This is a genomic window from Kitasatospora sp. NPDC088346 (assembly GCF_044740765.1).
Taxonomy (GTDB): Bacteria; Actinomycetota; Actinomycetes; order Streptomycetales; family Streptomycetaceae; genus Kitasatospora.
Genome location: NZ_JBIURH010000005.1, coordinates 112,652 through 170,322 on the forward strand (window position 1 = coordinate 112,652; position 57,671 = coordinate 170,322).

General features: G+C 74.9%; 45 protein-coding genes (1 of these 45 cut by a window edge). 25 read left to right on the forward strand and 20 right to left on the reverse strand.

From position 1 onward, the window contains the following. Window positions 1-263 precede the first annotated feature (263 nt). Window positions 264-1,196 carry a LysR family transcriptional regulator gene (locus ACIOFR_RS09900; protein WP_400994285.1) on the forward strand — a complete coding sequence of 311 codons (933 nt, stop codon included), beginning with the start codon at window positions 264-266 and terminating at the stop codon, window positions 1,194-1,196. 72 nt (window positions 1,197-1,268) lie between these two features. Here ACIOFR_RS09900 and ACIOFR_RS09905 read toward each other — a convergent pair whose 3' ends face one another. Then, window positions 1,269-1,895 (reverse strand): lysine transporter LysE, encoded by a 627-nt coding sequence (locus ACIOFR_RS09905; RefSeq protein WP_400994287.1) that lies wholly within the window; start codon window positions 1,893-1,895, stop codon window positions 1,269-1,271. Between the two features lie 211 nt (window positions 1,896-2,106). Here ACIOFR_RS09905 and ACIOFR_RS09910 point away from each other — a divergent pair, with 211 nt between their 5' ends. After that, the gene (locus ACIOFR_RS09910) at window positions 2,107-3,735 is read left to right on the forward strand and encodes a sigma-70 family RNA polymerase sigma factor (RefSeq protein ID WP_400994290.1); all 1,629 of its coding nucleotides are present in this window, start codon (window positions 2,107-2,109) and stop codon (window positions 3,733-3,735) included. 87 nt (window positions 3,736-3,822) lie between these two features. On the opposite strand, the gene ACIOFR_RS09915 is transcribed toward ACIOFR_RS09910, so the two are convergent. The 5 genes from ACIOFR_RS09915 to ACIOFR_RS09935 are packed head-to-tail and all read right to left on the reverse strand — an operon-like array spanning window position 3,823 to window position 8,164. Continuing rightward, complete coding sequence (locus ACIOFR_RS09915) at window positions 3,823-5,280, reverse strand: cytochrome P450 (protein ID WP_400994292.1); 1,458 nt, start codon at window positions 5,278-5,280, stop codon at window positions 3,823-3,825. Next, entirely contained in the window at window positions 5,277-5,894 is a 618-nt protein-coding gene (locus tag ACIOFR_RS09920; protein WP_400994295.1) for a GTP-binding protein, read from the reverse strand. Before ACIOFR_RS09920 ends, ACIOFR_RS09915 begins: the two co-directional genes overlap by 4 nt. Continuing rightward, on the reverse strand, window positions 5,875-6,252 hold the full coding sequence (locus ACIOFR_RS09925; RefSeq protein WP_400994297.1) for a DUF742 domain-containing protein: 378 nt from the start codon (window positions 6,250-6,252) through the stop codon (window positions 5,875-5,877). The genes ACIOFR_RS09920 and ACIOFR_RS09925 overlap by 20 nt, the downstream gene beginning before the upstream one ends. After that, window positions 6,249-6,635, reverse strand: coding sequence for a roadblock/LC7 domain-containing protein (locus ACIOFR_RS09930; protein ID WP_400994721.1), 387 nt, complete (start codon window positions 6,633-6,635; stop codon window positions 6,249-6,251). The genes ACIOFR_RS09925 and ACIOFR_RS09930 overlap by 4 nt, the downstream gene beginning before the upstream one ends. A 17-nt stretch (window positions 6,636-6,652) precedes the next feature. Beyond that, window positions 6,653-8,164, reverse strand: coding sequence for a sensor histidine kinase (locus ACIOFR_RS09935; protein ID WP_400994299.1), 1,512 nt, complete (start codon window positions 8,162-8,164; stop codon window positions 6,653-6,655). A gap of 1,016 nt (window positions 8,165-9,180) precedes the next feature. On the opposite strand from ACIOFR_RS09935, the gene ACIOFR_RS09940 reads away from it, so the two are divergent. Continuing rightward, window positions 9,181-10,107, forward strand: a complete 927-nt coding sequence (locus tag ACIOFR_RS09940; RefSeq protein ID WP_400994301.1) for an alpha/beta fold hydrolase — start codon at window positions 9,181-9,183, stop codon at window positions 10,105-10,107. Window positions 10,108-10,113: 6 nt separating this feature from the next. Here ACIOFR_RS09940 and ACIOFR_RS09945 read toward each other — a convergent pair whose 3' ends face one another. After that, entirely contained in the window at window positions 10,114-10,761 is a 648-nt protein-coding gene (locus ACIOFR_RS09945; protein WP_400994304.1) for a DUF6629 family protein, read from the reverse strand. Window positions 10,762-11,015: 254 nt separating this feature from the next. Between ACIOFR_RS09945 and ACIOFR_RS09950 the strand changes: the two genes are divergently transcribed. The 4 genes from ACIOFR_RS09950 (at window position 11,016) to ACIOFR_RS09965 (ending at window position 16,499) form a co-directional block, all read left to right on the forward strand. Continuing rightward, window positions 11,016-12,536 carry a hypothetical protein gene (locus ACIOFR_RS09950; RefSeq protein ID WP_400994307.1) on the forward strand — a complete coding sequence of 507 codons (1,521 nt, stop codon included), beginning with the start codon at window positions 11,016-11,018 and terminating at the stop codon, window positions 12,534-12,536. Then, window positions 12,533-13,846 carry an ABC transporter substrate-binding protein gene (locus tag ACIOFR_RS09955; RefSeq protein WP_400994310.1) on the forward strand — a complete coding sequence of 438 codons (1,314 nt, stop codon included), beginning with the start codon at window positions 12,533-12,535 and terminating at the stop codon, window positions 13,844-13,846. The genes ACIOFR_RS09950 and ACIOFR_RS09955 overlap by 4 nt, the downstream gene beginning before the upstream one ends. A gap of 118 nt (window positions 13,847-13,964) precedes the next feature. Beyond that, window positions 13,965-14,171, forward strand: a complete 207-nt coding sequence (locus ACIOFR_RS09960; protein ID WP_400994313.1) for a hypothetical protein — start codon at window positions 13,965-13,967, stop codon at window positions 14,169-14,171. Window positions 14,172-14,345: 174 nt separating this feature from the next. Next, entirely contained in the window at window positions 14,346-16,499 is a 2,154-nt protein-coding gene (locus ACIOFR_RS09965; protein ID WP_400994316.1) for a SpoIIE family protein phosphatase, read from the forward strand. An 80-nt stretch (window positions 16,500-16,579) separates the two neighbouring features. On the opposite strand, the gene ACIOFR_RS09970 is transcribed toward ACIOFR_RS09965, so the two are convergent. After that, entirely contained in the window at window positions 16,580-16,900 is a 321-nt protein-coding gene (locus ACIOFR_RS09970) for a hypothetical protein (RefSeq protein WP_400994318.1), read from the reverse strand. Window positions 16,901-17,063: 163 nt separating this feature from the next. On the opposite strand from ACIOFR_RS09970, the gene ACIOFR_RS09975 reads away from it, so the two are divergent. From ACIOFR_RS09975 to ACIOFR_RS09985, 3 genes are all read left to right on the forward strand, one after another. Next, on the forward strand, window positions 17,064-19,823 hold the full coding sequence (locus ACIOFR_RS09975; RefSeq protein WP_400994320.1) for a SpoIIE family protein phosphatase: 2,760 nt from the start codon (window positions 17,064-17,066) through the stop codon (window positions 19,821-19,823). 79 nt (window positions 19,824-19,902) lie between these two features. Next, window positions 19,903-20,415, forward strand: coding sequence for a DUF664 domain-containing protein (locus ACIOFR_RS09980; protein ID WP_400994323.1), 513 nt, complete (start codon window positions 19,903-19,905; stop codon window positions 20,413-20,415). 215 nt (window positions 20,416-20,630) lie between these two features. Further along, window positions 20,631-22,478 carry a M1 family aminopeptidase gene (locus ACIOFR_RS09985; RefSeq protein WP_400994326.1) on the forward strand — a complete coding sequence of 616 codons (1,848 nt, stop codon included), beginning with the start codon at window positions 20,631-20,633 and terminating at the stop codon, window positions 22,476-22,478. A gap of 56 nt (window positions 22,479-22,534) precedes the next feature. Here the strand turns inward: ACIOFR_RS09985 and ACIOFR_RS09990 are convergent, their stop codons facing one another. Both ACIOFR_RS09990 and ACIOFR_RS09995 read right to left on the reverse strand, forming a co-directional pair. Next, window positions 22,535-23,149 carry an ester cyclase gene (locus tag ACIOFR_RS09990; protein ID WP_400994328.1) on the reverse strand — a complete coding sequence of 205 codons (615 nt, stop codon included), beginning with the start codon at window positions 23,147-23,149 and terminating at the stop codon, window positions 22,535-22,537. A gap of 138 nt (window positions 23,150-23,287) precedes the next feature. After that, window positions 23,288-24,703, reverse strand: a complete 1,416-nt coding sequence (locus ACIOFR_RS09995; RefSeq protein ID WP_400994330.1) for an MFS transporter — start codon at window positions 24,701-24,703, stop codon at window positions 23,288-23,290. Window positions 24,704-24,905: 202 nt separating this feature from the next. Between ACIOFR_RS09995 and ACIOFR_RS10000 the strand changes: the two genes are divergently transcribed. After that, on the forward strand, window positions 24,906-25,481 hold the full coding sequence (locus tag ACIOFR_RS10000; protein ID WP_400994333.1) for a TetR/AcrR family transcriptional regulator: 576 nt from the start codon (window positions 24,906-24,908) through the stop codon (window positions 25,479-25,481). An 81-nt stretch (window positions 25,482-25,562) separates the two neighbouring features. On the opposite strand, the gene ACIOFR_RS10005 is transcribed toward ACIOFR_RS10000, so the two are convergent. Continuing rightward, window positions 25,563-26,906 carry an NAD(P)/FAD-dependent oxidoreductase gene (locus ACIOFR_RS10005; protein ID WP_400994335.1) on the reverse strand — a complete coding sequence of 448 codons (1,344 nt, stop codon included), beginning with the start codon at window positions 26,904-26,906 and terminating at the stop codon, window positions 25,563-25,565. Between the two features lie 84 nt (window positions 26,907-26,990). Further along, the gene (gene sigJ / locus ACIOFR_RS10010) at window positions 26,991-27,872 is read right to left on the reverse strand and encodes an RNA polymerase sigma factor SigJ (RefSeq protein ID WP_400994338.1); all 882 of its coding nucleotides are present in this window, start codon (window positions 27,870-27,872) and stop codon (window positions 26,991-26,993) included. A 242-nt stretch (window positions 27,873-28,114) separates the two neighbouring features. Here sigJ and ACIOFR_RS10015 point away from each other — a divergent pair, with 242 nt between their 5' ends. Next, on the forward strand, window positions 28,115-33,817 hold the full coding sequence (locus ACIOFR_RS10015) for a type I polyketide synthase (protein WP_400994341.1): 5,703 nt from the start codon (window positions 28,115-28,117) through the stop codon (window positions 33,815-33,817). Between the two features lie 35 nt (window positions 33,818-33,852). Next, on the forward strand, window positions 33,853-34,680 hold the full coding sequence (locus ACIOFR_RS10020) for a class I SAM-dependent methyltransferase (protein ID WP_400994344.1): 828 nt from the start codon (window positions 33,853-33,855) through the stop codon (window positions 34,678-34,680). Between the two features lie 60 nt (window positions 34,681-34,740). Here the strand turns inward: ACIOFR_RS10020 and ACIOFR_RS10025 are convergent, their stop codons facing one another. Both ACIOFR_RS10025 and ACIOFR_RS10030 read right to left on the reverse strand, forming a co-directional pair. Next, window positions 34,741-35,574, reverse strand: a complete 834-nt coding sequence (locus tag ACIOFR_RS10025) for a PaaX family transcriptional regulator C-terminal domain-containing protein (protein ID WP_400994346.1) — start codon at window positions 35,572-35,574, stop codon at window positions 34,741-34,743. A gap of 176 nt (window positions 35,575-35,750) precedes the next feature. Further along, window positions 35,751-37,841: a SpoIIE family protein phosphatase gene (locus tag ACIOFR_RS10030; RefSeq protein WP_400994348.1), complete on the reverse strand. Its 2,091-nt coding sequence runs from the start codon at window positions 37,839-37,841 to the stop codon at window positions 35,751-35,753. A gap of 161 nt (window positions 37,842-38,002) precedes the next feature. Between ACIOFR_RS10030 and ACIOFR_RS10035 the strand changes: the two genes are divergently transcribed. Next, window positions 38,003-39,784 (forward strand): Stealth CR1 domain-containing protein, encoded by a 1,782-nt coding sequence (locus ACIOFR_RS10035; protein WP_400994350.1) that lies wholly within the window; start codon window positions 38,003-38,005, stop codon window positions 39,782-39,784. Here ACIOFR_RS10035 and ACIOFR_RS10040 read toward each other — a convergent pair. From ACIOFR_RS10040 to ACIOFR_RS10050, 3 genes are read right to left on the reverse strand one after another with little or no spacing between them, the layout of a single operon-like run. Next, window positions 39,753-40,487: a succinate dehydrogenase/fumarate reductase iron-sulfur subunit gene (locus ACIOFR_RS10040; RefSeq protein WP_400994352.1), complete on the reverse strand. Its 735-nt coding sequence runs from the start codon at window positions 40,485-40,487 to the stop codon at window positions 39,753-39,755. The two genes, ACIOFR_RS10035 and ACIOFR_RS10040, sit on opposite strands and share 32 nt — an antisense overlap. Beyond that, a complete protein-coding gene (locus tag ACIOFR_RS10045) occupies window positions 40,484-42,430 on the reverse strand; it encodes a fumarate reductase/succinate dehydrogenase flavoprotein subunit (RefSeq protein WP_400994355.1) in 1,947 nt (648 codons plus the stop codon). Before ACIOFR_RS10045 ends, ACIOFR_RS10040 begins: the two co-directional genes overlap by 4 nt. Beyond that, the gene (locus tag ACIOFR_RS10050; protein ID WP_400994357.1) at window positions 42,427-43,131 is read right to left on the reverse strand and encodes a succinate dehydrogenase cytochrome b subunit; all 705 of its coding nucleotides are present in this window, start codon (window positions 43,129-43,131) and stop codon (window positions 42,427-42,429) included. Before ACIOFR_RS10050 ends, ACIOFR_RS10045 begins: the two co-directional genes overlap by 4 nt. Window positions 43,132-43,215: 84 nt before the next feature. Here ACIOFR_RS10050 and ACIOFR_RS10055 point away from each other — a divergent pair, with 84 nt between their 5' ends. From ACIOFR_RS10055 to ACIOFR_RS10075, 5 genes are all read left to right on the forward strand, one after another. Further along, window positions 43,216-44,214 carry a LysR family transcriptional regulator gene (locus tag ACIOFR_RS10055; protein ID WP_400994723.1) on the forward strand — a complete coding sequence of 333 codons (999 nt, stop codon included), beginning with the start codon at window positions 43,216-43,218 and terminating at the stop codon, window positions 44,212-44,214. Window positions 44,215-44,263: 49 nt separating this feature from the next. After that, on the forward strand, window positions 44,264-45,652 hold the full coding sequence (locus tag ACIOFR_RS10060) for a TerD family protein (protein ID WP_400994359.1): 1,389 nt from the start codon (window positions 44,264-44,266) through the stop codon (window positions 45,650-45,652). 36 nt (window positions 45,653-45,688) lie between these two features. Continuing rightward, window positions 45,689-46,381 (forward strand): AIM24 family protein, encoded by a 693-nt coding sequence (locus ACIOFR_RS10065; protein ID WP_400994361.1) that lies wholly within the window; start codon window positions 45,689-45,691, stop codon window positions 46,379-46,381. 10 nt (window positions 46,382-46,391) lie between these two features. Further along, window positions 46,392-47,069 (forward strand): AIM24 family protein, encoded by a 678-nt coding sequence (locus tag ACIOFR_RS10070; protein WP_400994363.1) that lies wholly within the window; start codon window positions 46,392-46,394, stop codon window positions 47,067-47,069. Between the two features lie 246 nt (window positions 47,070-47,315). Then, window positions 47,316-47,519, forward strand: a complete 204-nt coding sequence (locus ACIOFR_RS10075) for a cold-shock protein (protein ID WP_370080745.1) — start codon at window positions 47,316-47,318, stop codon at window positions 47,517-47,519. Window positions 47,520-47,672: 153 nt separating this feature from the next. Here ACIOFR_RS10075 and yidD read toward each other — a convergent pair whose 3' ends face one another. Next, entirely contained in the window at window positions 47,673-48,212 is a 540-nt protein-coding gene (yidD, locus tag ACIOFR_RS10080; RefSeq protein WP_400994366.1) for a membrane protein insertion efficiency factor YidD, read from the reverse strand. Window positions 48,213-48,399: 187 nt separating this feature from the next. Here yidD and ACIOFR_RS10085 point away from each other — a divergent pair, with 187 nt between their 5' ends. Together ACIOFR_RS10085 and ACIOFR_RS10090 are read left to right on the forward strand one after the other, a co-directional pair. Further along, window positions 48,400-48,984: a DUF6434 domain-containing protein gene (locus ACIOFR_RS10085; RefSeq protein ID WP_400994367.1), complete on the forward strand. Its 585-nt coding sequence runs from the start codon at window positions 48,400-48,402 to the stop codon at window positions 48,982-48,984. 125 nt (window positions 48,985-49,109) lie between these two features. Continuing rightward, window positions 49,110-49,814: an AAA family ATPase gene (locus tag ACIOFR_RS10090; protein ID WP_400994369.1), complete on the forward strand. Its 705-nt coding sequence runs from the start codon at window positions 49,110-49,112 to the stop codon at window positions 49,812-49,814. A gap of 3 nt (window positions 49,815-49,817) precedes the next feature. Here ACIOFR_RS10090 and ACIOFR_RS10095 read toward each other — a convergent pair whose 3' ends face one another. Then, complete coding sequence (locus ACIOFR_RS10095; protein ID WP_400994371.1) at window positions 49,818-51,212, reverse strand: MFS transporter; 1,395 nt, start codon at window positions 51,210-51,212, stop codon at window positions 49,818-49,820. 308 nt (window positions 51,213-51,520) lie between these two features. Between ACIOFR_RS10095 and ACIOFR_RS10100 the strand changes: the two genes are divergently transcribed. From ACIOFR_RS10100 to ACIOFR_RS10110, 3 genes are all read left to right on the forward strand, one after another. Next, window positions 51,521-53,155 carry a BBE domain-containing protein gene (locus ACIOFR_RS10100; protein WP_400994374.1) on the forward strand — a complete coding sequence of 545 codons (1,635 nt, stop codon included), beginning with the start codon at window positions 51,521-51,523 and terminating at the stop codon, window positions 53,153-53,155. Between the two features lie 108 nt (window positions 53,156-53,263). Beyond that, on the forward strand, window positions 53,264-54,037 hold the full coding sequence (locus tag ACIOFR_RS10105) for a serine/threonine protein kinase (protein WP_400994377.1): 774 nt from the start codon (window positions 53,264-53,266) through the stop codon (window positions 54,035-54,037). Further along, complete coding sequence (locus ACIOFR_RS10110) at window positions 54,034-55,644, forward strand: serine/threonine-protein kinase (RefSeq protein WP_400994379.1); 1,611 nt, start codon at window positions 54,034-54,036, stop codon at window positions 55,642-55,644. The genes ACIOFR_RS10105 and ACIOFR_RS10110 overlap by 4 nt, the downstream gene beginning before the upstream one ends. Window positions 55,645-55,708: 64 nt before the next feature. On the opposite strand, the gene ACIOFR_RS10115 is transcribed toward ACIOFR_RS10110, so the two are convergent. Continuing rightward, a complete protein-coding gene (locus ACIOFR_RS10115; RefSeq protein WP_400994381.1) occupies window positions 55,709-56,080 on the reverse strand; it encodes a hypothetical protein in 372 nt (123 codons plus the stop codon). Window positions 56,081-56,480: 400 nt separating this feature from the next. Between ACIOFR_RS10115 and ACIOFR_RS10120 the strand changes: the two genes are divergently transcribed. Next, window positions 56,481-57,671: the 5' portion of an MFS transporter gene (locus ACIOFR_RS10120; protein WP_400994384.1), read on the forward strand. It continues 456 nt past the right edge of the window; 1,191 of the gene's 1,647 nt are visible here — the first part of the coding sequence; its start codon is at window positions 56,481-56,483; its stop codon lies off the right edge, out of view.

Here is a 57,671-nt window from a genome sequence, read left to right on the forward strand (position 1 = left end):
CTTTGCACATCCTTTACCTTCGGCCTGCTCCCCCACCCCGCTCCGGGGGCTCCGGAGGGGGCTCCGCCCGACGGTCCGTCAACACAGGTGGGCGGGGCAGGGGGCGGCTGCTCGGCCGCCCGCGGGCCGGCCCGGAAAACCCGTCAGGGAAACCGCCACTGGGCGGGAACCCGGGCGCACGGTACATTGCCGTACCGGCCGAGCCCCCGAGGCGCCGCGCCGGCCCCTGTGTCCCTTCCCGACCGGACGCTAGCGAGGCCACGATGCGACTCAACCTCAATCAACTGGCGATTTTCGCACAGGTCATCGAATGCGAGGGATTCTCCGCGGCGGGCCAGGTCCTGTTCCTGAGCCAGTCGTCAGTGTCCAAACAGGTCCAGAACCTGGAGACCTCCCTACAGACCCTGCTGATCGACCGCTCGGGCCCCAAGATCCGGCCCACCCTGGCCGGCGAGGTGCTGCTGGAGCGCACCAAGGAGGTGCTCGCGCTCGCCGACCGGGCCGTCGACGCCGTCCACGCGGCGGCGCTCTGGCGGCAGGAACCGTTGGTCATCGGCAGCACCAGCACCGTGAGCGGGCACCTGCTGCCCGCCGTCCTCCAGGAACTGCGCCGCCGGGAGCCCGACGCGCTCTTCAGCGTCGCCGTCAGCACCGCGGACGAGCTCGCCGAGGCCCTCAAGGAGGGCACCATCGGGGTCGGGCTGAGCGGCAGCGTGCTGCCGCCCGGCCGCTTCCAGTCGAAGCGGCTCGCCGGCGACGACATGCTGCTGATATGCGCCGCGGACCACCCGCTGGCAGGCAAGGAGATCACCCCCACCGACCTGTCGGACGAGACGTTCCTGCTGCGCGAGTGCGGATCCCAGACCCGTAACCAGCTCAAGAACCTCCTGCACCGGTGGGACCCGCCGGGCGCCCGGACCCTCGACCTGTGGGGCACCGAGGGCATCAAGGAGGCCGTCCGCATCGGCCTGGGGGTCGGGCTGGTACCGCGCCGGTCCGTCCGGCTGGAGCTCCAGCACGGCGCGCTGGCCGTCCTGGGGATCCGGCCCGAGCCCGAGCCCCGCACCGTGATGGCGAACTGGACGCTGGCCCGCCCGCTGACGGCCGGCGAGGACCTGCTGCTCAAGCTGTTGCGGGAGGTCGCCCGGGCGACCGCCGGCGCGTGGCCGGCCGAAGCCGGAACGGCGGCCAGGTGACCCGGTCCGGTGACCTGCCGCCGCGGGGTGCGGCGGCGGCCGCAGCCGGAGCGGCGGCCGGAGTGCGGCGGCTCAGCTCGACCAGGCGAGGCGGACCGCCAGGACGGCCACCACGCCGTAGCCCAACGCGTAGCTGAGCTGCCGGGCCCGGGCACCGAGGCGGGCCACGCCGAAGGTGCCCACCGCGGCCACCACCTGCTGCCACAGCAGGGAGGCCAGGAACACCCCGGCCACGAACACCGCACCGGCCGTGCCGCCGCCCAGGCTGCTGCCGCGGGCCGCGGTGAGCGCGGTGAAGTACAGCGCGGTCGCCGGATTGACCGCGGTGAGCAGCCCGAACCGGAGGAAGGAGCGGGCCGCCGAGCCGCCCGGCGGCGGGCCGTCGCTGCCCGCCGCGGGCCCGGCGGTGCGCAGCGACAGCAGCCCACGGAGGGCGATCACGCCGAGCAGGGCGGCCGAGACCAGCCGTACCCAGCCGCCGGTGCCCGCCAGCAGCCGGGCCACCTGCGGCCCGACCAGCACCGCCACCGCGGCGTACAGCATGTCGACCGCGGCGACCGCCGTGGCGGCGCTCGCCGCGGGGCGCCAACCGCGGCCGCCCTCGCGCAGCAGCAGGACGCCGATCGCGCCGACCGGCATCGCCACACCGAGGCCCGCCACCGCACCCTCGGCGGCCGTCGTCATCAGGGAAGCAACCATCGCGCCAGGGTCGCGTACGGCCGGGGGTCGGTGCACCCGGTTTTCACGCCCGCCGGCCCCCGTCCGGACGGCGTGGGTTAGGGTCCCTCACCAGGCCGGGAGCACCGGCCCGGGGACGTCCGAAAACTTTTCGCTCGGATTTCCGTTATCGGCGGGCGGCCGCCGGATCTCCCAGTACGTGAGGGAAACACCGGGAAGGCTGGCAAGAAGCGTGAACCGAGCAGTGGACACCGACCGCTTCGCGGACACCGGGTCTCCGGCCCTGGTCGTCCGCGCCCGCGGCGGCGACCGGCAGGCCACCGCCGAGCTGATCGCCGCGCACCTCCCGCTGGTCTACAACATCGTCGGCCGGGCCCTGTCCGGCCACGCCGACACCGACGACGTGGTGCAGGAGACCATGCTGCGGGCCGTGGACGGCCTGCCCGGACTGCGCGACCCGGCGGGCTTCCGCTCCTGGCTGGTGGCGATAGCCATGAACCAGGTCCGGCGCCGGTACCGGGACAGCGCGCCGGCCGGGCCGGACGGCGGCCTGCACGACGCGTACGACATGCCCGACCCGTCCGCGGACTTCGTCGGGCTGACGATCGTCCGGCTCGGCCTGTCCGAGCAGCGGCGGGAGGTCGCGGAGGCCACCCGCTGGCTGGACGACGACGAGCGCCAGATCCTCTCGCTGTGGTGGCTGGAGGCCGCCGGCGAGCTCACCCGGGCCGAGCTGGCCGCCGCGGCGGAGCTGTCCCCGCAGCACGCGGCGGTGCGGGTGCAGCGCGTCAAGGAGCAGTTGGAGACCGCCCGGGCGGTGGTGCGGGCGCTGGCGTTCGCGCCGCGCTGCTGGCAACTGGCCGAGCTGACGGCGCGCTGGAACGGCGTGCCGAGTCCGCTGTGGCGCAAGCGGATCTCCCGGCACACCCGTGAGTGCGGGTACTGCTGGCAGGCGCGCGAGGGTCTGGTGCCGGCCGAGGGGCTGCTGGCCGGGATCGCGATGGTCCCGCTGCCGAGCGGCTACGGCGAGCACCTCGGCCTCGCGAAGCTGGCGGCTTTCGGGCCCTCGGGCTCCGGTTCCGGAGGCGGTTCGGGGTACGGCTCGGGGCACGGTTCGGGGGGCGCGCACCGGGCCGGCGGCCGCCGGCGGCCCAAGGCGCGGGGCCGCGGGCCGCTGAAGGTCCTCGGCGCGGCCGTGCTGACGGCGACCGTGGCCGGCGTCACCGCCGGTGTGCTGCCCGACTACGGGCCGCGCGCCGACCTCGCCGAGGACACCCCGGCGGCGACCCGGGTGGACCTGGCCTCGGCACCGGACGTCCAGCGGTCGGCCGAGACGCCGTCCTCCCCCGCGCCCGCGACCACCAGCGCCGCCCCCAGCCCGAGCGCGGCGCCGAGCACGCCCGCGCCCTCGCCCACGCCGACCGCGCGCCCGTCCTCCCCGAAGCCGGCCACCACGCAGGCGGTGCCGCCCTCGGGGGACACCGTCCAGCAGGTCCTGGACCTGGTGAACGCCGAGCGGGCGAAGGCCGGTTGCGGGCCGGTCAAGGCCAACGCCCAGCTCCAGACGGCGGCGCAGCGGCACTCCGACGACATGGCGGCCCGCGGCTTCTTCGACCACAACAACCCGGACGGGGCGGGCCCGCAGGAGCGGATCGACGCCTCCGGCTACAAGTGGAGCACCTGGGGCGAGAACATCGCCCGCGGCCAGCAGGACGCGGCGGCCGTGATGGATGCCTGGATGCACAGCGACGGGCACCGCGCCAACATCCTCAACTGCACGTTCACCGAGCTCGGGATCGGTGTGCACACCGGCAAGGGCGGCCCGTGGTGGACGCAGGACTTCGGCACGCCGCCGCACTGAGCGCACGATGACCAGCGGGCTCCGCCCGGACGGCTGTTGCCGTTCCGGGCGGAGCCCGTTCTGGTGGGCCCGCGCAGCCGGCGCCGGTCAGCGCCGGCGGAGCCGGGCGACCAGGGCGCTCCACCAGCCGCGGCGCGGTGCCGGGCGCTCCGGCGTCGCCGTGGCGGGGGCCGCGGCGGGCTCCCGGACGGGGGCCCGGCCGGCGGGGCGGGCCGGCGCCGCGGGCGGCGGGGTGGACGGCACCTGGGCCGGGATCGCGGCGGTGGCCTGGGCCGGAACGGGCCGGCGCGGGGTGAACTCGACCGGCAGGGACACCAGGTGGCGGGACATCCAGGCGGAGGTCCAGGACAGCTCGTCCTTCTCGACCGCCAGCCGGAGGTCGGGCAGCCGTGCCATCAGGGTGTCGATGCCGGCCTCCGCGATGGCCCGCCCGATGTCCTGGCCCGGGCACTCGTGCGGGCCGCCGCTGAACGCGAGGTGCGAACGGTTGCCGTAGAGCGGCTCGTTGAGGTCGGGGCGCACCTGCGGGTCGACGTTGCCGGCCGCCAGGCCGAGCAGCAGCATGTCGCCCGTTCTGATCTGCCGGCCGGCCAGCTCGGTGTCGCCGGTGGCCCACCGGCCCGGCATGACCGAGAACGGCGGCGAATCCCACAGGACCTGGTCCAGGGCGTCGGGGAGCGTCATGTGCCCGCCCGACAGGTTCGCCCGGAAGCGGCGGTCGGTGAGGACCATCAGCAGGGTGTCGGCGATCAGGTTGACGGTGGTCTCGTTCGCCGCGACCAGGATCACCCGCAGGTGCTCCAGCACCTCGTCCTCGGTCAGCCCCGCGTCGTGCTGGAGCAGCCAGGACGGGAGGTCGGCGCCGGGCGCGTCCCGCTTGCGGTCGATCAGCTGCCGCAGGGTCTCCACCACGTAGTCGTTGCTGGCGATCGCCGTCTCGGTGCCCTTCATGAGGTCCCGGGCCGCGTCGACCAGGCGAGGGCCGTACTCCTCGGGCATGCCCAGCAGTTGGGTCATCACCAGCATCGGCAGGTGCTCGGCGAACCGGCTGACCAGGTCGGCCGTCCCCTCGGCGGAGAACTGGTCGGCCAGCTGGCCGGCGAACCGGGTGACGTGGCGGCGCACGCCCCGGCGGTCGAAGCGGTCCAGGCTCTCGGTGACCGCGGCGCGCAGCCGCTTGTGCTCGGCGCCGTCCGCGAAGACGCACAGCGGCTGCCAGGCGAGCACCGGCATCAGCGGGGAGTCCGGAGCGACCTGGTCGTGCTGGAACGCCGTCCAGCGGCGGGAGTCCCGGGAGAACCGCGAGGGGGTACGGGCCACGTCGAGGTTCTCCCGGTGGCCGAGGACCAGCCAGGCGGGCAGGTCGCCGTGCACCAGGACGGGCGCCACCGGGCCGTGTTCGGCCCGCAGCTTCTCGTACAGGCCGGCCGGGTCGGCCTCGGCCTCGGGGCCGTACAACCGGCGGACGCCCTGGGGGCCGAGGCCGTGCGCCGGGCACCCGGGGGGCGGGGTGAGGGCGCCTTGGGGAGGTACTGGGGTGGTCACGGTCTCTCCGGTGTGGTGAGCGAGTAGAGGTAGCGCATCAGGGACATCAGGACGTCGCGGCCGGATTCGCGTCTGCGGGCGTCACAACCGACTATCGGCACCTCGTCGGGCAGGTCCAGCGCGGCACGGAGCTCCTCGACGGGGTAGGAGGGGGACTCCGGGAAGGTGTTGACGGCCACCACGAAGGGCACGCCGCGTTCCTCCAGCCGGCCGATGACGTCGAAGCTGACCTCCAGCCGTCTGGTGTCGACCAGCACGATCGCGCCGAGCGCGCCTTCGAACAGCCCGTTCCACAGGAACCAGAAGCGCTGCTGCCCCGGTGTGCCGAACAGGTAGAGCACCAGCTCGTCGTTGACGCTGATCCGGCCGAAGTCCATCGCGACCGTGGTCGCGGTCTTGCGTTCGACCCCCGCGTTGTCGTCGACGCCGACGCCGGCCTGCGTCATCGTCTCCTCGGTGGTCAGGGGGCGGATCTCGCTCACGGCGCCGACCAGGGTCGTCTTGCCGACCCCGAACCCGCCGACGATCACCACCTTGACCGCGGTGGCCGCCGAGGCCGGCAGCGTGTCCTCGCTGCGCGGCCCGACCACCGTGTCAGAGCCTTTGGAGTCCATGCATCACAGCCTCAATCAGAGCGCGGTCGGGGAGGAGGGCCTTCGGGACGGGTGCGCGGGCCTCGACCCGCCGGTCGGCCAGCAGGTCCGCGAGCAGCACGGTGGTGGCGCTCATCGGCAGGGTCAGGTAGGCGGAGATCTCCGCGACCGAGAGCGGTGAGTGGCACATCCGCAGGATCGAGGCGTGCTCGGGCTGCATGGACGGGTCCGGCTCGGCGCGGGCCACGATCAGGGTGACCAGGTCGAGCACCGTCCGCTCGGCGGCCTCGGCGCCGAGGGCCGAGGCGCTCCGGCCGCCGGTGATCACGTACAGGCGTTCGGGATTCGCGTCGTCCCAGTCGGGGTCGGATCCACTCATGCGCCCTGCTCGCCGTTGCGGGGCGGGGTACTGAGATGCCCGCCGATCCGGGCCACCAGGTCGCGCATCCGCTGGCCCATCAGGCCCGCGTCCACGCCCTCGTCGGCCAGCACCGCGAGGTAGGCCCGGGCGCCGGCGGCCATCAGGTAGAAGAAGCCACCGCCCATCTCGATCACCACCATCCGCATCCGGCCGTCCCCGTGCGGGAACTCGGTGGCGACCGCGCCGGCCAGGCTCTGCAGACCCGCACAGGCGGCGGCGAGCCGGTCGGCGGTGTCGGTGTCCGTCCCGTACTGGGCCATCCGCAGGCCGTCGGAGGACAGCACCACCACGTGGCGCGTCTGCGGGACGCTTTCCGCCAGATCCTTGAGCATCCAGTCCATGTTGGCCCGCTGCTGAATCACTGCTCACCCTTACCTGACGACTCGTCACTTTCCCGGCTTGTCCGTGCGGCGTCCGGCACCTGGCCGTTGACACCGCTGTGGAAGGCGGCCAACCACATCCCGGGCTGTTCCGGCTTGGCGGCCGGCATGCCGGCCGTCGGCGCCGCGGCGTTGGCCGGTATCCCCCCGGCCGGGCCTGCGCCGTTGCTGCGGCGGCGGCGCTGCGGCAACCCGTTCGGCGTCCGCCCGCTCACCTCGAAGAGGTCCTCGTCGCCCATCGGGTCGGCCACCGGGGCGACCAGCGCCCGGGGCTGCGGCGGCACCGCGGCGACGGCCGGGCGCGGGCCCGAGGAGGCACCGATGCCGTGTGCCCGCCCGGTCGCCGGCGCGGTGGTGATCTGGTCCTGCGGCACGATCAGCACCGCGCGCACCCCGCCGTACGCGGAGGGCCGCAGCGAGACCTGGAAGCCGTACGCCTGCGCCAGGCGGCCGACCACGGCCAGGCCGAGCCGCGGCGTCTCCCCGAGGTCGTTCAGGTCGATCCCGGCCTGCGCCTCCTGGAGCATCCGCTCGGCACGGGCACGGCCCTCCTCGCTCAGGCTCAGACCGCCGTCCTCGATCTCGACGGCGATGCCGGTCTGCACCTCGACCGCGGTCAGGTGGACCCGGGTCTGCGGCGGGGAGTAGCGGGTGGCGTTGTCGAGCAGCTCGGCGAGCGCGTGGATCAGCGGCTCGACGGCCGGGCCGACCACCGCCACCTCGGACACCGGGTGCAGCTCGACCCGCTGGTAGTCCAGGATCCGCGAGACGGCACCGCGCAGCACGCTGTACAGCGGCACCGGCCGGCTCCACTGGCGGCCGGGACGGGCACCGCCGAGCACGGCGATGGAGTCGGCGAGACGGCCGATCAGGGCGTTGCCGTGGTCGAGTTGCAGCAGGTCGTCGAAGACGGCCGGGAAGTTGCCGTGCCGGTCCTCCATCTCCCGCAGGTCCTGGGCCTGGCGGTGGACGATGGCCTGGACCCGGCGGGCGATGTTCACGAACGCGCGCTGGGCGGACTCGCGCAGCCCCTCCTCGGCGTCGACGGCCTCCAGCACGGAGCGGAGCACCGCCTGCCGGGCGGCCTGGAACTCCGGCGTGACGGCGCCCTCGTGGGTCTCGGTGCCTCTGAGCACGTCCTCGACGGGCTCGCCCCGCTGGAGCCTGGCGACGGCCTGGGGCAGCACCACTGCGGCCAACCGGGCGGTCTGCTGCTCCTGTTGGGACAGCAGGTGCCGCAACTCGGCCTCCTGGCGCCGGGCGGACTCACGCAGGGTGGCCAGCGCGCGGCCGCGGCGGGCGGCCTCGGCGGCGACCAGCGCCACCACGACGGTGGCCGCGACGCCGCACAGCGCCACCGCCGTCCGCGTCGCGGGGTCGGTCAGTGACACGGCGGTGGCCGCGGCCGCAGCCACTACCGCCGTGGGAAGCAGCCAGCCGAGGACAGGAGCGGGGCGCCGGCCTCCGGTTGACGATCCAGCACGAAGCATCAGCGTCCTCAACGATCGAAGGAGTCATGGAACGACGAGCGAGCAGGGGGAATCCAGCGGGGCGTCGGCGGGCGGGCCAGGCACTCCGGACCCCGGCCGCGGACGGTTCCGGACTGTCGGATCACTCCGACGGAGCGTCAGAAGGATTTCCACGCCCGGTCCTCGGCTCCGACCGACCCGCCCCGCGCACCCACTCGTGGGGTCGCGGGCCCACGCAGAGCTCTCCTGTCATGAACCCGCCACCAACGGTCCTCATTATGGCCCACCGAAGGTCCGTCATGCCCCGCTTCGCGAGGATCGACGGATTCGGTCATCCCCCGCATGGTCACGGACCGGCCGTCCCCGGACGCCACCCGCCGACCCCGCGCAGGCGGCAGCACACGAGGCGGCGGTCCGGCCCCGGATCCCCCCGGGGGGGCGCACACGGACCGTTGCGCGCCCCACAGTTGGGGCGGACGACAGGCGCCGGTACGGTCGGACCGCACCGGGAGTCACCGCAACGGCGGCCGGCCGGACCGGGGCCGCCGAGCGGGCGAGTCACCCGACGGGCGGCGACCGGTCCGGACAGTCGGCCGGCCCGCCGACGCACAACACCACCATCGGCCACCTCCCGGTCACGGATACGACAGTGGCGACCACCCTAGGTGTTCACGGCTCACGCCCGGACGGAAACGGCGATTGCGGCCCACCTCGACACCGATGTGTGCTCGGCCGGGTGCCGGGCCCGCGCGTACGGTCGAGTTCCGGCGCGCCGGCCGGACACGTGTGCGCCGCGAAGACTCTCGTCATCTGCCGTTCTCCACTCTGCCCGCAAGGCGTCCGCGCACGATCGTCCGTGTACCGAGGCGATCCCTACCTCGGCGACCGCGGGCGCACACGCCGGGCGCGCCCCGGAGGGAAGTGCGACCCCTGCCCGCGCGCCGGGGGCGCACAACGACCGCCCCGGCGGCACGGACGCGCCGGGCGGGCCCGTGCGAGCGGAGGCGCGCGGGCGGGGCGGGTACGTTGACGGTCCGGTGGCCGAGCGAGGAGTGGTGACGGTGGCGGAGGAACGGGCACACGGCGTCGGACCGTCAGGGGTCGAGCTGGCGTACGAGCGGCTCGGCGACCCCGGGGACCCGCCGGTGCTGCTGATCATGGGGATCGCGCTGCAGATGATCGCCTGGCCGGACGGATTCTGCGCCGAACTGGTCTCCCGCGGGCTGCAGGTGATCCGGTTCGACAACCGCGACGTCGGCCTGTCCTCGCACTTCCCCGACGTGCCCGTGCCCGACCTCCCGGCGGCGCTGACCGGTGACTTCTCCTCCGCCTCCTACACCCTGTCCGACATGGCGGGCGACACCGCCGGACTGCTCGACGCGCTCGGGCTGGAGAGCGCCCACCTGGTGGGGCTCTCCCTCGGCGGCGCGATCGCACAGACGGTGGCGGTCGAACACCCCGGCCGGGCCCGGTCGCTGACCTCGATGATGTCGACGACCGGAGACCCCTCGGTGGGCCGCCCGCGCCCCGGCGCCATGGCCGCACTGGCGGGTCCGCCGTCCGAGGGGCGCGCGGAGGTGGTGGACCGGATGGTCCGCGCCGTCCGGCTCCTCGGGTCCCCCGGCTTCGAGAGCGACGAGGAGGCGGTGGCCGACCGGGCCGGGCGCGCCTACGACCGCTCCCACGATCCACTCGGGGTGGCCCGTCAGGCGGTGGCCTCGCTCGCCTCGGGCGACCGCACCCCGCGGCTGCGGTCGCTGGACGTGGCCACCCTGGTGATCCACGGGGCCGACGACCCGATGTGCGACGTCAGCGGAGGCCGCGCCACCGCGGCGGCCGTCCCCGGCGCCGGGCTGGTCGTGGTCGAGGGCATGGGCCACGACCTCCCGCGCGCGCTCTGGCCACGGATCGCCGCACTAATCGCGGACCTGGTCGCGCACGCCGAGGCCGCCAGACCGGCCTAGGGCTGGTCAGACAGGCCTGGGACGCCCCCGCGCCCCCGTCGTCCGCACCCACCGCAGCAGCAGGACCGCACAGACGGCCGCCAGCGCGCACCAGGTCGACACGAAGGTCAGCCGCCACACGGCCGCACAGACCACGGCCCCGGCGCCCACCAGTACACCCAGCAGCCGCAGCACCCGGTCACCGGAGGCCAGCAGGGCGCCGACCGTGGCCAGCAGGTAGCCGGCCACCAGGACGGCCGCGCCCGGCACCCCGATGCGGTACCCCAGTGCGTGGCCGTGCACCTGCGCGGTGACCGGGCCCCGCGCCACCGGCACCGCCAGCGCGACGGCGACCGCGACACCCAGCCCCAGCAGGGCGGCCTGCCACGCCGTACGGGGTCGGGCCGCGCACCACACGCCGAACGGCACCAGGACCGGCAGCAGCGGCAGGGCGATCACCGCCCAGGCGAGCCGTGCGGACCCGGCGGTCGCCGGGTCGATCCGGCCCGCGGCACGCAGCCAGACGGCCGCCTCGACCAGCTGGTGCACCCCGAGGACCAACGGCATTGCGGCCAGAGGCAGTTGCTGCACCCGACGGACCCGCGCCAGGCAGACGACGCCGAGCGCGGCGACCACACCGCCCGTGACGGCGTCCGCCTCCGCGCTCCAGCACATCCCGCCGCCTCTCCGCGCCACTCGCCACGGCGCCACCGCGCCTGCACCCGAGCCTGCCGCCGCCGACCCGGCCCGCCCCGCCCTGACCGACCCGAGCCGACCCGACGGTACCGAGCGGCAGCCCAGCCGGCCGACCGGCCGCGCGGAGAAGGTGAAATGACGGACCGTCATATTTGCCGATATCGCAGCCGGCCGACCGTCCATTAGCTACGGTGAATGTCTCATCCGTACGGCGAGCGGGGGCGGAACCGAGGATGGCGGTCACCACCAGAACGGGCACGACCCGCACGGCCACCACCGGCAGGGGCGCGACCCGCACCACCACCGGCACCACCACCGGCACCACCTCCGGCGCCGGTACCGGCCCGCGCACCGGCCCGCGCAGCGTGCTGCGCGCACTGATCCGCCGACCGGCCCGGCGCCCGTCCGACACCCCGGCCCGGCTGCGCCGCACGGCCGTCGCGCTGGCCCTGTGCACGGCCGCGACCTGGGGTGCCCTGAGCCTCACGCTGTCCGGGGCCGACGGCGTGGTGACGGAGGCCGGCAGCCGGACCGTCCCCTCGATCGTCGACAGCGGGCAGGCCGCGTACTACCTGGCCGACGCGGACCGGGTGGCGGCCGCGAGCTTCGCCTCGGGTTCCGTCCGGCTCACCGGCCCCGGGCAGCGGTACCAGGACGACCTCAAGTCGGCGCACCAGGCTCTCGCCCGGGTCGCCGAGCACGACCCGACCGGCGCGGCGGGCAGTGCGCAGCTGCAGGCCGTCGCGGGGCTGCTGGTGGAGTACACCGGCCTGGTCGAGCAGGCGCACGCGGCCGAGGGCGACGGCGGCCTGGGCGGCGCGTACCTGGGATACGCCTCCGGGTTGATGCACAAGCCCGACGACGGGATCCTGGCCCGGATCGGGCAGCTCCAGGCAGCCGAGCTGGACCGGCTGGCGGCGCATCGGCGGAGCGTGTGGACGGCTCCCGCACTGCTGTTCGGGGTGCTCGCTCCGGCCGTGCTGGGGCTGGTGGTGCTGGTGCGCACCCAGCGTTTCCTGCGACGGCACTTCCACCGCCGGCTGAACCCCTGCCTGCTGGCCGCGTCGGTGCTGCTGACCGCGCTGGCCGGCTGGTCGGCGGTCGGGACCACCGGCGTCGACGCCGCCTCGGCGACCGCCGGGGACCGGGTGGTGCCGCGGCTGGTCGACGCCTGGAAGGTGCGGACGGTCACGGCGGCGGCGGCCGGCAGCGACACCGCCGCGGTGGTCCGCGGGGAGCGGGCCGGGAAGCTGGCAGCCGGGTTCTACCGGTACTCCGGCATGCTCACCGAGCGCGAGGTCACCGCGAAGCTGGTCGACGAGGCGCGCCTTCGGCCGCCGGAGTTCGGGGGGCCGCTCGCCGACCTGCTACGGCCGGAGCTGGCCGTCGACGGGAAGCCGGGCACCGCCGGTGCCACGAGGAGGGGGGCCGCGTTGCGTACGCTCCAGGACTACCGGGCGTTCGTCGCCGCGCACGACACACTGCAGCTGGGGGTGGCGGTCGACCGGCCAGGCCTCGCACCGAGCGCGGCGGGACCGGCGCGCACGGAGCTCGGCGGGGCGGTGACGGCGCTCGACGCCGACCTCGCGGAGATCACCGACCTGGGGCGCCGGCAGCTCGCCGACGCCGTCGCGGACTCCCGTTCGGACCGCGGGCTGGGCCTCGGCGTTCCGCTGCTGTGCGTGGCGGTGCTGCTGCTGTGCGGGTTCGGCCTGTGGCCCCGGATCGACGAGTACCGGGCGGTGGCCCGGTGAGCGCCCGTCGCCGGCCGGCCTGGGCCGGCGGCGCCCTGGCGCTGGTGATGGTCGCGGCGTCCGCCCTGACGTCCTGTTCGCTCGGCGCCTCCCGCGAGGTCGTGCACGTGCTGGGCCCGTGGACGGGGGCGGAGGCGGACGACTTCCGGGCGGTGGTCGCGCCGTTCGAGCGGGCGAACGGGATCACCGTGGACTACCAGGGCTCCCAGGAGTCGGACTCGGTGCTGGCGGACCGGGTCGGCGACGGGACCCCGCCGGACCTGGCGGTGTTCAGCGGCCCCGGGAAGCTGGCGAAGTACGCCCGGGCCGGGCGGCTGGTCGGCCTCGACACCCTGGCGCAACCGGCGGGTGCGCCCGCCGGGGAGGCCCGCGAGGACGGCTACGACGCCGGCTGGTCGAAGCTGGGCGCGGTCGACGGCACCGACTACGCGGTGGTGGTCAAGGCCTCGCTGAAGAGCCTGGTCTGGTACTCCCCCAGGTCGCTCGCGGACAAGGACTGGAAGCCGCCCCAGCGCTGGGACGGGATGGTGGCCCTGAACCGGGAGGTGGCCGCCGCCGGCACCGCGCCGTGGTGCGTCGGCCTGGAGGCCGGTTCGGCGTCCGGCTGGCCCGGGACGGACTGGCTGGAGGACATCGTGCTGACCCAGTCCGGCCTGGAGGTGTACGACCACTGGACGGCGGGCGAGATCGCCTGGAGCTCGCCCAGGATCCGGCTGGCCTGGCAGACCTGGAGCGAGCTGACGGCCTCCGGCGGTGCGCTGCGCGGCGGCCGGGGCGGCGCACTGAACACCGGTTTCGGCGACAACGGCGGCTCGCTGCTGGCGCACAACCCACAGTGCCACTTCGAACACGGCGGGTCGTTCGTGTCCGGTTTCTACCGGCAGTACCGGCCGGAGCCGAAGGCCGGCGAGGACTTCGACTTCGTCCGTTTCCCCGCGGTGGACCCGGCCTACGACGGGGACGTGGAGGTGGGAGGGGACCTGCTGGCGATGTTCCACGACTCCCCGGGCGCGCGGAAGCTGATCGGCTACCTGACGTCGGCCGACGCCCAGGCGATCTGGGTCTCCCGGGGCGGGGCGCTGAGCCCGAACCGCGAGGTGCCGATGGCGGCCTACCCGGACGACCTGTCGCGCCGGCTGGCCAGGACGCTGCTCGACGCCAGGGCGGTGCGCTTCGACGCGTCCGACCAGATGCCGGAGCAGTTGCAGAGCGCCTTCTACCGGGCCGTCCTCGCCTTCGTGGACGACCCGTCCCGGCTGGACGCCCTGCTGGCCGACCTGGACCGGGTCCAGGCCACCGTGCACGGCTGAGCGGCGGCGGCCGCGGCCCGGACGACCCACCGATCCGCCATGTACACGTTCGGCTACATTGGGTAGTGTCAGCCCCTGCCAGGAGGGGCCCACCGTCGACCCGAGGGCGGAACAATCCGTGGACGAACCGCAGGCGCACCACCGGCGGATCTCCACCGATACCACCTTCGTCACCGACCCCGAGCAGGACCCGGACGCGGCGAGCGCCTTCGGCTGTCCCCGGGCCTGCTGCCGGGCCGACGCCCCGGCCGATCCCCCGGCCGACCGACCCGGCCACCGGCCCGACCCCGAGCCCGGCTACTGGGGCTGGCGCCGCCCGCGGTAGCCGGCTCCCGGCACGCCGCCGGCCCCCGCCCGACAGCCATGCGCCGCCCCGGCCCGCTGGATAGACTGGCCGGGCTTTTCCCAGCGGTCCGGCCGGCCGCGCGGCGCGGCCGGCGGCCACCCTCACCGACCCCACCGGTCCGGGGTCCGCGCCACCATCCCCCCGGGAGCCGCCATGGCGGAACGTACCGCAGCATCCCGGGGCCGCTACGTCCCGCGGACCCCTCCCCGGACGGCCGCCCCGACCGAACCGGTCGAGGGCATGCCGACCGCCGCCAACGACCGGCTCGCGCTGAACGGCATGGGCAGCTTCGACTGGGACCTCGAAACCGGCCGGTACCACCTGGACGAGGTCGGCCTGCGGCTGTTCGACCTCGGCCCGGACGAGTTCGACGGCCGCCCCTCCTCGCTCGCCGCCCGCGTGCCCCCAGAGGACAGCGCCCGGCTGGACGACGCGGTCGCCCGCGCGATGCGCGAGGGCCGGCTCACCTTCGCCGCGTACTTCCGACTGCTGCGGCGGGACGGCACGCCGGGCTGGGCGCACACCCAGGGGCGGATCCTGCGCGACGACCAGGGGCGCCCGTACCGGGTGGTCGGCATCGTCCGGGACGCCGAGGAGGAGCTGGCGCACGCCGCCGCCATGCGCACCCTCGCGGCGGACCGCCGCCGCCAGACCGACTCCGTCCGCAACACCACCGAGGCGCTCGCCCGGGCCCTGACCGTCCGGGACGTCACCAACGTGCTCACCGACAGCGAGGGCCTGCGCCGGTTCGGCGCGGACGGCCTGGCGCTCGGCCTGGTCGACGGCGACGTCCTGCGGCTGGTCGCCGTCACCCAGCAGCCCACCGCCGAGCTGCGGGCGACGGACGACCTGTCGGTGACCCGGCTGGGCGACCGCCTGGGCCTCGCCGAGGCCGCGCGCAGCCGCCGGCCCCAGTTCATCGGCGACGAGGAGGAGCTGATCGCCCGCTACCCGAGGCTGCTGCCGTACGTGGAGCAGATGGGGATCCGGGCCGCCGCCTTCCTGCCGCTGGCCGCCCAGGCCCGGTCCATCGGCGCGCTCGGGCTCTACTACGGGGACCGCCGCCGGTTCAGCACCGAGGACCGCAACATCTGCATCGCGCTGGGCAGTGCCGTCGCCCAGTCGCTGCAGCGCGCCATGCTCTTCGACCAGGAGCGGGAGTTCGCCACCACCCTGCAGAACACCATGCTGCCGCGCCGGCTGCCCACCATCGACGGCGGCACCGTCGCCGCCCGCTACCGGGCCGGCCGGACCGGGCGGGAGGTCGGCGGCGACTGGTACGACGTGGTGCCGCTGCCGCGCCGCCGGGTCGCCGTGGTGGTCGGCGACGTCGAGGGCCACGACAGCCACGCCGCCGCCATCATGGGCCAGCTGCGGATCGCGCTGCGGGCGTACGCCGCCGAGGGGCACACCCCGGCGACCGTGGTCGCCCGGGTCTCGCGCTTCCTCGCGGACCTGGACACCGAGCGCTCCGCCACCTGCATCTACGTCGAGGCGGACCTGGAGACCGGCTCGCTGCGGCTGGTCCGGGCCGGCCACCTCGAACCGCTGATCCGGCACAGCAGCGGCCGGGCCAGCTGGCCCGCGGTGCGCGGCGGCCTGCCGCTCGGTGTGGCCACCGAGCTCGGCCGCGACCAGTACCCGGAGACCCGGCTCGACCTCAACCCCTCCGACACCCTGCTGATGTGCACCGACGGGCTGGTCGAACACCGCGGGCAGGACATCTCCGAGGGGCTCGAAGCGCTCGCCGCGGCCGTCCACTCCGGGCCGCCCGACCTGGAGAAACTGGCCGACCACCTGTGCACCGAACTGCTCGCCAGGACGGCCCAGGACGACGACATGGCGCTGCTCCTGCTGCGCCGGGCCGCCGTGCCCGGGGCGCACGCCGAACGGCAGATGGTCCAGCACGTCCACCAGGCGGACCCGGAGGGCCTGGTGGAGACCCGGACGATGCTGCGCCGGTCGCTCGCCGCCTGGGGCGCGGCCGGCCTGATCCCGGACATCGAGCTCGCCGCGGACGAGCTGCTGACCAACGCGCTGGTCCACACCGACGGGGGCGCCAAGCTCACCGTCGAGTTGCTGACCCGGCCGGTGCGCCGGATCCGGCTGGAGATCCAGGACCACTCCAGCGAGCTGCCGCACCGCCGGGCACCGGGCGAGACCGCCACCTCGGGCCGCGGCCTGCTGCTGGTGGACGCGCTGTCGGCGTCCTGGGGCGTGGAGCCGCGCGGCACCGGCAAGAGCGTCTGGTGCGAGTTCTCGCTGCCCCGGGACGGCCTCCGGGCGCCCACCGTCGGGACCGGGTGACGCACGGTCGACCCCGCCGTACGGGAGTGCGCCCCGGCGGGCCGCCGGAGTGCGCGGCGGACCGCCGGGGCGCGCCCGGCTCAGTGCTCCTGGTGCAGGAAGGACCTGACCATCCGGCAGGTGGCGGCGGACGGCCGGTGGATCTCCAACCGGACGGCCAGCGAACGGATCCGCCGATTGGTCGCCTGCTGCGGGCCGTAGATCCCGGAGTCGAGCAGCACGACCGCCAGGCGCATGGCCTTCAGCCGGCGGTTGTGCTCGATGTACCAGGCGCGCGGCAGCCCGGCCGGGAGCGGGCGGACGGGCGGCGGACCCGCGTGGCGGGTGCGGCGGACGGGACGTGAGACGGACTTCGGCGTGCGGTTCCTCGGGGCCTGCTGCGTGAGCGCGGCGACGGACATCGGCGACCTCCCAGTGCGTTGGTGGAGCACTCGCTGACAGGTCTCATTCTAGGTTCCGGCACTGACAATCCGTCGTCGGACGGAAGCCCTGCGGCACGGCACGGTCGGGTCCGCGGCCCCGACCTCTTGGCCTCGGGGGACCAGGAGGGGTAGACATGGGCTTATGGCCCGAATTGCGGGTCGGTCCCGGGCTCCGTCGGCCCCCGAATCCACCGGTCGGCGCCCGCAGGACCGGCGTGAGCGCCCCGAACCGGAGCGCCGACACGGCCGGCACGGGCAGCCGCGGCCGAAGCGGCGCCCCTGGTCCTCGCTCGGCACGCGCAGCGTCGCCGGGCAGGTGTTCGTCCTGCAGGTCGTCATCGTCCTGCTGCTGGTGCTCGCCGTCGGCGTGGAGACCGTGCTCCAGGCGCGCCACGACACCGCCACGGAGGCCCGCAACCGTTCGCTCGCGGTCGCGGAGACGTACGCCAACTCCCCCGGCATCGTCGCCGCGCTGCGCTCCCCCGACCCGACGGCGATCCTCCAGCCGAGCGCCGAGGCGGCCCGGATGAAGGCCGGGGTGGACTTCATCGTCGTCCTGGACACCAACAGCATCCGCTACACCCACCCGATGCCCGACCGGATCGGCAAGAAGTTCGTCGGCACCACCGCGCCCGCGCTCGCCGGGCAGTCGATCACCGAGGAGGTCGACGGCACCATCGGGCACCTGGTGCAGGCCGTCGTACCGGTCACCGACCGGGACGGCACGGTGGTCGGCATGGTCTCGGCCGGCATCAGGACCAGCCGGGTCGCCGACACCGCCCAGCGGCAGCTGCCGGTCCTGCTGGGCAGCGCCGCGGCCGCCCTGGTGCTGGCCACCGGGGGCGCCGCCCTGGTCAGCCGAAGACTCCGGCGCCAGACCCGCGGCCTCGGCCCGACCGCGATGACCAGGATGTACGAGCACCACGACGCCGTCCTGCACTCGGTCCGCGAGGGCGTCCTGATCATGGACGGGGACGGTCGGCTGCTGCTGGCCAACGACGAGGCCGGACGCCTGCTCGGGCTGCCGGCGGACGCCGAGGGACGGCACATCGGCGAGCTGGGACTGGACCGCCGGGTGGTCGAGCTGCTCTCCTCCGGGCGGCCGGTCACCGACGAGCTGCTGGCCTCCGGCGACCTCCTGCTGGCCGTCAACACCCGCCCCACCGACGCCCACGGCGGGCCGCCCGGACTGGTGGCCACGCTGCGCGACTCGACCGAGCTGCAGGCCCTGTCCGGCAAGGCCGACCTGGCCCGGCGCCGGCTCAAGCTGCTCTACGACGCGGGCATGGCGATCGGCACCACGCTGGACGTCGTCCGCACCGCGCAGGAACTCGCCGAGGCCGCCGTCCCGGGCTTCGCCGACTACGTCACGGTCGACCTCGCCGAGCCCGTCCTGCGCGGCGAGGAGCCCGGCCACGCGGCCGCCAAGCTGCGCCGGGCCGGGCTGAGCGGCATCCACACCTCCCAGCCGTTCTACCCGGTGGGCTCGGACGTCCCGATGATCCCGGGCACCCCGCGCGCCCGCAGCATGGAGCGCGGCCTGCCGGTGGCCGAGTCGGACCTGACGGAGGCCCTGTCGGCCTGGATGGACCACGACGCGGACCGGGTCGGGCAGGTCCGCGGGCAGGGCGTCCACGCGTCGCTGGCGGTCCCGTTGCGGGCCCGCGGCGTGGTGCTGGGCGTCGCCACCTTCTGGCGGTCGGAGCGCCCCGCGCCGTTCGACGAGGACGACGTCTGGCTCGGCGAGGAGCTGGTGGCCCGGGCCGCCGTCTGCATCGACAACGCCCGCCGCTTCACCCGCGAGCACGCCATGGCCGTCACCCTGCAGCACAGCCTGCTGCCCGGCGGCCTGCCCGAGCAGGACGCCATCGACGTGGCCCACCGCTACCTGCCCGCGCAGGCCGGGGTCGGCGGCGACTGGTTCGACGTGATCCCGTTGCCCGGCGCGCGGGTCGCGCTGGTGGTCGGCGACGTGGTCGGCCACGGCGTGCACGCGGCCGCCACCATGGGCCGGCTGCGGACGGCGGTGCACAACTTCTCGTCGCTGGACCTGCCGCCCGACGAGCTGCTCGGGCTGATGGACGACCTGGTCAACCGGATCGACCAGGAACAGGCCAGCGGCGGCGAGGCACCGATCACCGGGGCCACCTGCCTGTACGCGATCTACGACCCGGTGTCGCTGCGCTGCACCGTCGCCCGGGCCGGCCACCTGCTGCCCGCCGTGGTCCGCCCGGACGGCACGGTGTACTTCCCCGAGGTCCCGGCCGGACCGCCGCTCGGCCTGGTCGGGCTGCCGTTCGAGACCGCCGAACTGGACCTGGCCGAGGGCAGCAAGCTGGTGCTCTACACCGACGGGCTGGTCGAGGACCGCGACCGGGACATCGACGTCGGCCTGGAGCTGCTGCGCGACGCGCTCGCCGGCACCGACCGCACGCCCGAGCAGACCTGCGCGGACGTGCTGGCCACCCTGCTGCCCGAGCACCCCACCGACGACATCGCCCTGCTGGTCGCCCGGACGCACGCCCTGCCGGCCGGCCGGGTGGCCGAGTGGGAGGTGCCCGCGGACCCGGCCGCGGTCCGCGAGATCCGGGCCGGGGTGACCCGCCGGCTCGACGAGTGGGGCCTGGAGGAGCTCTCGTTCACCACCGAGCTGATCCTGAGCGAGCTGATCACCAACGCGATCCGCTACGGCGTGACCCCGATCCGGGTCCGGCTGATCCACGACCGCACCCTGATCTGCGAGGTCTCCGACGGCAGCAGCACCTCGCCGCACCTGAAGTACGCGGCCAGCACCGACGAGGGCGGGCGGGGCCTGTTCCTGGTCGCGCAGTTCGCCGAGCGCTGGGGCACCCGGTACACCGCGGAGGGCAAGGTCATCTGGGCCGAGCAGCACCTGCCGTGAGGCCGCCCGGCCCTGCCGTACGCCGGGCGGGCGCGCACACTGGAAGGGTCCTGTCGCCGCAGCAGCCGAGGAGCCCGGCATGAGGAGCGCGGACGTCCTGGTCGACGCCTTCGACCGGATCCGGGAGGCCGTGCACGGGGCCGTCGCGGGCCTGACCGCCGAGGAGCTGGCGGTGCGGATCGATCCGGACGCCAACTCGGTCGCCTGGCTCGTCTGGCACCTCACCCGGATCCAGGACGACCACCTCGCCGACGCGGCCGGCACCGAGCAGGTCTGGACCGCCGCGGGCTGGGCCGACCGCTTCGCCCTGCCGTTCCCGGCCGGGTCCACCGGGTACGGGCACTCCCGCGAGCAGGTCGCGGCCGTCCGGGTCGACTCGCCGAAGCTGCTCACCGGCTACCACGACGCGGTGCACGCCAACACCGTCGGCTACCTGGCCGGCCTGGGCGGCACGGCGCTGAACCGGGTGGTGGACGAGGACTGGGACCCGCCGGTGACCCTGGGCGTCCGACTGGTCAGCGTGATCGCGGACGACCTCCAGCACGCCGGCCAGGCCGCGTTCGTGCACGGGGTGGTGCGGCGCCGGCGTTAGGCGACGGGGCCGCGGGTTCGGGGATTCCGGGGGTGCCGGGGGGACATCGCGGTACGGGTCAAAGCTCGGCAAAAGCTGCGGCCCACAACTGTCATGACCCTATCAATGATGGCGGATTGCTGCCACGCTTCCTGATGCTCCGTCCGGGCCGAAAGGCGACGGACCATCAGCCTCCGGCGGGGACGGGCGTACCCCCACACCCCGGAGAGGACCCGATGAGAAGCAGGCTGATCTCCCTCGTCACCGGCGCCGTGCTGGTCGCGGCCGCCGGCGCGGCAACCCTCGCGGCGCCCCCGCACGCCGCCGCCGCGGACTGCACCGCCGCCCAGGTCGTCACCAACGGCGGCTTCGAGTCCGGTAGTTCGCCCTGGACCTCGTCGAGCGGCGTGATCACCAGCGGCGGCGGCCAGAGCGCCCACTCCGGCACCTCCTTCGCCTGGCTGGACGGCTACGGCTCGGCCCACACCGACAGCCTCTCGCAGACCGTGACCCTGCCGGCCGGCTGCTCCCAGGCCACCCTGACGTTCTGGCTGCACGTCGACACCGCCGAGACCACCACCTCGACCGCCTACGACAAGCTGACCGCGAAGATCGGCACCACCACCCTCGCCACCTACTCCAACCTGGACGCCAAGGCGGGTTACGTCCAGAAGTCCTTCGACGTCTCCGCCTTCGCCGGCCAGTCCGTCACCGTCGCCTTCAGCGGGGTCGAGGACAGCAGCCTGAAGACCAGCTTCGTCCTGGACGACCTCGCCCTGGACGTCTCCGGCGGCGGCACCACCCCGCCCGACCCGCCGACCACGGACGCGACCCGGACGCCGGCCACGCCCGCCTACACCGTCGACCTGACCAGCGACACGGCGGGGAGCACCTGGACCGGACACGAGAGCGTGAGCTTCACCAACGCCTCGCCCACCGCACTGACCGAGGTCTACCTGCGGCTGTGGGACAACTACCACGGCAGCTGCCCGAGCACGCCGGTCACGGTGACCAACGTGACCGGCGGCACCGCGGCACCGCTGTCGGTGAACTGCACCGCCCTCAAGGTCAGCCTGCCCGCGCCGCTGCCCCAGGGCCGGAGCGGATCGATCGGCTTCGACCTGGGCATCAGCGTGCCCAGCGGCGCCGACCGGTTCGGCCACGACGGGGCGTACAACTTCATCGGCAACGCCCTGCCGCTGCTCGCCGTCCGGGACGGCGCGGGCTGGCACCTCGACCCGTACACCAACAACGGCGAGTCGTTCTACTCGCTGGCGGCCGACTTCGCCGTGACGCTGGACCACCCGAGCGGCCTGCTGGTGCCGGCCACCGGCACCTCGGTCGACACCCCCGGCAGCGCGGGGCGCACGGTGACCCGGGCGACGGCGAGCAAGGTCCGTGACTTCGCCTGGGGCGCCGGGCCGTTCACCCGGATATCCGGCACCTCCCCGGCCGGGGTGAAGGTCAACGTCTACTCGGTGAGCGGGATCAGCGCCGCCAACGCCCAGTCGATGCTGACCACCTCGATCTCGGCAGTCGACGCGCACGCCGGACGGTTCGGCGCCTACCCGTACACGGAGGTGGACGCCGTACTGGACAACAACTTCTGGTTCGGCGGCATGGAGTACCCGGGGTTCGTCCTGGACCTGGTGAGCACCACCGCGCTCACCCATGAGATCGGGCACCAGTGGTTCTACGGCATCGTCGGCGACGACGAGTACACCAGCCCGTGGCTGGACGAGTCGTTCACCGACTACGCCACCGACCTGGCCCTCGGCATCACCGGCACCAACTGCTGGAACGGCGTCTCCTGGTCCTCCTCCGCCGAGAAGATCACCAACTCGATGGCGTACTGGGACGCGCACTCCTCCCGCTACTCCACCGTCGTCTACACCTACGGCAAGTGCGCGCTGCACGACCTGCGGCGCCTGATCGGTGACACCGCGATGACCAAGCTGCTCCACGACTACGCCCAGGCGCACTGGTACGGCGTCTCGACCACGGCCGAGTTCAAGGCCGCGGCGCAGGCCGCCACCACGACCGACCTGACCTCGTTCTGGACACAGCACCGCATCGAGGGCTGACCCGCCGGGGCCGGGCCCGCCGCCGCTCCGGGCGGCGGGCCCGGCCCGCGCGGGTGTCAGCCGCCGGCCTCGCCGAGCTGACGCAGCAGGGTCTGGTTGTCCTCCACGTGCCAGTCCTCGGTGATCCGGTCGGTGCCGACGTGCTGGATGTCGATCGCGTTGAACTCCACCGTCTGGCCGCGGCCCGGCCGGCCCTCGAAGACACCGGTGAAGTGCCCGCGGAAGACCAGCCGGGCGGTGATCCGGTCCCCGGTGACCAGCAGGTCGGCCAGCTCGCAGCTGAGGTCGGGAACGGCGGCGCGGAAGGCCTTCGACGCGGCCGCCGGGCCGGCCGGGCCCTGCGGACGGCCGGACGGCAGGGTGTTGTCCCGGAAGTCCGGGGCCACCGCCGCGTCGAGGTACAGCTGCTCGCCGGTGTGCCAGAACGTGTACAGCCGCTGAGCGAGCCGGACCTCCTGGGCGGCCCGGCGGGTGGGGAGCGAACCGTCCACGGTCAGCGTCCCGGGCTGGACCAGACCCGGCGTGCGGTCGAGCAGCCGCCGGTCGGAGGCGGGGCGGTGCCGGTCACCGAGACGGTCGGCGTCGGCGGCGGCCACCACGGCGGTACCGGCGGCCAGTGCGCCGGCCAGGACGCCGACGGTGGCGGCACGGGAGAGCGGGCGGAGCTTCACGGGCGGGACTCCTTGCGGGGGGGTGCTGTGCGGGTGCTTTCCGAGAACGTCCCCCACCCTCCGCCGCCGACCGCCGGCAGGTCCAAGGCAGGTTTTCTACCGCCGCCATGCACTCCGGTCATGGCGGGCCTCCCCCGGTCAGGCCGGGCCGGGGCGGTCGCGGACGAAGAGCACCGCGGTGGCCGCCGCGAGCAGCGCCCCCACCCCCGGGATCAGCACGGCGGTGTGCAGGGCCGCCGGGAAGGACCGGGCCGCGCCGGCGGTCAGCACGGTGCCGGTGATGCTCGACCCCAGGGTGCCGCCGACCTGGCGGAACAGGTTGAGCGTCCCGCCGGCCATCCCGCCCTCCGTGTGCGGGACGCTGATCACCGCCGCCGCCGTGCTCGGCGGCAGCACCAGCCCGGCGCCCGCGCCGCAGAGCGCCATCCACACCCCGACCGTGAGGGTGGAGGTGGTGGCGCTCTGACCGGTCATCAGCAGGGCGCCCACCGCGGTCAGCAGCGAGCCCGCGCCCAGCACCGCCTTGAACCCGAACCGGCCCACCAGCCGACTGGAGACCGGGCTGACCAGCACGTACGCCGCCATCAGCCACAGCATCAGCACCGCCGTGCCGAGGATCGACTCGTGCCGCACCCGCTCGAAGTAGATCACCTGGACGAACGCCACGGCCACGAACCCGTACTGGGCGATCAGGGCGACCAGGTTGGCGGCGCCGAAGGACGGGATGCGGAACAGTCGCAGCCGGAGCATCGGGGTGCGGGTGCGCAGTTCCACCGCCACGAAGGCGGCCAGCGCCACCGCCGCCAGGACGAACGACCAGAGCGCAGCGGGCCGCCCGTAGCCGCCGTGGCCGCCCTCGATGACGGCGTAGTTCAGCGAGCCGATCGCCACCACCGCGAGGACCAGGCCCGGCGGGTCGAGGTGGCGGCCGGGCTGACGGCTCTCGGTGACGAAGAAGGGGGTCAGCACCAGGACGGCGAGGCCGAGCACCACGTCGACCAGGAACACCGCGTGCCAGGAGAACGCCTCCAGGATCAGGCCCGCGGAGAGCGGGCCGATCGCCAGCCCCACGCCCGACACCGCCACCCAGATGCCGACCGCCGAGGTACGCCGGTGCGGGTCCGTGAAGGCGCCGGTGACGATCGCCAGGCTGTTGGGCAGCACCATCGCGCCGCCGACGCCCATCACCGCCTGCCCGGCGATGACTCCGCAGGCGCCGGAGGAGAGGCTGACCAGCAGGCTGCCGCCCGCCAGCAGTGCCGCGCCGGCGGCGAACACCCGCCGGCGGCCCAGGATGTCGCCGACCGTGCCGGCGGACAGCACCAGGCTGGCGACCACCATCGAGTAGACGCTCGCCACCCAGACCAGGGCCGATCCGGAGAGCCGCAGGTCCTGCTGGACGGGGGCGAGCACGGTGGTGATCTGGGTGATGTTGACGAACATGACCATCTGGCCGAGGCAGACCACCACGAAACCGGCCCACCGCCCCGCCGTACGCCCGGGGGCCGGGCCTGCCGCGAGGGCCGTGCCGGCGGGATGTGCGAGATCGGTCATGAGGGGTCCTTTCCGGGCGGCTTCTCGCCGCGGGTTCCGAGCCGGGAGCCGGACGGACGCCCGGGCCGGCCGGGCCCGTCCGGGCTGTCGGGAACGTTAACACCATCAGGAAACCGATCGGTACCGCATTAGGGAGAGAATATTTCGAGCAGGCCTCTCAGGCTGGTTTCAGGAAAGGAGTAACAGTCGGTACCATGAGCCCATGGAGAACCACGGGACGGCGGCGGACGGGCCGCGCGAGCGCATCCTGTCGGCGGCCTCGACGCTCTTCTACCGGCACGGCATCAACGCCACCGGCATCGGCGAGCTGGTCGAGGTGGCCGGAGTCTCGAAGCGGACCCTCTACCAGCTCTTCGGGAGCAAGGACGAGCTGGTCGCCGCCTACCTGCGGCGGATGAGCGCCAGCCGCCACCTCATCGAACGCTGCCTGGACCGCGCCGACCTCACGCCACGGGAACGGCTGGTCGCCCTGTTCGACCGCCCGCGCCCGACCTTCCGCGGCTGCCCGCTGCACAACGCCGCGGTCGAGCTCACCGAGCCCGGCCATCCGGGCCGCCCGGTGATCGTCGCGCACAAGCGGGCGTTCCTCGACCGGCTGACCGACACCGCCCGCGCCGCCGGCGCCCGCGATCCGCAGGCGCTCGGCCACCGGCTCTTCGTGGTGTTCGAGGGGGCGATGGCGCTGGCCACGTCGACCGACGACCGCAACGCCTTCGACTACGCCCGGCCGGTGGCCCTGGCGCTGATCGAGGAGGCCGTCCCCGGCGCCGACGGCTGAGGCGACACCGGGGGCCGGTGGTGGGCTTGGTCCGAGCCGCGCAGGTGGGTACGGGTCGGGTGCCGCGCAGGCGGGCGCGGGTCAGGTGCCGCGCAGCACCGACCAGAGCACCTTCGGGTGGAACAGCGTGGTCGGCGGCCTGGTGAGGCCCATCACCGCGACGAAGGCCAGGCAGACGCCCTCGTCGACGGCGGCGCGGGCGATCACCCGGTCCAGGTACCGGTGCTGGATCCGGACGGCGGTGCCGGTCGGGCCGCCGGTGGTGGTGGGGAAGCGGACGTCCTCGCTGCTGGACATCAGCCAGGCGTCGGCGGCCGCGGCCGCGATCCCCCGGCGGGCCTCCCGGGCGCCGTCCCGGCCGATGCCGTGCGCCCGGACGGCGTCGCGCAGGGCCCGGGCGCCGAAGACCGCGGTCGAGATGCCCTGCCCGTACACGGGGTTGAAGGTGCAGGCGGCGTCCCCGACGACCACCAGGCCGTCCGGGGAGCGGCGCTGGTAGTGGCGGCGCACCCCCGGGCCGGGACGGAACCCCCGGACCTCGCCGGCCGGTTCGGCGCCGGCGACCAGGTCGCGCAGCAGCGGGTCGCGCAGCCGTTCCAGCTCGGCGGCGAACCCGGCCTCGCCGGGCACGGGTTCGGCACCGCGCATGCCGCCGACGGTGACCAGCCAGCGGTCGCCCTCGACCGGCAGCAGCACCCCGAACCGCGGCTGGTCGGGGGCCTTGGTCTGGAGGTAGACGGCTGGCATGTCCGGGTCCGCACCGGCCGGGCGGTGGTAGAGCCTGCTGGCGTACGCGACGCCCGGGTCGACCCGCTCCTCGGGCGCCGGGGCGAAGCCGGCCGCGGCCAGCCAGTCCGGCATGGCGGAGGACCGGCCGGAGGCGTCGACGACCAGCTCGGCGTGGATCTCGCTCTCGCCGCCGTCGTCGGCGCCCTTGGTCCGGACCCGAACGCCGGTCAGGCCCTCGGCGTCACCGAGCACGCCGAGGACCGCGGTGCCCTCCAGGAACTCGATCGAGGGCTCGCAGCGGACCCGTTCCAGCACGGTGTGGTCCAGGACCGGGCGGGTGCAGGACAGGAACGCCAGGCCGGAACGGAACCGCGGCATCCACCCGGCCGAGCTGAGCCAGCTCATCCCCTCGGGGACCTCGACCAGCCGGGCCTCCCGGGTGTCGAGCTCGGCCCCGATGCCGGGGAGCAGGTCCTCCAGGGCCCGGCGGCCGCCCTCCAGCAGCAGGTGGGCGTGGTGGCCCTGCGGGGTGCCCGGCCGCGGGCCCGGCTGCTGCGGGTAGCGGTCGCGTTCGACCACGACGATCCGCCTGGCCTTGCCCCGCAGCGCCCACGCCGCGAGGCAGCCGGCCAGGCCACCGCCGATCACGACCGCCGTGCCGTACCTGCCCGTGTGCGCACCACCCGAAGACGCCATGGCACGAGCCTAGAGGATGGCGGCGAGCGGCCGTGAGCAGTGCGGGGGCAGGGGTGAGTGTCCGTCAGGGCAGACCTGCCGTGGTCAGCCCGCCCAGGTGGAGAGGTCGATCCGGGCGAGGCGCTCGGGGTCAGCGAGGATGTCGATCTCGACGATCAGGCCGCGCACGACGGTGAAGCCCATCACCGAGAGCGTCCTGCCGTTCGGCGCCGTGACCAGCCCGGGCGCGCCGTTGACCAGGGCCGGCCGGGAGAACTGCGCGTACCGGGAGAAGGTGGCGGCCTGCCGGGCGACGTCCTGGGCGCCGCGCAGCAGCCGGGAGGCGCCGGCGGCCAGTGCGCCGCGGTCGGCGCGCAGTACGACGTCCGGGTCGAGCAGGGCGACCAGCGCGTCGAAGTCGCCGCCGCGGGAGGCGGCGAGGAAGGCGTCGACGACCTCCCGCTGGCGGCCGAGGTCGTCGGGCACCCGCTCGGCGCCCTGCACCCGGCGGCGGGCGCGGCTGGCGAGCTGCCGGGTCGCGGCCGGCGTCCGGTCGACGATGGCGGCGATCTCGTCGAACGGCACGGCGAACATGTCGTGCAGGACGAAGGCGAGTCGTTCGGCGGGCGCGAGCGAGTCCAGCACGACCAGCAGGGCGAGGCCGATCGAGTCGGCCAGCAGGGCCTCGTGCTCGGGGTCGACGCCGTCCACGCCGCTCACGATCGGCTCGGGGACGTGGACGCCGTGGAGGTCCTCGCGCCGCGCGGTGCGCGAGCGCAGCATGTCCAGCGCGACCCGGGCCACCACCCTGGTGAGCCAGCCGGAGAGGTTCTCGATGCCGTCGCTGTCGGACCGGCTGAGCCGGAACCACGCCTCCTGCACGGCGTCGTCGGCCTCGCTCAGCGAGCCGAGCATCCGGTAGGCGACCGCGCGCAGGTGCCCGCGGTCCGCCTCGAACCGCTCGGCCAGCAGGTCGTGCTCGTCCATTGCCCTGTTCCCCTCGTGTGGTTGCGTCACCAGTCAGACGTCCGGGAGCCGCCGGATGTGACAGCGACGGCACGACTCGGCCCGCAGGAGGCCGAAAACCGTTCCCGCACGTGCCCCGGGGGGCCCGGCGTCGTTGAACTGATGAATGGACAGCGTCCACGTCTCGTCGACGGAGATCCCACCGCGGGCGTCTGCGGGCGCCCGCCCGTGGGCCGGACCGGATGAACCATGGAGTGCGAGAGATGGGCGTTGTGCGCGACAAGCTGCTCGAACTGGCGGGCGGCGACCCCGAGGCGTACCTGGCGGAGCTGGTGGCCGGTGAGGTCAACGCCGTGCTCGGACGGGACCGGCACCGGCGGGTCCCGGGGACGGAGCCGTGGCGCCGGCTCGGCATCTACCGCCATCTCGCCGAGGAACTCCGGGGCCGGCTGGGACGGCTGACCGAGCTGCCGCTCCCCGCCACGCTGCTGTTCGACTGCCCGACCCCGCAGGACGTGGTCCGCCGGCTGCGCGTCCAGTTGCTCGGGGAGCGGCCCGAGACCGTACCGGTGGCCCCCGAGGGCGGCGGGCCGCAGGACGACCCGGTCGTGATCGTCGGCATGGCCTGCCGGTACCCCGGCGGGGTCGGTTCGCCCGAGGACCTGTGGCGGCTGCTGACCGAGGGCCGGGACGCGGTCGGCGGGTTCCCGCGCAACCGCGGCTGGGACCTCGACGGGCTGTACCACCCGGACCCGGCGCACCACGGGACGACGTACGTCCGGGAGGGCGGGTTCGTCCACGACGCCGACGAGTTCGACGCCGGGTTCTTCGGCATCGGGCCGCGCGAGGCGACCGCGATGGACCCGCAGCAGCGGATGCTGCTGGAGGCGTCCTGGGAGGCGGTGGAGCGGGCCGGCATCGACCCGCTCTCGCTCCGCGGCAGCCGGTCCGGGGTGTTCGTGGGCATCGCGTACCAGGACTACGGGCCGAGCTGGTCCGAGGCGCCCGAGGAGTACGAGGGCCATCTGCTGATGGGCAGCCTGACCAGCGCCGCGTCCGGCCGGATCTCGTACACGCTGGGTCTGGAGGGCCCGGCGCTGACCGTCGACACCGCCTGCTCCTCCTCGCTGGTGGCGCTGCACCTGGCCGCCCAGTCGCTGCGGGCCGGCGAGTGCTCGCTGGCACTGGCCGGCGGGGCCCAGGTGATGGCGACCCCGGGGGTCTTCCTGGAGTTCAGCCGCAAGCGGGGGCTGTCCCCGAGCGGGCGCTGCCGGTCCTTCGGGGACGCCGCCGACGGGACCGGCTGGGCCGAGGGGGTCGGCGTGCTGGTGCTGGAGCGGCTGTCGGACGCCCGCCGGCACGGACACCGGGTGCTGGCGCTGGTCCGCGGGTCGTCGGTCAACCAGGACGGTGCCAGCAACGGGCTGACCGCCCCCAACGGGCCCGCCCAGCAGCGGATGATCCGGCAGACCCTGGCCAACGCCGGGCTCGCCCCGCACGAGGTGGACGCGGTCGAGGCCCACGGCACCGGCACCGCGCTCGGCGACCCGATCGAGGCCCAGGCGCTGATCGCCACCTACGGGCAGGGCCGGTCGCCGGAACTGCCGCTGCTGCTCGGGTCGATGAAGTCCAACCTGGGGCACAGCAAGGCCGCGGCGGGGGTCGGCGGCGTCATCAAGATGGTGCTGGCGATGCAGCACGGGCTGCTCCCGCGCTCGCTGCACGCCGAGGAAACGTCCCGCCGGGTGGACTGGACGGCCGGTGCGGTCGAGGTGCTCAGCCGGCCGCGCGAGTGGCCCGACACCGGGCGGCCCCGGCGGGCGGCGGTGTCGGCCTTCGGGGTGAGCGGCACGAACGCGCACGTCATCCTCGAACAGGCGCCGCAGCCGGTGCAGTTGCCCGCGCATACCGTCCGCCGTCCGGAACCGGCCGGCGCCCCGGTGCCGTGGGTGCTCTCCGGCCGGGGCGAGGCGGCACTGCGCGGCCAGGCCGCCCGGCTGCACGCGCACCTGGTCGAGCACCCGGAGACGACGCCGACCGACACCGCCGGCACGCTGGCCCGGCGCAGCCGCTTCGACCACCGGGCGGTGCTGGTCGGCTCCGGGCGGGACGAGCTCCTCGACCGACTGGCCGCGCTGGCCGGGGGCAGGGCCCGGCCCGGTCTGTTCACCGGGGTGGCGACCGGCGCCGGCCGGCTCGCCTTCCTGTTCACCGGGCAGGGCAGCCACCGGGTCGGGATGGGCCGCGAACTGTACGCCGCGCACCGGCCGTTCGCGGCCGCCTTCGACGCGGTCTGCGACGCCTTCGACCGGGCCGCGGGCCCGCGCTTCGACCGCCCGGTGCACGAGGTGCTGCGGGCCGTCCCCGGCACCGCCGAGGCCGCGCTGCCGGCCCGTACGGACTGGGCCCAGGCCGCGCTGTTCGCCCTGGAGGTCGCGCTGTTCCGGCAGTTGGAGGCCTGGGGCGTGGTCCCGGACCTGCTGCTCGGCCACTCGGTCGGCGGGCTCGCGGCCGCGCACGTCGCCGGCGTCTGGACCCTGGAGGACGCCTGCACGGTGGTCGCGGCCCGGGGCCGGCTGATGAGCGGGTGCCGCACGGACGGGGTGATGGTCGCCGTCCGGGCCGGCGAGGCCGAGGTCCGGGAGTCGCTCACCGGGCTGGAGCACCTGGTCGCCGTGGCGGCCGTCAACGGCCCCCGCGCCACCGTGCTCTCCGGCGACCGCGAGGCCACCCTGGCCCTCGCCCGGCACTGGGCCGAGCGCGGGCGCGGCACCAAGGCGCTCGACGTCGGCCACGCCTTCCACTCCCCCCACCTGGACCCGATGCTGGACGACTTCCGGCAGGTGGTGGCCGGGGTCACCGCGCACCCGGCCCGGATCGCGGTCGTCTCCGACCGCACCGGCCGCACCGCCTCGGCGCGCGAGCTCGCCGACCCCGGCTACTGGGTCGACCAGGCGCGCGGCACCGTCCGCTTCCTCGACGGCATGCGCACCCTCCAGCAGGAGGGCGCCACCCACTTCCTGGAACTGGGGCCCGACCCGGTCCTCGCCGCGCTCGGCCACGAGTGCCTGGACCTCGCCGCCGACCCGGCGCCCGTCCTGCTGCCGGCGCAGCGCGGCGACCGCCCGGAGCCCCTGGCGCTGACCGAGGCGGTGGCGCAGCTGCACACCACCGGCGTCGCGGTCGACTTCGCCGCGCAGTTCGACGGGGCCGCGCCCACGGACCTGCCCACGTACGCGTTCCAGCGCCGGCGCTACTGGCTGGAGGCGACGCCCCGGGCGGCCTCCGGGCGGGCCGGCCGCGGCCGCTCGCCGGGCCGGTACCGGGTGGGCTGGCAGCGCGCGGAGGCCGGGACCGGCACGGTGGGCGGGCGCTGGCTGGTCGTGGTGCCGGACGGCGGCGGCGCCACCGCCGCCCTGGTGGCCGGGGCGCTGGCCGCGGCCGGCGCGGTGCCGGTGGTGCTGCCGCTCGGCGGGGCGGCGCGGGACCGCGAGCGGCTGGCCGGCCGGCTGGCCCGGACGCAGGCGGGCGGGCCGGCGTTCCGTGGGGTGCTGTCGCTGCTGGCGCTGGACGGGTCGCCCGACGCCGGGCAGCCGGTGCTGTCCGCGGGACTGTCCGGCGCGGTCGCCCTCGCGCAGGCGCTGGCCGACCTCGGCTGGCGCAGCCCGCTGTGGTGCGTGACCAGCGGCGCCGTCTCGATCGGCACCGGCGACCCGGTGACCGATCCCGGGCAGGCCATGCACTGGGGACTCGGGCGGACCGTCGGCCTGGAGCTGACCCGGCAGTGGGGCGGCCTGGTCGACCTGCCGCCCGCGGCGGGCCCGCGCGACGCGGCCGGGCTGTGCGCCGCGCTGGCCGCCACGGACGGGGAGGACCAGGTCGCCGTCCGGGCGGACGGACGGTGGGTCAGACGGCTGCTCCCCGCGGCCCCTCCGCCCTCGCCGGCCCGTCCCTGGCGGCCGCGCGGGACGGTCCTCGTCACCGGCGGCACCGGTGCGCTCGGCGCCCGGGCGGCGCGCTGGCTGGCCGCCCACGGCGCGGCCCGGCTGGTGCTGGCCAGCAGGCAGGGCCCGGACGCGCCGGGCGCCGCCCGGCTGACCGCCGAACTGGCCGCGCTGGGCGCGCAGGTGACGGTGGCCGCCTGCGACGTGGCCGACCGGGACGCGCTGGCCGCGCTGCTGGGCCCGCTGGCCGGCGAGCTGACGGCGGTGGTGCACGCCGCCGGGGTGAGCGGCCGGTTCGTCCCGCTCACCGAGACCGAGCCGGCCGAGTTCGCCGAGGTGGTCCGGGCGAAGGCGGCCGGCGCCGTCCACCTGGACGCGCTGCTCGACGGGCACCGGCTCGACGCCTTCGTCACCTTCTCCTCCATCGCCGGCACCTGGGGCAGCGGCGGCCAGGCCGCCTACAGCGCCGCCAACGCCTTCCTGGACGCGCTGGCCGAGCACCGGCGGGCGCGCGGACTGGCCGCCACCTCCGTCGCCTGGGGCCCGTGGGCCGAGAACGGGATGGCCGCCGACCCCGCGGTGGCGGACCAGCTGCGCCGCCGCGGGCTGCTGCCGATGGCCCCGGAGCCGGCGGTCGAGGCGCTGTGGCAGGCGGTCGCGGCGGGCGAGACCACCACGACCGTGGCCGAGGTCGACTGGGAGCGATTCGGGGCGACCTTCACCGCCGCCCGGCCCAGCCGGCTGCTGGACGGGCTCCCCGGGCGGGTCGCGGCCGCACCGGCGCCGGTGGCGGCCCACCCGGCGGAACCGGCCCCGGTCGGGGGCTTCGCCGCGCTCCCCGACGCCGAGCGGCCCGGCGCCCTGCTCGAACTGGTCCGGGCCCGCGCCGCGGCCCTGCTCGGGCACGGTTCACCGGAGGACATCGATCCGGCCCGCAGTCTGCTCGACCAGGGTTTCGACTCGCTCGCCGCCGTCCGGCTGTGCCAGGAACTGGCCGCGGCGACCGGGCTGCGGCTGCCCACGCCGATGGTGTTCGAGCACCCGACCGCCCGGGCGCTGGCCCGTCACCTGGCGGGCGAGCTGGCCGCCGTCCCGGCCAGGACGGCCCGGCCCGCCGGCACCGCGCCCGTGCCGGCGCAGGCGGGCCACGACCGTCCGGGGTCGAGCTGGTCGGGCAGCATCCGCCGGCTCTACCGCAAGGCCTGCGCGGACAACCGGTACCTGGACGGCCTGGAGCTGCTGAGCGCCGCCGCCAGGATCCGTCCGGTGTTCGGCGGCGGGGAGCCGGCCCCCCGGCAGGCGCCCGTCCGGCTGGCGGAGGGCGGGGGCGGCGGGCCGGCCCTGGTCTGCCTGCCGCCGATCATCGCGCCCTCGGGCCCGCACAACTACGCCCGGCTGGCCGCCCACCTGGCGGGCCGGCGCAGCGTGTACGCGTACACCCACCCGGGCTTCGGCGACGGCCAGGCGCTGCCGGAGAGCTGGGACCTGACGGTCGACCTGCACGCGCGGGCCGTCCGGCGCGACTTCGCGGACCGGCCGTACGCGCTGGCCGGCTACTCGTCGGGCGGCTGCTTCGCGCACGCGGTGACCGACCGGCTGGAGGCGCTGGGCGCGCCGCCGGCCGGGGTGGTGCTGCTGGACTCGCTGCCGCTGGTGGAGGGCGCCTGGGCCAGGATCCGTCCGCTGTTCCGCACGATGGCGCTGGACGACCAGGCGTTCGCGCTGATGACGGACGACCAGCTCACCGCGATGGCGCACCACCTGCGGTTGTTCGAGGGCTGGAAGCCGACGCCGCTGCACACGCCCATGCTGATGGTCCGTGCCACCGATCCCGTCCCGGACTGGGAGGACGACTGGCTGACGGACCGGGACTGGGAGAACGTCTGGCACCACGGCCACCGCACCGTGATGGTGCCCGGGGACCACTGGTCCCTGATGAACGAGAACGCCGAGTCGACGGCCGAGGCCCTGCACCAGTGGCTGCTCGAACCCGCCCGGCCCACCGTCCGCCCGTACCGGTAGGCCCGGGCACCACCTCGCTCGAACGGAGAGCAATCATGGAGACAGAGACAGCGCGCCACCGCCGGCCCACCGGCGGCTACGGCACGGGCGTCCTGAGCAAGGACCTGCCGACCGAGTTCGACCGGCTCCGCGCGCTGGAGCGGACGCTCGACCCGACCACGATCTCGATCCTGGAAGGGCTCCCGCTGCGGCCGGGCTGGAACTGCCTGGAGATGGGCGCGGGGGCCGGCTCGATGGCGTACTGGCTGGCGAAGCAGTGCCTGGCCGGACACGTGCTCGCCGTGGACGTCGACACCCGGTTCCTGGACGGCGGGCGGGCGGCCAACCTGGACGTGGCTCAACTGGACCTGGCCGCGCACGACTTCCCGGCGGGCTCCTTCGATCTCGTGCTCGGCAGGGCCGCGCTGTCCCACATCCCCGAGCGGGACCGCGTCCTGCGCGAGGCGGTCGGCTGGCTGCGGCCCGGCGGGTGGCTGGTGATCCAGGACTTCGTGCTGCTCGCCCCCGAGCCGGCCGCGGCCTCGCCGCTGACGCCGTTCATCGAGGCGATGATCCAGGCCGGCCCCCGGCAGGGCAACGACTCGCGGTGGACCAGGCGGATGCCGGCGGCGCTGACGGGCCTGGGCATGGAGCGGCCGCAGCTGCGGATGACGCCGGTGACCGCCGGGCTGGGCGGGCCGGCCGACGAGCTGTGGCGGATCTCGCTGCGGCAGCTCGGCCCGGTCTTCGTGGAGAGCGGCGCGATGACCCGCGAGGAGGTCGACACCCTGGCCGACGCCCTGGAGCGGGGCGCCCTGGTGGACTTCTCCTTCGTCTTCGTCTCGGCGTGGGCCCGGCGGCCCCTGGTCGGCCGCCCGCGCTGACCGGACGCGCCGGGCCGGGGTGCCGGCCGCCCACATGCCGACCGCCCACGGGCCGGCCGCTCAGGGGGCGGCCGGCTCCAGCCCGGTGACCTCGACGACGTGCCGCAGACTCGGTTCGGCGAGCCTGCCGTGGAGTTCCACGAAGACCCGGCGCGCCTCGACGGCGTTCCAGTCCGCGGGGAGCAGCTCGGTGGGCAGGCCGGGGTCGAGGTAGGGCAGCCGGCGCCAGGCGTTGAGCATGGGCACGTAGTCCCGGAACGCCTCGACGTCGTCGAGGCGCGGGTACCGGCGCAGCTCCTCGGCGACCGGGCGGTAGGTGTCGGTGAACGCGGCGTACTGCGCCTCGATGGCCGGGAAGTCCCACCAGGTGCTGACGGCCTCCTCCAGCTCGGCGAAGCCCGCGTAGTCGGAGGTGAAGAGGTGGACGTAGGCGGCGAGGCCGAGGCGGTCGAGCATCCGCCGGGCGTCGGGCAGCAGCCGGGCGGGGGCGAGCCAGACACCGGGTGAGGCGTTGCCGAAGCCGAGCCAGGTCAGCCGGGAGCGCAGCTGGTGGCGGTGGGCCCGTTCGGACTCCGGCACGGAGAAGACGGCGAGCACCCAGCCGTCCGCGAGCCGGGCCGGCTCCAGGCTGCCGAAGATCCGGCGGTCGCCCTCGTCGAACACCGGGCCCATGGCCGGGCCGAGGCGGTAGCCCGTCCCGTCGCGGCGTTCCTGGACGAGGGTGTCGGCCTTCTTCAGGCGGGAGATCGCGGAGCGCACGGCCGGTCCGTCGACGTCCAGTTCGGCCATCAGCGCGATGAGGTCGGCGATGGAGATCCAGCCGCCGAGCCTGCGGACGAACTCCCCGTACACGGTGCTGATCAGGGAGCTGGGCCGGGTCGCGGTCTCCGACATGGTCGCCTTCCTCGGGGGATATCCAGCTGATCATACCCAGCGGGTTCCGGGCCCCCGGGGCCCGAGCGGGGCCCTGGGGGCCCCTGCGACAGGCGTACCCGGGACGGCGACGGCAGGGCCGGTGTGCCCCGACGGCGACGGCCGCCGACGGTTCGGATTCCCCCTCCGCGGCCGGTTCAGCCGCCCCCGATGGCCTGCTCGGTCCAGATGGTCTTGCCGGCCCGGGTGAACCGGCTGCCCCAGCGGTCGGCGAGCTGGGCCACCAGGAAGAGCCCACGACCGCCCTCGTCCGTGTCCCGGGCCCGGCGCAGCCGCGGCTGGGTGTTGCTGGGGTCGGACACCTCGCAGACCAGGACGCGGTCGCGGATCAGCCGCAGCCCGACCGGTCCCCCGGCGTACCGGATCGCGTTGGTGACCAGCTCGCTGACGACCAGTTCGGTGACGAAGCCGAGGTCGTCCAGGTCCCACGCGGCGAGCTGACCGACCACGAGTTCGCGTGCGTGCGCGACGACCGACAGGTCGGCCTCCAGCTCCCATTCGGCGACGTGGCCGGGTTTCAGCTCGTGGGTGCGGGCGAGCAGCAGGGCGACGTCGTCGACGGGCGCGGTGGGCAGCAGGCGGTCGAAGACGGACCGGGTGATCCGGTCCAGTGGGAGGTCGGGGCGGGTGCTGTCGGCCATCAGGTGGCAGAGCCTGGCCATGCCGTCCTCGATGTCGTCGTCGCGGCCGTGGACGAGCCCGTCGGTGAAGAAGGCGAGCACGGCGCCCGCGGGGACGCCGAACTCCGTCACCTCGAAGGGCAGGCCGCCCAGCCCGAGCGGTGGCCCCGGCACCAGGTCGAGGACGGCGGCGGCTCCGCCGGGCGGCAGCACGGCGGGCGGCGGGTGGCCCGCGGTGGCGACCGCGCAGCGTTCGGTGACCGGGTCGTAGACGGCGTACAGGCAGGTGGCGCCGAGGACCGCGGGTTCGGCGCTGGAGACCTGGGTGTCCTGCTCGGTGGAGAAGCCCAGTACCAGGTCGTCGAGGTGGGTGAGCAGTTCGTCGGGTTCGAGGTCCAGGTCGGCCAGGGTCTGGACGGCGGTGCGCAGCCGGGCCATGGCGGCGGTGGCGTCCAGCCCGTGGCCGACCACGTCGCCGACCACGAAGGCCACCCGCAGGGACGGGAGCGGGATGACGTCGAACCAGTCGCCGCCGACGCCGGCGCCGCCGCCCGCCGGCTGGTACATGCCGACCGTCTCGGCCGCGGTGAGGCGGGAGACCGCGTGCGGCAGCAGGCTGCGCTGCAGGGCGACGGCCGAGCGCCGCTCCTTGGTGTAGCGGCGGGCGTTGTCGACGCCGAGCGCGGCGCGGGCGGCGACCTCGGCGAGCAGGACGGTGTCCTGGTCGACGAAGGCGTCCGGGAGCAGGCTGCGCCACACGGTGACGCTGCCGAGCACCAGGCCGCGGGCGTACAGCGGGACGGCGACGCAGGAGTGCGCGCCGTCGGGGAGGAGGCGTCCGGTGGCGGGGCCGAGGCTGCGGCGCAGTTCGCCGACGTCGGTGACCAGCACGGGCCGGCCGGCGGTCAGCGGCCGCATCAGGTCGTTGTCGGGGACGGGCGGCAACGCCTCGCCGAGCGGGACGAGGCCTTCGGCGGGGACCCCAGGGCCGCGCGCCGCGGCGACCCGCCGCAGGCGGACCTCGCCGCCGGCGCCGGGCAGCGGCGGTTCCTCGCCGCTGAGGACGCTCTCCGCGAGGTCGACGGTGGCCAGGTCGGCGAAGCCGGGGACGAGCAGGTCCACGAGGGTCTCGACGGTGTCCATGATGTCCAGCGAGGCGCCGATGCTCGCCGCGGCGATCCGGGACAGCTCCTGCCGGCGGTGCTCGCGGTCCTGCGCGGGGGCGGCGGGGGCCTGGCCCGCGGTGACGGGTGCGGGCGCGGCGACCAGGACGAGCCAGTGCCGGGCCGGGCCGGGCTCCGCGGCCGGGCCCTCGGTCTCCTCGGCGGTGAGCGGCACGACCGTGCAGGCGAGACGGACCGGGCCGCCGCGGTCGGCGGCGGTGGCGGGCGCGGTGGTCCACGCCGACCAGGGCCGGTGGCTCCCGGGGTCGGGCCCGGGCAGCAGGGCGGCCAGCGGCTCGCAGGGTGCGCCCGGGGAGCAGCCCAGCAGGGCCCGCGCCGCGGGCGTGCAGAGGACGACCAGGCCCCGGTGGTCGAGGACGACTGCCGCGAGGTCGCCGCCGGGGGCGGGGTGCCCGCCCTGGCTGCCGCTGTCTGGTTCGCGCATGCCGCCCCGTTCCTCGCTCGGCCCTCGCGTTCATTCTGTCCCCGGGCGCCGACCCCTGCGACCCCGTGCGTGGGGCCCCGGGCCGGCCGGCCGGGGCGGGCTGCGCCCTCACCCAGGTGCGCTACACTCCGTAACTCCGCGATCACCCACCATCAACATCCGTGTGCGAGAACCGAATGCAATGGCTGTCCGACCGGGGTCCCGCTGTGCCGTCGCCGCTGCTCGGCGGGTGGCGCGGGAGACTGGGCCGGCGCGCTCCCGAGGCCCCGCCGACCGCGGAGGACCTGCTGGTCGCCGCGCGGCCCGCTCTGGTCCGCGACGGGGGCCTGCTGGCCGAGGTGCGGGGCGACCTGACCCCCGCGGCCGCCCGGGCCGCCAACCTGGAGCTGGCCGTACGGGCCCTGGAGGACGCCGGGATCCGCCCCGTGCTGGTGCCCGAGGCGCGGCGGCCGCAGGAGCCCGACCGGTACCACCTGGCGGTGGCCGCCGAGCGCCGGGCCGAGGTCGTCCGGGCCCTGGAGGAGCGTTTCGCCGGGCAGCACGTCTACCTGGAGCCGCTCGGCTGGGGCGTCGGCCCCGGCCCGGCCCTGGCCGCCGGTCTGGCCGCGGCGGTCGGGCGCCACGAGGCCGAGGGCGAGGGGGACCCGGAGCAGCGGCTGGTGAGGGGGATCCGGGTGTTCCGGCCGTCCGTCACCGCCTCCGCGACACTGCGGTACGGCGCCGAGCAGGGCTGCGAGATCAAGTTCTGGCAGCCCGCCGGGCCGGCCGGCGGCTCGATCGTGCCGTACGGGGACACCCGCGCGGGCTGGTGGGCGCCCACGCTGGCCCCGGCGGGGACGGCGCTGGTCGGGGAGCGCCGCTACCCGGTGCCCGCGGTGTTCGACCGGCGGCTGATCGACGACGTCGACTTCCCGGTGGACGCGGTGTACACCTGGGTGGACGACTCGGACCCGCGCTGGAGGGCGGCCCGGGCCCGCCGGGCCGCGCAGCACCCGGCGGACGGCACGCGGCCGGGCACCGGGCCGGGCACCGAGGTGCAGCGCTTCCGCAACCGCGACGAACTGCGCTACAGCCTGCGCTCGCTGGCGATGTACGCACCGTGGATCCGGCACGTGCACCTGGTCACCGACGGCCAGGTGCCGCCCTGGCTGGACTCCGACCATCCGGGCATCAGCGTGGTGACGCACCGCGTCCTGTTCGAGGACCCGGAGGTGCTGCCGGTCTTCAACTCGCGGGCGATCGAGTCGCAGTTGCACCGGATCGAGGGGCTCTCCGAGCACTTCGTCTACTTCAACGACGACGTCTTCCTCGGCCGCGAGCTCGGGCCGGGGTTCTTCTTCCAGAGCAACGGCGCGGCCCGGCTCTTCCAGGACGGCGTCATCCCGCCGGATCCGCGCCGGGACGACGAGGACACCTACGTCGCGGGCCAGAAGAACACCCGGGACGCCGTGGCCGCGCGCTTCGGCCGCAGCCCGACGAGGACCCTGAGCCACGCGCCGCGCGCGGCCCACCGCAGCCTGCTGGCGCAGAACGCCCGGGACTTCCCGGCCGAGCTGGCCAGGACGGCGGCCGAGCCGTTCCGGGCGCACCGCAGCCTGTCCCCGCTGACCCTCTACGGCTACACGGCGTACCTCGAGGGGCGGGCGGTGTTCGCGGACAGCGACGAGCGGTTCGTCGACATCGGCGACCCGGAGTCGCTGCGGCTGCTGCCCGGGCTGCTCGACCGGCGGGACGCCGAGGTGTTCTGCCTGAACGACGTCAGTACCGGACTGATCGACCCGGACCGGCAGGACGACGCGGTGCGCTCCTTCCTGGAGGGGTACTTCCCGGTGCCCGGCCCGTTCGAGAAGCCGCTGCCGAGGCTGCCGCGCCCGGCCGGGCCGGCTGCGGGGACCGGCCGGCCGGCCGCCGTCACCGGCCGCCGCGCAGGAACTCCCGGTTGAGGGCGGCGATCCCGCTGAGCGGGATGCCCTTGGGACAGGCGGTGGCGCACTCCCCCGTGTTGGTGCAGCCGCCGAAGCCCTCGTCGTCCATCGCCGCGACCATCGAGCGGACCCGGCTGCCGCGTTCGGGACCGCCCTGCGGCAGCAGACCGAGGTGGACCACCTTGGCCGCCGTGAACAGCATCGCCGAGCCGTTCGGGCAGGCCGCCACGCAGGCCCCGCAGCCGATGCACTCCGCGTGCTCGAAGGCCAGGTCGGCGGCCTCCTTCGGGACGGGGGTCGCGTGGGCGTCCGGGGCGCTGCCGGTGGGCGCCGTGATGTAGCCGCCGGAGCCGATGATCCGGTCGAAGGCCGAGCGGTCCACCACCAGGTCCCGGACCACCGGGAAGGCACCGGCCCGCCAGGGTTCGACGTCGATGGTGTCGCCGTCGGTGAAGTGCCGCATGTGCAGCTGGCAGGTGGTGGTGCGCTCGGGGCCGTGCGCCCGGCCGTTGATCACCATGCCGCAGGCGCCGCAGATCCCCTCCCGGCAGTCGTGGTCGAAGGCGACCGGCTGCTCGCCGCGCAGGATCAGCTCCTCGTTGAGGGTGTCGAGCATCTCCAGGAACGACATGTCGGGGCTGATGCCGGTCACCCGGTAGGTGGTGAGCGCACCGGGGGCGTCCGGTCCGGCCTGGCGCCAGATCCGCAGGGTGAGGTTCATGCGTAGCTCCGCTGGGTGGGGTGGACGTACTCGAAGTCGAGCTGTTCCCGGTGCAGCACCGGGGCCCTGCCGGTCCCGGTGAACTCCCAGGCGGCGGCGTAGCCGAACTCCTCGTCCTTGCGGGCCGCCTCGCCGTCGGGGGTGCGGCTCTCCTCGCGGAAGTGCCCGCCGCAGGACTCGGTGCGGTGCAGCGCGTCCAGGCACATCAGTTCGGCGAGTTCGAGGTAGTCGACGATCCGGTTGGCCTTCTCCAGGGCCTGGTTGAGCTCCTCGCCTGTGCCGGGCACCTTGATCCGGCGCCAGAACTCCTCCCGCAGCCGCGGGATCCGCTCCAGCGCGCGGCGCAGGCCGGCGTCGTCGCGGGCCATCCCGCACTCGTCCCACAGCAGGTCGCCGAGCTCGCGGTGGAAGGAGTCGGGGGTGCGGTCGCCGTCCACCGCGAGGATCAGGTGGAGCCGGTCGGTGACCTCGGCGACGGCGGCCTCGATCTCGGGCGCGTCCTCGGCCACGGCGGTGGCGGGGGTGCGGGCGAGGTAGTCGTTGAGGGTGGCCGGCAGGACGAAGTAGCCGTCGGCCAGGCCCTGCATCAGGGCGCTCGCGCCGAGCCGGTTGGCGCCGTGGTCGGAGAAGTTGGCCTCGCCGATCGCGAACAGGCCGGGCAGGGTGGTCTGCAGGTCGTAGTCGACCCAGAGGCCGCCCATCGTGTAGTGGATCGCGGGGTAGATGCGCATCGGCACCCGGTACGGGTCCTCGGCGGTGATCCGCTCGTACATCTCGAAGAGGTTGCCGTACCTGGCCTCGATGGCGGTGCGGCCGAGCCGGGCGATGGCGTCGGCGAAGTCGAGGTAGACGCCCTGGCCGCCGGGGCCGACGCCGCGGCCCTCGTCGCAGACGTTCTTGGCCGCCCGGGAGGCGATGTCACGCGGGACGAGGTTGCCGAAGGCGGGGTAGATCCGCTCCAGGTAGTAGTCGCGGTCCGGCTCGGGGATCTCGGCGGGCGGCCGGGTGTCGCCCTTGGTCCGCGGCACCCAGATCCGGCCGTCGTTGCGCAGCGACTCGCTCATCAGGGTGAGTTTGGACTGGTGGTCGCCGGAGCGCGGGATGCAGGTCGGGTGGATCTGGGTGAAGCAGGGGTTGGCGAAGTACGCGCCGCGCCGGTGCGCCCGCCAGACGGCGGTCGCGTTGGAGTTCTTGGCGTTGGTGGAGAGGTGGAAGACGTTGCCGTAGCCGCCGGTGGCCAGCACGACGGCGTCCGCGAGGTGGGTGGAGATCCGCCCGGTGACCAGGTCGCGGGCGACGATGCCGCGGGCCCGGCCGTCGACCACGATCAGGTCGAGCATCTCGGTGCGCGGGTGCATCTCCACGCCGCCGGCGGCGATCTGCCGCGACAGCGCCTGGTAGGCGCCGAGCAGCAGTTGCTGTCCGGTCTGGCCGCGGGCGTAGAAGGTCCGGGACACCTGGACGCCGCCGAACGAGCGGGTGTCCAGCAGTCCGCCGTACTCGCGGGCGAACGGGACGCCCTGGGCGACGCACTGGTCGATGATCTGCACCGATACCTGGGCGAGCCGGTGGACGTTGGACTCCCGGGCCCGGAAGTCGCCGCCCTTGACGGTGTCGTAGAACAGCCGGCGGACGGAGTCGCCGTCGTTGCGGTAGTTCTTCGCCGCGTTGATGCCGCCCTGGGCGGCGATCGAGTGCGCCCGGCGCGGCGAGTCCTGGAAGCAGAACTGCACGACGCGGTAGCCCTGTTCGGCGAGGGTGGCACCGGCGGAGCCGCCCGCCAGGCCGGTGCCGACCACGATCACGGTGTGCTTGCGGCGGTTGGCCGGGTTGACCAGCTTCGCCTCGAACCGGCGCCGGTCCCAACGCTGTTCGATCGGCCCGGCGGGCGCGGCGGTGTCGGTGACGGGCTCGCCGACGGTGTAGTCGGGGTAACTGGTCATCGCACGACTCCGGTCAGGACGGCTACGGGGACGGACAGGAACCCGGCGGTCAGCACGGCCGCGAGCACGTTGGCGGCGGCCTTCAGCGCCCGGTCGCGGCGGGGGTTGTTGACGCCCAGGGTCTGCGCGGCGCTCCAGAAGCCGTGCCGCACGTGCAGTCCCAGCGCGAGCATCGCGAGGACGTAGACGCCGCCGCCGTACCAGGTGGAGAAGGAGGCGACGATGTTCTGGTACGGGTGCCCCTCCTCGGCCCGCGGGTTCACGGTCAGGGTGGTCAGGTCGAGGACGTGCCAGACGATGAACAGCCCCAGGATCACCCCGCCCCAGCGCATCGTCCGGGTGGCGTAACTGCTGCGGCGGCGCCGGTGCGCGTACTTCTGCGGTCGGGCGGCCAGGTCGCGCCGGCTGAGCTGGTACGCGGCGACGCCGTGCACCAGGACGGCGGCCAGCAGCACGGCCCGGGCCAGCCAGAGGAACCAGCCGTGGTGCAGCAGCGGCTGCCCGACGGTGCGCAGCCAGGCGGCGTAGCCGTTGAGGTCGTCCGGGCCGAAGAAGACCTTGAGGTTCCCGAGCATGTGGAAGACCAGGTAGAGCAGCATGACGATGCCGCTGACCGCCATCGCCGCCTTCTTGCCGACGGTGGACCGCCAGAGGGTCGTGAGGGTGGAGGGGGGTCGGCCCGTCCGAGTCGCCAGTGCCATGACGACCACGCTAGGAAGGCGGCTGCCGGTACGTCCAAGACATGATACGGACGATGACGATAGGGAATGCCTATCATGGTGCCTGTGCAGTTCCAGCAGCTCCGCTACTTCGTCGCCGTCGCCGAGACCCGGCACTTCACCCGGGCCGCCGAGCAGGTGCTGGTCGCGCAGCCCTCGCTCTCCCAGCAGATCCGTTCCCTGGAACGGGAGTTGGGCGCCGAGCTGTTCCACCGCACCCGGGGCGGCAGCACCCTGACCGACGCCGGGCAGGCCCTGCTGCCGCTGGCCCGGCGGATCCTCGCCGATGCCGAGAGCGCCCGGCTGGCCGTCCAGGAGACCGTCCAGCTGCGGCGCGGCCGGGTCAGGCTCGGGGCGCCGCCGAGCCTGTGCACCAGCCTGGTGCCGGACGTGCTGCGCGCCTACCGGGCCCGTCACCCCGGGGTCGAGCTCGTGGTCCGTGAGGGCGGCTCGCGGGATCTCGTCCGGATCCTCGCCGACGGCGGGCTCGACCTGGCGCTGATCATCCCGCCGCCCGCGGGCGAGGCCGCCGGCCTCGACGTCACCGAACTGCTCTCCGAGGACCTGGTGCTGGTCTCGGCCGACCGGGCCGGACGGCGCCCGGCCCGGATCGCGGACCTGCGCGAGCGGCCGCTGGTGATGTTCCGGGAGGGCTACGACCTGCGCGAGACCACCGTCGCGGCCTGCCGCGCGGCGGGCTTCGAACCCCGGTTCGCCGTCGAGGGCGGCGAGATGGACGCGGTGCTCGGCTTCGTCCGGGCCGGTCTCGGCCCCGCGGTGCTGCCGGGCATGGTGGCGGCCCGGTCCGGGCTGGCGGTGACCCCGTTCGCCGCCCCGGGACCGGGCCGGACCATCGCCGTCGCGCACGGCCGCGAGCTGCCGCTGACGCACGCGGCCGCGGCGCTGCGCGCCACCCTGCTGTCGCACCTGGCCGACGCCGACCGGGCCGGCGCGCTGCCGCCGGGCACCCGCCTGCTCCCGGCCCGCCCGGGGCCCGCCTCGCACCCCGGCCCGCCCGGGGACGGGCGCTCGCGAGGCGTCGATGCCGGGGGCGGTCTGGGATAGGGTCTCGGCAGTTCAGTCCGGACTGCTCGGGAGGGGTCGACCGCACGCCATGACCAGGGAACTCGTCAAAGCGTCCCGCACCCGGATCGCCGACCTCACCCCGGGCGGCGGCGAGCTCGGCCTCGGGGTCAACCTGACCGCGCCCGGCCTGAGTTTCGACATCAGCTGCTTCGGGCTCGACGCCGAGGACCGGCTGAGCGACGACCGCTACTTCGTCTTCTTCAACCAGCCCGCCAGCCCCGAGGGTTCGGTGCGGCTGGCCGGCCCGGGCGACGGTGACACCGAGTCGTTCCGGATCGACCTCGCCGCGGTGCCCGAGCGGATCCACAAGCTGACCCTGACCGCGGCCGTCGACGGCGAGGGGGTGATGTCCCAACTCCACTCCGGGTACGTGCGGATCGTCGCCGGCGGCACCGAGGTCGGCCGCTACGCCTTCACCGGCGCCGAGTTCAGCTCGGAGCGCGCCGTGATGCTGGCGGACCTGTACCGGCGGGGCGGGGAGTGGCGGTTCGCCGCGGTCGGCCAGGGGTTCAGCGGCGGGCTGCAGGCGCTGCTGGAGAACTTCGGCGGCGAGGTGCTGGAGGAGGACGCGGCCCCGGCCGGACCGGTCCCCGTTCCCGCGCCGACGCCGGTGATCCCGGTGATCCCGGTGATCCCGGCCCAGCCCGGCCCGCCGCCCGCCGCCCCACCTCCTGCCGCCGCACCGGTCCCCTACGCCGCCCACACGCCCACCCTCGCCGCCGTCCCGGTGCCCCCCGCGGCCCCCGTCCCCGCCCCCGGTGCCCTGGTCTCGCTGGCGAAGTACCGCGAGGCGCCCGAGACCCCCGGCTGGGTCAAGCAGAACGACGGCCTGGTGCGGTTCACCCTCACCAAGGACCAGGACGTGCTGGCCCTGCAGGGCAGCATGGTGGCCTACCAGGGCAGGGCGGACTTCACCCACGAGAGCTCGGGCGCGCTGCGCAGGCTGATCGGCAACCTGACCGGCCAGCCGCTCAGGCTGATGCGGGTCTCCGGCGAGGGCCAGGTCTTCCTGGCGGACGAGGCGAGCGACCTGTTCGTGGTGCGGCTGGAGGGCGACTCGCTCTGCGTCGGCTCGGACCGGGTGCTGGCCTTCGACGCGGGCCTGGAGCACGAGGTGCGCCGGATCGAGGGCGAGGGTCTGCCGAACGGCGGCTTCTTCACCCTCCAGTTCAGCGGCCACGGCACGGTGGTGGTGAAGACCCGGGGCATCCCGGTGGTCCTGCCGGTCACCCCGGCCCCGGAGACGTACGCGGACGTGCACGCACTGGTCGCCTGGACCCGCGCGGCCCAGGTGATCACCACGGCACCGGTGCGGATCCGGCGCTCGGCCTACGCGGGCCACGCCGCCGAGTCGTACAGCCTGCAGTTCCGGGGCGCGCCCGGGAACTTCATCGTCGTCCAGCCGTTCGAAGTCTGAGCGTTCGAGGTCGGAGAGAGAGGGATGGGCGGATCCATGCAGCGGCAACTCCTGGCGGGCAGCGACCTGGCCCGGTACGAGGCGGGCGCGAGCACCGGCCGGATGGCCAACCACGGCGCGGCGATGTGCCGGGTGGCGGTCACCTCCGGTCAGGACGTCTACGCCAAGCCGGGCGCCATGGTGGCGTACGACGGCTTCCTGCAGTACGAGGCGGTGTCGCAGACCTTCCGCCGGGCGCTCGGCGAGTGGGCCTCCGGCGAGCGCAGCCCGCTGCTGCGCTGGTTCGGCGACGGCAACCTGTACCTCGCCGACGAGGGCGCCGACGTGGTCAACCTGCAACTCGCCGACGAGTCGCTGTCGGTGAACGGCTCGCACCTGCTCGCCCTGGACACCGCGCTGGACTGCCGGGTGGAGAAGGTCAAGGGCCTGGCGATGCTGGCCGGCACCGGCCTCTACAACGTGACGGTCGGCGGCACCGGCTGGGTGTCGATCACCTCGCGCGGGGTGCCGGTGGTGCTGGACTGCGCGGAGGCGGAGACCTTCGTCGACCCGGACGCCCTGGTCGCCTGGACCACCGGGCTGGACATCAGGCCCCGCCGGACCGTCAAGGTCGGCGCCCTGATCGGCCGCGGCAGCGGCGAGGCCCTGCAACTCGGCTTCCGGGGCACCGGGTTCGTGGTGGTGCAGCCCAGCGAGGACACGTCCGAACGCTTCAAGATCCGCGGCTGAGGAGACCCCCGTGCAGAGTCCGCTGCTCGACCACACCGCCCTCACCGGCGACCGCCGCTACGCGCTCCAGAACCCGCAGATGCTGCGGGTCGCCCTGGACGGCCGCACCGACGTGCTGGCCCGCACCGGCGCCATGGTGGCCCACACCGGCAAGGTGTCCTTCACCTCCTGGGCCCCGCCGCGGGGCCAGCGCGGCCGCCGCCGGGACACCGACGCGCTCGACCTGATGAGCTGCTCCGGCACCGGCGCCGTCTACCTGGCCAACCTGGCCCAGCACCTGCACATCCTGGAGCTGCGGCAGGAACGGCTGACCGTCACCAACAGCTACCTGCTCGCGATGGACACCACCGTCGACTGGCGGATCGTCGAGATCGAGAACGGCGAGCGGATCTCCGGCGTCGGCCGGCGCACCGTCGAGCTCTCGGGCAGCGGCACCACCGTCCTGATGACCTCAGGGCAGCCGCTGGTCCTGCGGTCGGAGCCGGGCAGCTACGTCTACGCGGACGCCGACGCCGTGATCGGCTGGTCCTCCGGGCTGGAGGTCCAGTTGCAGGCGCAGAGCAGCAACACCGAGGCCTGGCGCCGCCGCGGGACGGCCACCGAGGGGTGGGAGCTGTCCTTCACCGGCGCCGGCCACGTCATCGTCCAGCCGAACGAGCTCCGGCCGCCCCAGCGCCCCGGCCGCTGACCGGGCCGGCAGGACCTTCCGCGGGCGGTGAACCCGCCGTTCCAGGGCGCACCCGTCGTTCCAGCACGCACCCTGCTACAGTCGTGGTAGTTGCAGTTGTGGTTCCCATGAAATTCGTGTGCGCCTGCTGGCAGTGACCACCAGGCGCATTGTTGTTTTTTCGGGCTTTTCCCGGGCGGATCATTATCGCGGCTACGCGGAACTCGCGAGGTGCGGGTTCCGGACCAGCCTTTGAAGGAGATTTTTATGGCTACCGGCACCGTGAAGTGGTTCAACGCGGAAAAGGGCTTCGGCTTCATCGAGCAGGACGGCGGCGGCGCCGACGTGTTCGCCCACTACTCGAACATCAACGCCAGTGGCTTCCGCGAGCTGCTTGAGGGCCAGAAGGTCGAGTTCGACGTCACGCAGGGCCAGAAGGGCCCGCAGGCGGAGAACATTCGCCCCCTCTGATCGACTCTGATCGACCCCGCTGCCGGCATCGCCGGCAGCACCGGGGCCCGTCCCGTGCGAACGCGCACGGGGCGGGCCCCCTTCGGCGTACCCGGCCACCGGTTCCGCGCCCGGCATCAGCGCCCGGTTCGGCGCCCGGTTCCGGCGCCCGGCTCAGCGCCCGGGGACCGGGTCGCAGCCGCCCGCCGTCCCGGGCCGGCAGCGCAACAGCCGCCCGGCCGTCAGCCAGGAGCCGCGCAGCGCCCCGTGGCGGTGCAGCGCCTGCACCGCGTAGGTCGAGCAGGACGGGGTGTACGGGCAGCACGGCCGGCGCGCCGGGCTGATCCTCGTCCGGTAGAACCGCACCGCGCCGTACAACCCGGCCGCCACCACCCCCGCCGGAACCGGTGCGGCCGGATCCGCGGCGCGGCCGGGACGCCGTCCGGCGACCGCACCGACGGCCGCCTTCAGCGCGGACGCCGCCGTCAGCGGGATCAGCGCGATCATGCAGGGGTCGGCCAGCTCACCGAGGCACTCGCAGCCGTCGCAGCAGTCACCGTCGCGCTTGTTGTTCCGGCGCCGGTACTCCTGCCAGGCGCGCTTCTGCTGCTTGCGGCGGCGGCGCTCCTGCGCGGACAGCCACCACCAGGCCCGGCCGGGCCGGCGCGGCGGGCCGGGCTGCTGGTGCGCGGCGTACGGGTGGGGGTGGGACACGGCAGGCGTCTCCTTCGATCGGTCCATGATCCGGTGCGGCAGCCGCCCAAGGTACGGCACGGCCCGTCCCGCAGTCGGACGACGGGGTGCCGGCGACGGTTCCCGACCAGGTCGGCGCACTCGCCGCACCGGGCCGCCCCTAGGATCGACGCACCCGGACACCGGTACGGGCGGCGAGGGGGGACGGATGCGGGACGGCGAAGCGGTGGGAGGCGGCCCGGCGGCCGACCGGCGGCCGGCCCCGGGACCGGGCCTGACCGGCGCCGAGCTGCGGCGCCGGTACTGGACCCTGGCGGAGCTCACCGAACTGGCCCGGACGGTCGGGGTCCCGGCCCGCGGCGGGAAGCAGGCACTGACGGCCCGGCTGTGCGCCGCCCTGGACGGCGGACCGCCACCGGCGGAGCCGCCGCCCGCCCGGCGCGGCGCCCGGGCACCCCAGCTGACGGCGCCGGTCGACGGCGGCACGGTCATCCCGGAGGGCCAGCGGTGCAGCCAGGTGCTGCGGGCGTACTTCCGGCAGGAGATCGGCCCGGCCTTCCACTTCGACGCCTTCATGCGTTCCTTCGTCGCCGACCACGCGGGCCGCACCCTGGCGGACGCCGTCCGGCACTGGCACGACACCCGGGAGCAGGCGGCCCGGCCGCAGGAGATCGGCGCGCAGTTCGAGCTCAACCGCCATCTGCGGGCCTGGCACGCCGCCCACCCGGACGGCACCCGGGCCCAGGCGCTGGCGGCCTGGCGCGAGCACAGGTCACGGCCGGCCGACGGCTGAGGCCCGGCCCCCGGCCCGTGGTTTGCCGCCGCCGCCGGCCGGACAACAACGGTCGGGGCCCTCCGCACGGACACCCGGCGAGGCCGTGCGAAGCTGTGGGCCGGCACGTCGGGACGGGAGCACAGATGGACGATCGGGGCAGGTCGGAGGCGGTCGCGGCACCGCGCACCGCCGGCTTGGTGGACCTGCGCGGCGGATCGGACGGCCCCGTGCTGCTGCACTACCCGCCGGACGCGGTGGTCGTGGTGTCCGGCCTGCCGGGCAGCGGGAAGAGCACGCTGCTGGGCCGCTGGTCGGCCGCGGTCGCGGTGGTCGACCCGCGGGACGTCCACGAGGCCTGCGAGGCGGTGATGCCCGAGCGGATCCCGTACGCCGTCTACCGGCCGTGGGCCCGGCTGGTGCACGTCCGGTGGCTGCGGGCGGCGGTGCGCGGCGGCGGCCCGCTGCTGGTGCACGACTGCGGCAGCCGTCCGTGGCTGCGCCGCTGGCTGGCCCGCAGTGCCGGGCGGCAGGGGCGCGAGCTGCACCTGGTGGTGCTGGACGTGGGCCACGCGGAGGCCCTGGCGGGCCAGCGGGCCCGGGGCCGCTGGGCGCCGCGCCGGGCATTCGCACGGCACCGCGCGGGGCTGGACCGCCTCCTGGCGGCCCTGGCGCGGCCGGCGGCCGGGACCGTGGCGGGGGCGGGGGCGGAGACCGTGGCGGGGGCGGCCCCGGTGCCCGCGGCGGTCGCCGAGGCCACCTCGGTGGTGCTGCTCGACCGGGTCTCCCGGGAGCACGTGTCGGCGCGGTTCGGCGCCGGGGCGGTCCGCACGGTGGCCGCGCGCCGGTGATCGTCAGTCGGCCGACCGGTCGCGGTCCGGGGCGTCGGTGGCCGGCCGGGGCGCGTGCACGGACAGCGGCGGCACCCGGCCGGAGACGACCAGCCGGTGCCGGACCACGAGGACGACGCCCGCCGCGAGCAGGATGACGCCGCCGCCGACCCGCAGCACGGCGTCGTAGGCGGCCTCGGCTCCGCGTTCGGGGGTCAGCGCGGCGATGGCGGAGGCGGCCGCCGCGAGCGCGACCGCGCCCAGGGTGACCAGGGCGGTGAGCACCACGCCGGAGGCCTCGCCGGCCCGGGCGGGCGGGACCACCTGCTGGGTGGCCACGGTGGCGAACGTCCAGCCGAGGCCGAGTCCCAGACCGCACCAGGCGAAGACCGGGACGTACAGCCACCACGCGGTGACCAGACTGAGTGTGATCATGCCGGTGCCGGCCACCACCCCGGCCAGGGCCATCACCGCGGTGGGCCGCATCCTGGGGGCGAGCCGGGCGCCGAGCGGACCGGCGCCCACCACCACCAGCGCGGGGGCCAGGAAGACGAGGCCCGCCGTCAGGGCGGACAGTCCGCGGACGCCCTGGAGGTAGAGCGTCGCGACGAAGACCGTGACGCCGTAGCCCATGTTGGCCACCGACCCCATGGCGGTGACCAGGACGAACGGGGGGTTGCGGAAGAGCCGCAGGTCGACCAGCGGGTGGGTCACCCGGCCCTCGCGGCGGACGAAGTAGGCGCCCAGCCCGACGGCGGCACCGAGCAGGACCAGCGTCCGGGCGCTGCCCCAGCCCCAGGCGCTGCCGCGCTCGACGGTCAGGGTGAGCGAGCCCAGGCAGCCCACCACGGTCAGCGCACCGGGCACGTCGAGCTGCCGGGGAGCGCCGGCGTCCCGGGAGTCGGGCACGAACAGCACCCCGGTCAGCAGGGCGAGCGCGCTGAGCGGTGCCAGCAGCCAGAAGATCCACCGCCAGCCCGGCCCCTCGGTCAGGCCGCCGCCCACGAAGGGGCCCAGTGCCGTGCCGATGTTGGCGATCCCGAAGACCGCGCCCAGGGCCCGCGCCCGGCTCTCGGCGGGGAAGACGTTGCTGACCACCGCGACCGAGACCGGGAAGACCAGCGCCGCGCCGACCCCCTGGACGATCCGGGCCGCCACCAGCAGGCCGAGCCCCGGTGCCAGCGCGCAGCCGACCGAGCCGGCGGCGAACAGGGTGTTCCCGGCCAGCAGCGCCCCGCGCCGTCCGAACACGTCGCCGATCCGGCCGCCGACGATGAACAGGCAGCCCAGGGCCAGCATGTAGGCGGACAGCGTCCACTGGGCGGCCGACACCGACACGTCCAGCTCGGCGGAGATTCCGGGGATCGCGAGATTCAGCGCGAAGAAGTCGAGCTGAATGCAGAACAGTGCGACCGCCACCGAGGCGAAAGCACCCGACCGAGTGGCCGAGGAGGTCCGCCGCCGCGGCATTCTCGACACTCCGCCACCTCCACGCTCGGCCGGGGCCGGAGCCGGCCCCCTGTCATTCTCGGCCGATCGGAGCGGGTCCGCAGCCCCGGGCGGCCGGGGCGCCGTCCGAGCGCGACGGAAAGGACCGGAGTGTCCGAAGTGACCGCCTCCGGAAGAATGCTAGCTTCAATTCGCCGGGAATCGACTGGATTTGACGCTTCGACAGCAAACCGTGCGATTATCTCCCGGCTCCCACTCCGGTGAAGGCGGGTCGACACGTGCAGCACGAGGTTTCACGACGCAAACTCCTGGGCGCCGCCGGGGCGCTGGCCGCCGGGGCGGCCTCGCTCGGCGCCGGGTCGACGCCGGCGACGGCCGAGCCGGCCGGGCCCGCCGACCCGGGCGAGCTCCGCGTCCTGCCCGGCGACGGGCGCTACGAGACCCTCAGTCAGGGCTTCAACCAGCGGTGGACCAGCGACCCGCGCTACATCCAGCTGGTCACCGGCGACTCGGGCGCCGTCGCCGCCGTCCGTGAGGCCCTCCACCGGGGCCTGCGGCCCACCGTGCGCAGCGGCGGCCACTGCTACGAGGACTTCGTCGAGAACACCGGCGGCGCGATCCTCGACCTGAGCACCATGCGGGGCGTGTACCGGGGCCGGGACAAGTACGGCGCCGCCGCCTACTGCGTGGAGTCGGGCGCGGAGCTCTGGGACGTCTACACCGAGCTGTTCCGCCGCTACGACGTGGCGGTCCCGGCCGGGTCCTGCTACTCGGTGGGCGCGGGCGGGCACATTTGCGGCGGCGGCTACGGCGTCCTCAACCGGCGCGACGGGCTGACGGTCGACCACCTGACGCAGGTGGACGTGGTCACCGTCCGGGACGGCCGGGTGGAGGTGACCTGCGCGCACCGCGACGACCCCGAGGGCTCGGACACCAGCCACCTGTTCTGGGCGCACACCGGCGGCGGCGGCGGGAACTTCGGGATGGTGCTGCGGTACTACTTCACCGAGCACCTGCCGCGGCCGCCGGCCCGCGTCTGGCTGAGCAGCATCGCCTGGCCGTGGGCGGAGATCCTGAAGAAGCCGGCCGACTTCACCCGGCTGATGACGAACTTCGGCGAGTTCTTCGCCGCGCACAGCGGCCCGGACGAGCCGCTCTACAACGGGCTGTTCAGCATCCTGAAGCTCACCCACAAGACCAACGGCAACCTCGCGCTGTTCAGCCAGTGGGTCGGCCCGGACACCGGCCCGCTGGACGCGTTCCTGGCCGCGATGGAGGCCGGTCTCGAAACGCCCGCGACCGTCCAGACCGACAGCGCGGGCGGGCTGTTCCTGCCGTACCCGGACCGCCGGCGGCAGATGCCCTGGCTCCAGGCGACCCAGACGCTCAACGGCTCCGGTGCCAACCAGCGCGGCAAGTACAAGTCCGCGTACCACCGCAAGCCGTTCTCGGACCACAACATCGCCGCCACCTGGACGTGGCTCACCAAGGACGACCCGGGGGTGGACCTGACCCAGACCCTCGTGCAGATCGACGCCTACGGGTGCCGGGTGAACGCGGTCGACCCGTGTGCGACGGCCGTCCCGCAGCGCGACTCGTTCATGAAGCTGCAGTACCAGACCTACTGGACCGTCCCCGCCCAGGACGACGCCCACCTGGAGTTCATCCGGGGCTTCTACCAGGACGTCTACGCGGCGACCGGCGGGGTGCCGGAGATCAGCGACGCGGGGCACGACCTCGGGACGGACGGCGCCTACGTCAACTACCCGGACGTGGACCTCGGGATCGCCACCGACCCGGCGCCGGCCTATCCGCGGCTGTACTACAAGCAGAACTATCCGCGGTTGCAGCTGGCGAAGCGGATCTGGGACGCCGGGAACGTCTTCCACCACAAGCAGTCCGTGGTCGGCTGATCCGGCCGGACCGGACTCCCCGACCCACCCGATCCGGTGACCGAGGGTGACCGGGCGGTGGCGGAACGCGTACCATCGACCCGTGCGCGCGGTGGGAAGGGGAGCTCGGTGGACACGGTGATCGTGCAGCTGCCCGACGGCCCGGCCGTCCTGGCGGGGGCCCGGCGGGAGCGGCCCGAGCTGCTGCGGATGGGGCCGGGCGAGAGTGCCGACTTCGGGCGCGGGGCCCCGGGCCGGCCGGTCGCCGTCCGGCTGGACGACCGCGGCGTCTCCCGCCGGGCCGGCGAGGTCACGGCGGCCGAGGACTACTGGCGGCTGTCCAACTTCAGCGGCTCGGCGACGTACGTGGTGGAGAACCTCGAAGGCGCGGGCGAGCACGTCAAGGTGGCCCCCGGGCGGCTGGGCGCGCCCGTCCCGTTCGAGTTCTCCCGGGTGGTGCTGCCGTCGGTCACCGGCACCACCCACTTCAAGGTCTTCGCCCCGCAGCACGCCTTCCTGGACGGCGGAGCGGAGTCCGGCGGCGGCGGCGAGCACACGGTCAGCCCGTTCGCGCTGGACCCGACGTCCAAGTACTTCCTGGTGCTGCTGGCCCTGTGCGAACCGCGGCTGCGCGACGCCTCCGCCGCCGCGGTGCCCGGCGTCAACGACGTGCTGGAGCGGCTGCGGGCGCTGCCGTCCTGCCGCAAGCTGACCCGTTCGGCCGTGAACTACCACATCGACTACCTCGCGGAGGCGAAGCTGCGGCTGCGCGGGGAGGAGGACCGGGAGCCGGGCGCCGCCGGGCGCACCGGGCGCAAGCGCGAGGAACTGGCCGCGCTGGCCCTGCGGTTCGACCTGGTCCGTGAGGACCACCTGCCGCTGCTCCCGCCGCCCGCCCGGTGAACCGCGGGCGCGGGGACGGCGGGAACGGCGCGAGCGGGAACGGCGGGGACGCGACCGGCGGGGACGCGACCGGCGAGAGCCCGGCGATCGACGACGCCGGCCGGCCGCCGCTGGAGGTGCCGCCGGGCTACCTCGTCGCGGGCCACCGGGTCACCCGGCTGATCGGTTCCGGCGGTTGGGGCAGCGTCTACGCGGCCCGGGACGCCGCGGGCGCCACGGTCGCGGTGAAGTTCCTGCCCGCGGGGACGCCCGGCCCGGTCCAGCGCCGCACCGCGGAGGAACTGGTGCGCCGCGAGGTGGAGTTCAGCGAACGGGCCGACCACCCCCAGCTGATCCGCACGCTGGCCGTGGTCACCCTGCGGGACCCGGAGCACCCGCACCTGGACGGCGCCGTCGCCCTGGTGATGGAACGCGCCGAACGCAGCCTCCAGCAGCGGCTGCGCGCCGGTGAGCCGGGCACCGGACTCCCCGACGCCGCCCGACTGCTGACCGAGGTGTGCGTCGGCCTGGCCCACATGCACGGCCGGGGCTGGGTGCACGGCGACCTCAAACCCGCCAACGTGCTGCTGATGGCGGACGGTGGCGTCCGGCTGGCCGACTTCGGGCTGACCGCCGAGCTGGAAGGCACCCACGCCTACACCCCGCCGCTCGGCTCGCCGGACCACGTCCCGCCCGAGTGGTGGTCCCAGCGGTCCGGCGCGCACGGGGTCGAACTGCGGCCGAGCGCCGACATCTGGGCCTTCGGGGTGCTGGCCCACCAGGTGCTCACCGGCGGCCTGCACCCCTTCCTCGGCGCGACCGCACGGGCGAGGGCACTCGCCGCGCAGGCGTACGCCCGGGGCGCGGCCCCGCTGCGGCTGGACGAGCACCTGCCGGACGGCTGGCGCGCCCTGATCGGGGCCTGCCTCGCGGGCGGGCGCGACGCCCGGCCGGACGCGGACGCGTTGCTGGCCCTGGTCCGGGCCGTCGACCGGCCGGTCCGGCGCCGCCGCCGGCCGCGCCGGGTCGTCGCGCTGCTGGCCGGCTGCACGCTGGTGGCGGCCGCCTCGGCCGTGGCCCTGCTGCCCAGGGGCGGCGCCCCCGCGCCGCCGCCCCCGGCCGCCGGGTCGCCGTCGGCCGGCCCGGCGGGGCGGACCGGACCTGCGGCCGGCGCGCTGCCGGCGGACGCCGACGTCCCGGCCGAGTTCCGGGAGCCGATCGACCGTGCCGCCCGGCAGTGCCCGGAGCCCGAGGTGACTCCGGCGCTGCTGGCGGCGATGCTCAAGGCGGAGAGCGGGTTCGACCCGGCCGCCGCCCGGCCGCAGGCCCAGGAGTACGGCATCGCGATGTGGACGCCCTCGGTGTTCAACGCCTGGGCCCAGGACGGCGACCACGACGGCCGCAAGGACTACATGTCGCCGCCCGACGCCATCATCACGATGGGCGGCTACGTCTGCTGGCTCGACCAGCAGCTCAAGCACCGCGGGTACACCAGGGACCTGCCGGCCCTGATCGTCGCCGGTTACCGCACCAGCGACAAGACGGTCGCAGACACCGGGGGCGTCCCGGAGCGGGTCCGGGCGCACGTGGACACCGTGCTGCGCTACCTCGCCGGGTACGGCGGCTGAGCCGGAGCCGGCCGGAACCCCCGTCCCCGGCCGGCCCGGCCCGGCGATGCCGCCCGGCGGCCGGTCAGCAGAAGGGCAGGCCGGGGACCGGCTCGTCGTTGCCGCCGCCGGAGAGGTGGATGACGTTGACCCAGACGCCGCGGTTGCCGCTGTCGTCGTCGGTCTTGGCGTACCAGAAGTTGTGGTACTGCCCGTCGGACATCTCGGTGCCCCTGGCCTGGCAGTAGAAGTAGTTGTCGCCGGCGTGGAGCGTGCCGACCCGGACGTTGTTCTCGCGGAAGGTCGGGGCGTCCTTCCAGACGTGGCAGTTGTAGGTGCCGTTGCCGTTGTCGGTGCAGCCGCCCGCCGCGTCGGCGGCGGTCGCCGACAGGCCGAGGGTACCGAGGCCGAGCACCGTCGCCGCACCGGCCAGGGCCAGCCTGCGCACACCGAACATGGGAATCTCCTTCTGTTGACGGGTAGTTGACGCCTCGACGGGGTCTTCCGACTGCCCACCACCGGCGCAGCACCCAGACAACCAGCGCATCCCGCGGACCGGTACCTGACATCCGTCAGGGCCGGGCGGGCGGGCGTCAGCGTGCCGTCAGGGCGGTCGGGCGTCGTCGGGACCGCAGGAAGGGAGCCGGCCCGGGGGCAGAGAGGCCGGGCCGGCTCCGGGTCCGGCTCCTGCCCGCTCCGCACGGTCGGTACGGGTGGCCACCCCCGGGAGGGCGGTGACCACCCGCCATTCGTATGACATCCCCCCGGCTCCGCGCGCCGCCGCCGCGCGTTGCGGGCAGGCTCGGACCGGGGCTCCGCCGCCGTGGAGCCCGGCCGGACCGGACCGTACGGGAGGGATGTGGGTCGTGGCGTCCGCAGACGAGAGCAGGCCCTCGGCAGCACCGACCAGCCGGAACCTCGCCCTGGCGGGCATGCTGTTCGCGGTCTCGATGACCTTCATCGACCAGACCATCGTCTCCATCGCGGCACCGAGCATCATCGGCGAGCTCGGCCTGTCCTCCTCGGGGATGCAGTGGGTGGTCAACTCCTACCTGCTGTCCCTGGCGGCCTTCTTCGCCCTCGGCGGGCGGCTCGCCGACATCCTCGGGCACCGCCGGATGGCGCTGGTCGGCACGGTGGTGTTCGTGGTGTCCTCCGCGCTGTGCGGGGCCGTGCCCTCGGGCGGCGCCGCGCAGACCTGGCTGGTGGTCTTCCGGGCCGTCCAGGGGCTCGGCGCGGCGCTGATGTTCCCGGCCGCGCTGGCGGTGGTGGTCGAGGTGTTCCCGGTCGACCGCCGGGGCCGGGCGCTCGCGCTGTTCTTCGGCGTCTCCGGGGCGCTCACCGCGCTGGGGCCGATCCTGGGCGGCTGGCTCACCAGCTGGACCTGGCGGGCGATCTTCTGGGTGAACGTCCCGGTGGCGGTGATCGCCGTGGTCCTGACCCTGATGGCCAGGATCCGCAACACGCCCCGCCCCGAACCGGTCGACTGGCCCGGCGCCTTCCTCACCGCCGTCGGCATGGGACTGAGCGTGCTGGGCCTCCAGCAGGCCTCCTCCTGGGGCTGGGGCAGCGCGCTCACCTGGCTCTGCATCGCCGGTGGCCTGGCGGTCCTCGCCCTGCTGGTGGTGGTCGAACTGCGCAGCCGCGATCCGCTGATCACCATGCAGATCTTCGCGGACCGGGCGTTCTCGGTGGACAACGCGGTGCTGTTCTTCGCGATGATGGCGTTCGTCCCGGTGTTCTTCTTCGCCTCCGTGTACGCGCAGGTCGCGCTGGACTACTCCCCCGACGAGGCCGGCATCTACCTGCTGCTGTTCTTCGCCGGCTTCGGACCGGCCTCGCAGGTCGGCGGCCGGATGCTGGACCGGCGCGGGGCGCGCACCCCGATGCTGGTGGGCACGGCGCTCGGCGCCGTGGGCTTCGCGCTGTGGGCCGGGAAGATCACCGACCTCTCGTTGAACGCCCAGTGGCCGTACATCGTGCTGTCCGGCGCCGGCATCGGGTTCCTGCTCACCCCGGCCTCCACCGACGCCGTCAACCGGGCCATC

Bases quoted from the DNA above. Each gene is read 5' to 3' on its own strand.
- ACIOFR_RS09900 (WP_400994285.1), top strand. From the start codon at position 264: ATGCGACTCAACCTCAATCAACTGGCGATTTTCGCACAGGTCATCGAA.
- ACIOFR_RS09905 (WP_400994287.1), bottom strand. From the start codon at position 1,895: ATGGTTGCTTCCCTGATGACGACGGCCGCCGAGGGTGCGGTGGCGGGC.
- ACIOFR_RS09920 (WP_400994295.1), bottom strand. From the start codon at position 5,894: ATGGACTCCAAAGGCTCTGACACGGTGGTCGGGCCGCGCAGCGAGGAC.
- ACIOFR_RS09925 (WP_400994297.1), bottom strand. From the start codon at position 6,252: ATGAGTGGATCCGACCCCGACTGGGACGACGCGAATCCCGAACGCCTG.
- ACIOFR_RS09930 (WP_400994721.1), bottom strand. From the start codon at position 6,635: ATGGACTGGATGCTCAAGGATCTGGCGGAAAGCGTCCCGCAGACGCGC.
- ACIOFR_RS09935 (WP_400994299.1), bottom strand. From the start codon at position 8,164: ATGCTTCGTGCTGGATCGTCAACCGGAGGCCGGCGCCCCGCTCCTGTC.
- ACIOFR_RS09945 (WP_400994304.1), bottom strand. From the start codon at position 10,761: ATGTGCTGGAGCGCGGAGGCGGACGCCGTCACGGGCGGTGTGGTCGCC.
- ACIOFR_RS09950 (WP_400994307.1), top strand. From the start codon at position 11,016: ATGGCGGTCACCACCAGAACGGGCACGACCCGCACGGCCACCACCGGC.
- ACIOFR_RS09965 (WP_400994316.1), top strand. From the start codon at position 14,346: ATGGCGGAACGTACCGCAGCATCCCGGGGCCGCTACGTCCCGCGGACC.
- ACIOFR_RS09970 (WP_400994318.1), bottom strand. From the start codon at position 16,900: ATGTCCGTCGCCGCGCTCACGCAGCAGGCCCCGAGGAACCGCACGCCG.
- ACIOFR_RS09975 (WP_400994320.1), top strand. From the start codon at position 17,064: ATGGCCCGAATTGCGGGTCGGTCCCGGGCTCCGTCGGCCCCCGAATCC.
- ACIOFR_RS09980 (WP_400994323.1), top strand. From the start codon at position 19,903: ATGAGGAGCGCGGACGTCCTGGTCGACGCCTTCGACCGGATCCGGGAG.
- ACIOFR_RS09985 (WP_400994326.1), top strand. From the start codon at position 20,631: ATGAGAAGCAGGCTGATCTCCCTCGTCACCGGCGCCGTGCTGGTCGCG.
- ACIOFR_RS09995 (WP_400994330.1), bottom strand. From the start codon at position 24,703: ATGACCGATCTCGCACATCCCGCCGGCACGGCCCTCGCGGCAGGCCCG.
- ACIOFR_RS10000 (WP_400994333.1), top strand. From the start codon at position 24,906: ATGGAGAACCACGGGACGGCGGCGGACGGGCCGCGCGAGCGCATCCTG.
- ACIOFR_RS10005 (WP_400994335.1), bottom strand. From the start codon at position 26,906: ATGGCGTCTTCGGGTGGTGCGCACACGGGCAGGTACGGCACGGCGGTC.
- sigJ (WP_400994338.1), bottom strand. From the start codon at position 27,872: ATGGACGAGCACGACCTGCTGGCCGAGCGGTTCGAGGCGGACCGCGGG.
- ACIOFR_RS10015 (WP_400994341.1), top strand. From the start codon at position 28,115: ATGGGCGTTGTGCGCGACAAGCTGCTCGAACTGGCGGGCGGCGACCCC.
- ACIOFR_RS10020 (WP_400994344.1), top strand. From the start codon at position 33,853: ATGGAGACAGAGACAGCGCGCCACCGCCGGCCCACCGGCGGCTACGGC.
- ACIOFR_RS10025 (WP_400994346.1), bottom strand. From the start codon at position 35,574: ATGTCGGAGACCGCGACCCGGCCCAGCTCCCTGATCAGCACCGTGTAC.
- ACIOFR_RS10030 (WP_400994348.1), bottom strand. From the start codon at position 37,841: ATGCGCGAACCAGACAGCGGCAGCCAGGGCGGGCACCCCGCCCCCGGC.
- ACIOFR_RS10040 (WP_400994352.1), bottom strand. From the start codon at position 40,487: ATGAACCTCACCCTGCGGATCTGGCGCCAGGCCGGACCGGACGCCCCC.
- ACIOFR_RS10045 (WP_400994355.1), bottom strand. From the start codon at position 42,430: ATGACCAGTTACCCCGACTACACCGTCGGCGAGCCCGTCACCGACACC.
- ACIOFR_RS10050 (WP_400994357.1), bottom strand. From the start codon at position 43,131: ATGGCACTGGCGACTCGGACGGGCCGACCCCCCTCCACCCTCACGACC.
- ACIOFR_RS10060 (WP_400994359.1), top strand. From the start codon at position 44,264: ATGACCAGGGAACTCGTCAAAGCGTCCCGCACCCGGATCGCCGACCTC.
- ACIOFR_RS10065 (WP_400994361.1), top strand. From the start codon at position 45,689: ATGCAGCGGCAACTCCTGGCGGGCAGCGACCTGGCCCGGTACGAGGCG.
- ACIOFR_RS10075 (WP_370080745.1), top strand. From the start codon at position 47,316: ATGGCTACCGGCACCGTGAAGTGGTTCAACGCGGAAAAGGGCTTCGGC.
- ACIOFR_RS10085 (WP_400994367.1), top strand. From the start codon at position 48,400: ATGCGGGACGGCGAAGCGGTGGGAGGCGGCCCGGCGGCCGACCGGCGG.
- ACIOFR_RS10090 (WP_400994369.1), top strand. From the start codon at position 49,110: ATGGACGATCGGGGCAGGTCGGAGGCGGTCGCGGCACCGCGCACCGCC.
- ACIOFR_RS10115 (WP_400994381.1), bottom strand. From the start codon at position 56,080: ATGTTCGGTGTGCGCAGGCTGGCCCTGGCCGGTGCGGCGACGGTGCTC.